This window comes from Bacillus sp. AFS031507 (genome assembly GCF_002584635.1).
Taxonomy (GTDB): Bacteria; Bacillota; Bacilli; order Bacillales; family Cytobacillaceae; genus Neobacillus.
In genome coordinates this window covers 81,678-139,211 of the sequence record NZ_NUOW01000024.1, presented here as the reverse complement: position 1 = coordinate 139,211, position 57,534 = coordinate 81,678, and the positions used below count along the sequence as shown (strand labels likewise).

At 37.8% G+C, this 57,534-nt stretch carries 63 protein-coding genes, 1 pseudogene and 1 riboswitch (1 of these 65 cut by a window edge); of the genes and pseudogenes, 45 read left to right on the top strand and 19 right to left on the bottom strand.

What is annotated here, in order from left to right:
• The 4 genes and pseudogenes from COE25_RS20740 to COE25_RS31235 form a co-directional block, all read left to right on the top strand.
• On the top strand, positions 1 to 195 hold the final stretch of the coding sequence (locus tag COE25_RS20740; RefSeq protein WP_098933956.1) for a GvpL/GvpF family gas vesicle protein. It extends 636 nt beyond the left edge of the window; only the last 195 of its 831 coding nucleotides appear in the window; its start codon lies off the left edge, out of view; its stop codon occupies positions 193 to 195.
• Positions 195 to 434, top strand: a complete 240-nt coding sequence (locus COE25_RS20735) for a gas vesicle protein (protein WP_098933955.1) — start codon at positions 195 to 197, stop codon at positions 432 to 434. Before COE25_RS20740 ends, COE25_RS20735 begins: the two co-directional genes overlap by 1 nt.
• On the top strand, positions 406 to 669 hold the full coding sequence (locus tag COE25_RS20730) for a gas vesicle protein K (protein WP_098933954.1): 264 nt from the start codon (positions 406 to 408) through the stop codon (positions 667 to 669). The genes COE25_RS20735 and COE25_RS20730 overlap by 29 nt, the downstream gene beginning before the upstream one ends.
• Positions 670 to 691: 22 nt before the next feature.
• Positions 692 to 982 (top strand): annotated as a pseudogene (locus COE25_RS31235) (gas vesicle protein); the annotation flags it as partial.
• Positions 983 to 2,723: 1,741 nt separating this feature from the next.
• Here COE25_RS31235 and COE25_RS30930 read toward each other — a convergent pair.
• Both COE25_RS30930 and COE25_RS20715 read right to left on the bottom strand, forming a co-directional pair.
• Positions 2,724 to 2,879, bottom strand: a complete 156-nt coding sequence (locus COE25_RS30930) for a hypothetical protein (RefSeq protein WP_180247560.1) — start codon at positions 2,877 to 2,879, stop codon at positions 2,724 to 2,726.
• A gap of 323 nt (positions 2,880 to 3,202) precedes the next feature.
• Positions 3,203 to 3,970: a spermidine synthase gene (locus COE25_RS20715; protein WP_098933951.1), complete on the bottom strand. Its 768-nt coding sequence runs from the start codon at positions 3,968 to 3,970 to the stop codon at positions 3,203 to 3,205.
• A gap of 526 nt (positions 3,971 to 4,496) precedes the next feature.
• Here COE25_RS20715 and COE25_RS20710 point away from each other — a divergent pair.
• The 3 genes from COE25_RS20710 to COE25_RS20700 are packed head-to-tail and all read left to right on the top strand — an operon-like array spanning position 4,497 to position 5,917.
• Complete coding sequence (locus COE25_RS20710) at positions 4,497 to 5,111, top strand: TatD family hydrolase (protein WP_306572773.1); 615 nt, start codon at positions 4,497 to 4,499, stop codon at positions 5,109 to 5,111.
• A gap of 39 nt (positions 5,112 to 5,150) precedes the next feature.
• Positions 5,151 to 5,681 carry a metallophosphoesterase family protein gene (locus COE25_RS20705; RefSeq protein ID WP_098933950.1) on the top strand — a complete coding sequence of 177 codons (531 nt, stop codon included), beginning with the start codon at positions 5,151 to 5,153 and terminating at the stop codon, positions 5,679 to 5,681.
• On the top strand, positions 5,678 to 5,917 hold the full coding sequence (locus COE25_RS20700; RefSeq protein WP_088086999.1) for a glutaredoxin family protein: 240 nt from the start codon (positions 5,678 to 5,680) through the stop codon (positions 5,915 to 5,917). The genes COE25_RS20705 and COE25_RS20700 overlap by 4 nt, the downstream gene beginning before the upstream one ends.
• A gap of 69 nt (positions 5,918 to 5,986) precedes the next feature.
• On the opposite strand, the gene COE25_RS20695 is transcribed toward COE25_RS20700, so the two are convergent.
• On the bottom strand, positions 5,987 to 7,252 hold the full coding sequence (locus COE25_RS20695; protein WP_098933949.1) for a dicarboxylate/amino acid:cation symporter: 1,266 nt from the start codon (positions 7,250 to 7,252) through the stop codon (positions 5,987 to 5,989).
• Between the two features lie 261 nt (positions 7,253 to 7,513).
• Here COE25_RS20695 and COE25_RS20690 point away from each other — a divergent pair, with 261 nt between their 5' ends.
• From COE25_RS20690 to COE25_RS20630, 13 genes are all read left to right on the top strand, one after another.
• The gene (locus COE25_RS20690) at positions 7,514 to 8,191 is read left to right on the top strand and encodes a response regulator (RefSeq protein WP_088087000.1); all 678 of its coding nucleotides are present in this window, start codon (positions 7,514 to 7,516) and stop codon (positions 8,189 to 8,191) included.
• Positions 8,192 to 8,248: 57 nt separating this feature from the next.
• Positions 8,249 to 9,847 carry a DcuS/MalK family sensor histidine kinase gene (dcuS, locus tag COE25_RS20685; RefSeq protein ID WP_098934046.1) on the top strand — a complete coding sequence of 533 codons (1,599 nt, stop codon included), beginning with the start codon at positions 8,249 to 8,251 and terminating at the stop codon, positions 9,845 to 9,847.
• A 78-nt stretch (positions 9,848 to 9,925) separates the two neighbouring features.
• Positions 9,926 to 10,035: riboswitch (TPP riboswitch) on the top strand.
• An 81-nt stretch (positions 10,036 to 10,116) separates the two neighbouring features.
• On the top strand, positions 10,117 to 10,929 hold the full coding sequence (thiM, locus tag COE25_RS20680; RefSeq protein WP_098933948.1) for a hydroxyethylthiazole kinase: 813 nt from the start codon (positions 10,117 to 10,119) through the stop codon (positions 10,927 to 10,929).
• A gap of 15 nt (positions 10,930 to 10,944) precedes the next feature.
• Positions 10,945 to 11,763 (top strand): bifunctional hydroxymethylpyrimidine kinase/phosphomethylpyrimidine kinase, encoded by an 819-nt coding sequence (thiD, locus tag COE25_RS20675; RefSeq protein ID WP_098933947.1) that lies wholly within the window; start codon positions 10,945 to 10,947, stop codon positions 11,761 to 11,763.
• Positions 11,760 to 12,431 carry a thiamine phosphate synthase gene (thiE, locus tag COE25_RS20670; protein WP_098933946.1) on the top strand — a complete coding sequence of 224 codons (672 nt, stop codon included), beginning with the start codon at positions 11,760 to 11,762 and terminating at the stop codon, positions 12,429 to 12,431. The genes thiD and thiE overlap by 4 nt, the downstream gene beginning before the upstream one ends.
• Entirely contained in the window at positions 12,415 to 12,927 is a 513-nt protein-coding gene (thiW, locus tag COE25_RS20665; protein ID WP_098933945.1) for an energy coupling factor transporter S component ThiW, read from the top strand. The genes thiE and thiW overlap by 17 nt, the downstream gene beginning before the upstream one ends.
• Before the next feature lie 16 nt (positions 12,928 to 12,943).
• Positions 12,944 to 14,269: an acetylornithine deacetylase gene (locus tag COE25_RS20660; RefSeq protein ID WP_098933944.1), complete on the top strand. Its 1,326-nt coding sequence runs from the start codon at positions 12,944 to 12,946 to the stop codon at positions 14,267 to 14,269.
• Entirely contained in the window at positions 14,232 to 14,903 is a 672-nt protein-coding gene (gene tenA / locus COE25_RS20655; protein WP_088090396.1) for a thiaminase II, read from the top strand. The genes COE25_RS20660 and tenA overlap by 38 nt, the downstream gene beginning before the upstream one ends.
• 7 nt (positions 14,904 to 14,910) lie before the next feature.
• Entirely contained in the window at positions 14,911 to 15,654 is a 744-nt protein-coding gene (locus COE25_RS20650) for an ABC transporter ATP-binding protein (RefSeq protein ID WP_088087006.1), read from the top strand.
• Positions 15,644 to 16,414, top strand: a complete 771-nt coding sequence (locus tag COE25_RS20645) for an ABC transporter permease (RefSeq protein ID WP_088087007.1) — start codon at positions 15,644 to 15,646, stop codon at positions 16,412 to 16,414. The genes COE25_RS20650 and COE25_RS20645 overlap by 11 nt, the downstream gene beginning before the upstream one ends.
• A gap of 17 nt (positions 16,415 to 16,431) precedes the next feature.
• Positions 16,432 to 17,436 carry an ABC transporter substrate-binding protein gene (locus COE25_RS20640; protein WP_098933943.1) on the top strand — a complete coding sequence of 335 codons (1,005 nt, stop codon included), beginning with the start codon at positions 16,432 to 16,434 and terminating at the stop codon, positions 17,434 to 17,436.
• A gap of 172 nt (positions 17,437 to 17,608) precedes the next feature.
• Positions 17,609 to 18,031 carry a hypothetical protein gene (locus COE25_RS20635; protein WP_098933942.1) on the top strand — a complete coding sequence of 141 codons (423 nt, stop codon included), beginning with the start codon at positions 17,609 to 17,611 and terminating at the stop codon, positions 18,029 to 18,031.
• 13 nt (positions 18,032 to 18,044) lie between these two features.
• Positions 18,045 to 22,943: a DUF4132 domain-containing protein gene (locus COE25_RS20630; protein WP_098933941.1), complete on the top strand. Its 4,899-nt coding sequence runs from the start codon at positions 18,045 to 18,047 to the stop codon at positions 22,941 to 22,943.
• 56 nt (positions 22,944 to 22,999) lie between these two features.
• Here the strand turns inward: COE25_RS20630 and COE25_RS20625 are convergent, their stop codons facing one another.
• Positions 23,000 to 23,728, bottom strand: a complete 729-nt coding sequence (locus COE25_RS20625) for a protein-glutamine gamma-glutamyltransferase (protein WP_088087010.1) — start codon at positions 23,726 to 23,728, stop codon at positions 23,000 to 23,002.
• A gap of 54 nt (positions 23,729 to 23,782) precedes the next feature.
• A complete protein-coding gene (locus tag COE25_RS20620; protein WP_098933940.1) occupies positions 23,783 to 25,012 on the bottom strand; it encodes an MFS transporter in 1,230 nt (409 codons plus the stop codon).
• A 384-nt stretch (positions 25,013 to 25,396) separates the two neighbouring features.
• Here COE25_RS20620 and COE25_RS20615 point away from each other — a divergent pair, with 384 nt between their 5' ends.
• A complete protein-coding gene (locus tag COE25_RS20615; protein WP_066253749.1) occupies positions 25,397 to 25,597 on the top strand; it encodes a cold-shock protein in 201 nt (66 codons plus the stop codon).
• Between the two features lie 179 nt (positions 25,598 to 25,776).
• Positions 25,777 to 26,607, top strand: coding sequence for a hypothetical protein (locus tag COE25_RS20610; protein ID WP_098933939.1), 831 nt, complete (start codon positions 25,777 to 25,779; stop codon positions 26,605 to 26,607).
• A gap of 196 nt (positions 26,608 to 26,803) precedes the next feature.
• Here COE25_RS20610 and COE25_RS31750 read toward each other — a convergent pair whose 3' ends face one another.
• The gene (locus COE25_RS31750) at positions 26,804 to 26,932 is read right to left on the bottom strand and encodes a hypothetical protein (protein ID WP_257208911.1); all 129 of its coding nucleotides are present in this window, start codon (positions 26,930 to 26,932) and stop codon (positions 26,804 to 26,806) included.
• 143 nt (positions 26,933 to 27,075) lie between these two features.
• Here COE25_RS31750 and COE25_RS20605 point away from each other — a divergent pair, with 143 nt between their 5' ends.
• Both COE25_RS20605 and COE25_RS20600 read left to right on the top strand, forming a co-directional pair.
• Positions 27,076 to 28,170 carry an MBL fold metallo-hydrolase gene (locus tag COE25_RS20605; RefSeq protein WP_098933938.1) on the top strand — a complete coding sequence of 365 codons (1,095 nt, stop codon included), beginning with the start codon at positions 27,076 to 27,078 and terminating at the stop codon, positions 28,168 to 28,170.
• Between the two features lie 357 nt (positions 28,171 to 28,527).
• Positions 28,528 to 30,003 carry a SulP family inorganic anion transporter gene (locus tag COE25_RS20600; RefSeq protein WP_098933937.1) on the top strand — a complete coding sequence of 492 codons (1,476 nt, stop codon included), beginning with the start codon at positions 28,528 to 28,530 and terminating at the stop codon, positions 30,001 to 30,003.
• Positions 30,004 to 30,048: 45 nt separating this feature from the next.
• Here the strand turns inward: COE25_RS20600 and COE25_RS20595 are convergent, their stop codons facing one another.
• Together COE25_RS20595 and COE25_RS20590 are read right to left on the bottom strand one after the other, a co-directional pair.
• A complete protein-coding gene (locus COE25_RS20595; RefSeq protein WP_088087016.1) occupies positions 30,049 to 30,924 on the bottom strand; it encodes a permease in 876 nt (291 codons plus the stop codon).
• A gap of 74 nt (positions 30,925 to 30,998) precedes the next feature.
• Entirely contained in the window at positions 30,999 to 31,322 is a 324-nt protein-coding gene (locus COE25_RS20590; protein ID WP_098933936.1) for an ArsR/SmtB family transcription factor, read from the bottom strand.
• 537 nt (positions 31,323 to 31,859) lie between these two features.
• On the opposite strand from COE25_RS20590, the gene COE25_RS20585 reads away from it, so the two are divergent.
• Positions 31,860 to 33,218 carry an MATE family efflux transporter gene (locus tag COE25_RS20585; protein WP_098933935.1) on the top strand — a complete coding sequence of 453 codons (1,359 nt, stop codon included), beginning with the start codon at positions 31,860 to 31,862 and terminating at the stop codon, positions 33,216 to 33,218.
• Positions 33,219 to 33,527: 309 nt separating this feature from the next.
• Positions 33,528 to 33,896, top strand: a complete 369-nt coding sequence (locus COE25_RS20580; RefSeq protein ID WP_098933934.1) for a hypothetical protein — start codon at positions 33,528 to 33,530, stop codon at positions 33,894 to 33,896.
• 35 nt (positions 33,897 to 33,931) lie between these two features.
• Here COE25_RS20580 and COE25_RS20575 read toward each other — a convergent pair whose 3' ends face one another.
• A complete protein-coding gene (locus tag COE25_RS20575) occupies positions 33,932 to 34,129 on the bottom strand; it encodes a hypothetical protein (RefSeq protein WP_098933933.1) in 198 nt (65 codons plus the stop codon).
• A 135-nt stretch (positions 34,130 to 34,264) separates the two neighbouring features.
• On the bottom strand, positions 34,265 to 34,462 hold the full coding sequence (locus COE25_RS20570) for a hypothetical protein (protein WP_098933932.1): 198 nt from the start codon (positions 34,460 to 34,462) through the stop codon (positions 34,265 to 34,267).
• 197 nt (positions 34,463 to 34,659) lie between these two features.
• On the opposite strand from COE25_RS20570, the gene COE25_RS20565 reads away from it, so the two are divergent.
• The 9 genes from COE25_RS20565 to COE25_RS20525 all read left to right on the top strand — a co-directional run bounded on the left by COE25_RS20565 (position 34,660) and on the right by COE25_RS20525 (position 42,360).
• Positions 34,660 to 35,646, top strand: coding sequence for a LacI family DNA-binding transcriptional regulator (locus tag COE25_RS20565; RefSeq protein ID WP_098933931.1), 987 nt, complete (start codon positions 34,660 to 34,662; stop codon positions 35,644 to 35,646).
• 156 nt (positions 35,647 to 35,802) lie between these two features.
• On the top strand, positions 35,803 to 37,236 hold the full coding sequence (locus tag COE25_RS20560; protein ID WP_098933930.1) for a sucrose-specific PTS transporter subunit IIBC: 1,434 nt from the start codon (positions 35,803 to 35,805) through the stop codon (positions 37,234 to 37,236).
• A 67-nt stretch (positions 37,237 to 37,303) separates the two neighbouring features.
• On the top strand, positions 37,304 to 38,785 hold the full coding sequence (locus tag COE25_RS20555; protein WP_088087023.1) for a glycoside hydrolase family 32 protein: 1,482 nt from the start codon (positions 37,304 to 37,306) through the stop codon (positions 38,783 to 38,785).
• 317 nt (positions 38,786 to 39,102) lie between these two features.
• Complete coding sequence (locus tag COE25_RS20550; protein WP_098933929.1) at positions 39,103 to 39,825, top strand: sigma-70 family RNA polymerase sigma factor; 723 nt, start codon at positions 39,103 to 39,105, stop codon at positions 39,823 to 39,825.
• 27 nt (positions 39,826 to 39,852) lie between these two features.
• Positions 39,853 to 40,434: an ATP-dependent Clp endopeptidase proteolytic subunit ClpP gene (gene clpP / locus COE25_RS20545; RefSeq protein ID WP_088087025.1), complete on the top strand. Its 582-nt coding sequence runs from the start codon at positions 39,853 to 39,855 to the stop codon at positions 40,432 to 40,434.
• A 277-nt stretch (positions 40,435 to 40,711) separates the two neighbouring features.
• A complete protein-coding gene (locus tag COE25_RS20540) occupies positions 40,712 to 41,167 on the top strand; it encodes a GNAT family N-acetyltransferase (protein WP_088087026.1) in 456 nt (151 codons plus the stop codon).
• A 22-nt stretch (positions 41,168 to 41,189) separates the two neighbouring features.
• Positions 41,190 to 41,579, top strand: a complete 390-nt coding sequence (locus tag COE25_RS20535; RefSeq protein WP_088087027.1) for a YybH family protein — start codon at positions 41,190 to 41,192, stop codon at positions 41,577 to 41,579.
• Between the two features lie 118 nt (positions 41,580 to 41,697).
• Entirely contained in the window at positions 41,698 to 42,024 is a 327-nt protein-coding gene (locus COE25_RS20530) for an antibiotic biosynthesis monooxygenase family protein (RefSeq protein WP_088087028.1), read from the top strand.
• Positions 42,025 to 42,144: 120 nt separating this feature from the next.
• Positions 42,145 to 42,360, top strand: a complete 216-nt coding sequence (locus COE25_RS20525) for a hypothetical protein (protein WP_098933928.1) — start codon at positions 42,145 to 42,147, stop codon at positions 42,358 to 42,360.
• Between the two features lie 252 nt (positions 42,361 to 42,612).
• On the opposite strand, the gene COE25_RS20520 is transcribed toward COE25_RS20525, so the two are convergent.
• From COE25_RS20520 to COE25_RS20505, 3 genes are all read right to left on the bottom strand, one after another.
• Positions 42,613 to 42,831, bottom strand: coding sequence for a hypothetical protein (locus COE25_RS20520; RefSeq protein ID WP_098933927.1), 219 nt, complete (start codon positions 42,829 to 42,831; stop codon positions 42,613 to 42,615).
• A 575-nt stretch (positions 42,832 to 43,406) separates the two neighbouring features.
• Positions 43,407 to 43,628 (bottom strand): hypothetical protein, encoded by a 222-nt coding sequence (locus COE25_RS20510; protein WP_088087032.1) that lies wholly within the window; start codon positions 43,626 to 43,628, stop codon positions 43,407 to 43,409.
• A 137-nt stretch (positions 43,629 to 43,765) separates the two neighbouring features.
• Positions 43,766 to 44,083, bottom strand: a complete 318-nt coding sequence (locus tag COE25_RS20505) for a hypothetical protein (RefSeq protein WP_088087033.1) — start codon at positions 44,081 to 44,083, stop codon at positions 43,766 to 43,768.
• 235 nt (positions 44,084 to 44,318) lie between these two features.
• Here COE25_RS20505 and COE25_RS20500 point away from each other — a divergent pair, with 235 nt between their 5' ends.
• Both COE25_RS20500 and COE25_RS20495 read left to right on the top strand, forming a co-directional pair.
• Positions 44,319 to 44,900 (top strand): DeoR family transcriptional regulator, encoded by a 582-nt coding sequence (locus COE25_RS20500; RefSeq protein ID WP_098933926.1) that lies wholly within the window; start codon positions 44,319 to 44,321, stop codon positions 44,898 to 44,900.
• 74 nt (positions 44,901 to 44,974) lie between these two features.
• Positions 44,975 to 45,628, top strand: coding sequence for a YcnI family copper-binding membrane protein (locus COE25_RS20495; protein WP_098933925.1), 654 nt, complete (start codon positions 44,975 to 44,977; stop codon positions 45,626 to 45,628).
• Positions 45,629 to 45,763: 135 nt separating this feature from the next.
• On the opposite strand, the gene COE25_RS20490 is transcribed toward COE25_RS20495, so the two are convergent.
• Together COE25_RS20490 and COE25_RS20485 are read right to left on the bottom strand one after the other, a co-directional pair.
• Positions 45,764 to 46,501, bottom strand: coding sequence for a metallophosphoesterase family protein (locus COE25_RS20490; RefSeq protein WP_098933924.1), 738 nt, complete (start codon positions 46,499 to 46,501; stop codon positions 45,764 to 45,766).
• Positions 46,502 to 46,573: 72 nt separating this feature from the next.
• Positions 46,574 to 47,671, bottom strand: a complete 1,098-nt coding sequence (locus tag COE25_RS20485) for an AbrB family transcriptional regulator (RefSeq protein WP_257208910.1) — start codon at positions 47,669 to 47,671, stop codon at positions 46,574 to 46,576.
• A 213-nt stretch (positions 47,672 to 47,884) separates the two neighbouring features.
• On the opposite strand from COE25_RS20485, the gene COE25_RS20480 reads away from it, so the two are divergent.
• Positions 47,885 to 48,397, top strand: a complete 513-nt coding sequence (locus COE25_RS20480; protein ID WP_098933923.1) for a hypothetical protein — start codon at positions 47,885 to 47,887, stop codon at positions 48,395 to 48,397.
• 61 nt (positions 48,398 to 48,458) lie between these two features.
• On the opposite strand, the gene COE25_RS20475 is transcribed toward COE25_RS20480, so the two are convergent.
• A complete protein-coding gene (locus tag COE25_RS20475; protein ID WP_098933922.1) occupies positions 48,459 to 49,721 on the bottom strand; it encodes an MFS transporter in 1,263 nt (420 codons plus the stop codon).
• Between the two features lie 236 nt (positions 49,722 to 49,957).
• On the opposite strand from COE25_RS20475, the gene COE25_RS20470 reads away from it, so the two are divergent.
• The 4 genes from COE25_RS20470 to COE25_RS20455 all read left to right on the top strand — a co-directional run bounded on the left by COE25_RS20470 (position 49,958) and on the right by COE25_RS20455 (position 52,661).
• Positions 49,958 to 50,764 (top strand): HAD family hydrolase, encoded by an 807-nt coding sequence (locus COE25_RS20470; protein WP_098933921.1) that lies wholly within the window; start codon positions 49,958 to 49,960, stop codon positions 50,762 to 50,764.
• Between the two features lie 143 nt (positions 50,765 to 50,907).
• Entirely contained in the window at positions 50,908 to 51,471 is a 564-nt protein-coding gene (locus COE25_RS20465) for a DUF2062 domain-containing protein (protein ID WP_098933920.1), read from the top strand.
• Between the two features lie 126 nt (positions 51,472 to 51,597).
• Entirely contained in the window at positions 51,598 to 52,416 is an 819-nt protein-coding gene (locus COE25_RS20460) for a histidinol-phosphatase (protein WP_257208916.1), read from the top strand.
• Positions 52,417 to 52,481: 65 nt separating this feature from the next.
• Entirely contained in the window at positions 52,482 to 52,661 is a 180-nt protein-coding gene (locus COE25_RS20455; RefSeq protein ID WP_098933918.1) for a hypothetical protein, read from the top strand.
• A 136-nt stretch (positions 52,662 to 52,797) separates the two neighbouring features.
• On the opposite strand, the gene COE25_RS20450 is transcribed toward COE25_RS20455, so the two are convergent.
• From COE25_RS20450 to COE25_RS20440, 3 genes are all read right to left on the bottom strand, one after another.
• On the bottom strand, positions 52,798 to 53,619 hold the full coding sequence (locus COE25_RS20450) for an SGNH/GDSL hydrolase family protein (RefSeq protein ID WP_098933917.1): 822 nt from the start codon (positions 53,617 to 53,619) through the stop codon (positions 52,798 to 52,800).
• 297 nt (positions 53,620 to 53,916) lie between these two features.
• Positions 53,917 to 54,603, bottom strand: a complete 687-nt coding sequence (locus tag COE25_RS20445) for a YhcN/YlaJ family sporulation lipoprotein (protein WP_098933916.1) — start codon at positions 54,601 to 54,603, stop codon at positions 53,917 to 53,919.
• Positions 54,604 to 54,707: 104 nt separating this feature from the next.
• Positions 54,708 to 55,616 (bottom strand): MBL fold metallo-hydrolase, encoded by a 909-nt coding sequence (locus COE25_RS20440; protein WP_098933915.1) that lies wholly within the window; start codon positions 55,614 to 55,616, stop codon positions 54,708 to 54,710.
• 248 nt (positions 55,617 to 55,864) lie between these two features.
• Here COE25_RS20440 and COE25_RS31745 point away from each other — a divergent pair, with 248 nt between their 5' ends.
• Genes COE25_RS31745 through COE25_RS31735 form a run of 3 tightly spaced genes read left to right on the top strand, consistent with a single transcriptional unit; the run spans position 55,865 to position 57,404 of the window.
• On the top strand, positions 55,865 to 56,698 hold the full coding sequence (locus COE25_RS31745) for an amino acid permease (RefSeq protein ID WP_257208909.1): 834 nt from the start codon (positions 55,865 to 55,867) through the stop codon (positions 56,696 to 56,698).
• 5 nt (positions 56,699 to 56,703) lie between these two features.
• Entirely contained in the window at positions 56,704 to 56,910 is a 207-nt protein-coding gene (locus COE25_RS31740; protein ID WP_257208908.1) for a hypothetical protein, read from the top strand.
• Positions 56,901 to 57,404: a hypothetical protein gene (locus tag COE25_RS31735; RefSeq protein WP_257208907.1), complete on the top strand. Its 504-nt coding sequence runs from the start codon at positions 56,901 to 56,903 to the stop codon at positions 57,402 to 57,404. The genes COE25_RS31740 and COE25_RS31735 overlap by 10 nt, the downstream gene beginning before the upstream one ends.
• Positions 57,405 to 57,534: the final 130 nt, after the last annotated feature.

Genomic DNA, 57,534 nt, shown 5'->3' with positions numbered 1-57,534 from the left:
GGAAGAGAAGTAACCGAACGAAAAGAGGAGATGATTGTCAATTGTGATTTCTTAATTGAACAATCCAAGTCGGAAGAGTTTATGAGTAGAGTAATAGAATTGGAAAAATTATTTGATCCATTGGGTTGTACCTTTCAGGTAACCGGACCTTGGCCTCCTTATCATTTTTCGAAAATGGCAAAGGAGATTTTGTAATGGAAAGGCACCATCTCTTAGAAAATAAAGAAATGACATTATTGGATCTGCTCGATGGAATCATTGATACGGGCGTAGTGGTAACGGGAGAAATATTAATCTCTATTGCCAATATTGATTTAATTGTTGTCGATCTAAAGCTTTTAATTTCATCTATAGAAAGTGCCTTTGGAACCTGCGAGCAGAAAATTGGTGGGGGGTCAATTGTAAATGGAACGATTACCACTGGACTCAAGTAAGGTGGAGCAAGGACTAGCGAAATTAGTGCTAACCATTATAGAACTGCTGCGCCAGCTCATGGAGCGGCAAGCGATGCGGAGAGTTGAAAGCGATTCTCTTACTGATGAACAATTAGAGAAATTAGGCTTAACTTTGATGAGGCTTGAAGAAAAAATGGAAGAATTAAAAATCATTTTTGGTTTAGAAGCGGAAGATCTCAATATAGAATTGGGCCCACTGGGGAAACTTCTTTAAACCGGCTGATAGGAGAGAGATTATGCCCATCCAACACCCATCACAATCATCATCGAATTTGCTTGAAGTATTAGAAAAAATACTTGATAAAGGAGTGGTTATTGCAGGGGATATTAAAATATCGTTAGCAGACGTCGACTTGTTAACCATTAAAATCAGGCTTTTGATCGCCTCTGTCGACAAGGCCAGAGAAATAGGAATGGACTGGTGGGAAAAGGACCCATACTATTCTTCTAAAGGCAGATTAGCTGAAAAAGAGCATGACCTGTTACTCGAAAGAATCAATCACATTGAAAAGCTTGTTGAGACAAAGGCACTCCCTCTAGAAGAAAGAGCATCACTTGAACCAATTAATGAAAATATTTTACACCAGCCGGATGAAATGCCTATGCTGGACGAGGAAATAGAAATTACAAAAGTGGAAAAAACTGATTCAAAAAAAAATGGGAAGAAAAAGGACTCACAAAATAAGAAAAACGACTCACAAAGTAAGAAAAAAGAAAAGAAAAAGTGTCGAAGCAAACAAAAGGAATAAAATTTAAATGTTATTTTATTTTTTAGGAAAGTGGAGTCGACACTTTCTTTTTTATTGTAATTTCCTTGTGTGTGAAGTAATCAATTAAGAAAGTTCGGTAAGTGTATGTGAGTTACCTTAAAACTTTAAAAAGTATTTGACATTGTAAGCTTAATTAAAAAACCCTGATATTCTCAAGGTTCTTATTGTTTAGTAATGGGATAAGCGAAAAAATTTAAATGTATTCAATTATAATATGATTATTTTTTATTGTTTTTCAATATTTTTTTGAGTAATTTATTAAGTTCACTATTTTGTTCTTTCACGTCTTTTAGTTCTTTTTTTAATTCTAAAATATCATTCGTGATATTCNNAGTTTTTGAGACAAAGATGCCAGTTCAGCATTTTCTTGTCTTAATCCTGAAATATCATTTGTGATATTCTCAAGTTTTTGAGACAAAGATGCCAGCTCAGCATTTTCTTGTCTTAATTCAGAAATATTATTCGTGATATTCTCAAGTTTTTGAGACAAAGATGCCAGCTCAGCATTTTCTTGTCTTAATCCTGAAATATCATTCGTGATATTCTCAAGTTTTTGAGACAAGGATGCCAGCTCAGCATTTTCTTGTCTTAATCCTGAAATATCATTAGCGATAGTCTCCATTTTTTCAGATAAAGAAGTCAGCTCTACATTTTCTTGCTTTTCAGAAACCTTAGATACTGGGAGTGTCGCGTTTAGATGTTCTGTAACTGAATTCAATAACGACTCATTTTTCGTAAGAGTTGTTGCCAGTTGCATGATAGAATTCAAATCAAGCGAATCCTTGTCTACATTGTTACCCGTATTTTGTACGCTATTATCATCAGTGACTTTCTCCAGCTTTTCAGTAATTTTTGACTCAGGAAGCGTAGTGTTGTTCTTTTTTTTACTAAGTTGCGTAACGGAATTCATGAGCGAATCGTTTTTTAGAAGAGTCGTTGCCATTTGCATTAATGACCCCAAATCAAGCGAACTTTGATTTTTTTGTAAATTGTTGGCAAGATTCTTGAGAGAGTCCCTGTCTATATTGATACCAGTATTCTTTACACTTTTTTCTTTCATGTTTTCATCCATGATTTAACCACCTTTTTAGTTTTAAATAATAATAAATTCAGAAATTTCCTAATATCCTATGTTATTTAGCAGAAAATGTAGTGTGTTAATATCATCATGGAAAGAAATATACCTTATTAGTTTTTAGAAAAGGCTATTTTCGCATAGATTGTTGTTTTTCATATAAGTTCATCAACCCGTAATACTAGAAGCTTCGTGGCATCTTTTCGTAAGAACATATGCGAAAATTGCCAAGAAACTTAATAAATGACCCTTATTAAGCTTTTAAAGCAAGAAAGTTTACGAAAAGAGCCTTAGAAAAAAAATAAAATAAACAATCATTCGCATAAAAAAAAAACCTAGAAGATTAGTACTTTAATAATCTTCTAGAGTTCGTGACGCACCCGTCAGGGATTTCTTAATTGTTGATCGTCAGTTAGAAAGGGATTAACAATTTTGGGCAGCAGCACAAATTGCATCTGCAAAAGCATCTTTAGTAGCATCAGGCACTTGAAGTAAATTAAGAACAAGTAGGACAACAGCGCCTAAAATAATTGCAATCACTGCTCCTAAGCATGTTAACAAACCCGGTTCCATAGTCATTTATTTTCCCCCCTTTTTGTTACAAAGTCTATAAGAGGCCTCTTACAATTAACATAATATGTAAAAGTAATGGACAAGCATAAACTTATATCTCGAAAATAAAAAAAGGGCTGCCCAACTTTACAAAAGTCGGAATTAGAAAGATTAATTTTAAAAAGAAATTGTCACTTTCACTTTAATTAGTAGGTAAGATTTCCTAATATCTTTGTCATTTGAAACAAAATGTAGTGTTAATATTATTCTGGAAGAAAAACATACCGTTACGAATAGTAAAGACCCTCCTAGGCATAGCTAAGAAGGTCGTTAATACAATGGTATTGAAATTATTTACCCATAATCTGGATAGGGATCGCTTCTTGAGGTGAATAATCTTCCTGTAATCGCCGACTTGCAACAAGAAATAGATTTTGTTTCGTTTTATTCTCAGAATTTGTAGCAAACACTTTTACGTAAGGAAAGATTTCTGAAATCCTCTCGTATAGCGTATGCAAGAATTTATCATTATTTATCTTCCCAAGATAATTTATGATTAGAATCCCTTGGTCGGACAGCTTTTCATTTGTAAGAGTAAAAAACTCTTTTGTTGTTAGGTGAGATGGGATTTCACTGCTGCTGTACGCATCCAAAAAAATGATATCCTGAGATTGTGTCTCTTGATTTTTTAAGAGCGCTTGTCCATCACCGACTAATACGTTCTTTCCCGTATGTCCAAAGTACTTCTTTGATACCTCTACGACTAGCGGATCAATCTCCGCTGTTAACATATGTTTATGGGAATAATAAGAGCTGACGGTTCCAATCCCGTGACCAATAATAAATCCTTTTTTAAAATCAGATGCATAGTGATCTATTAGATCCACTGTGATTCGACTGTATGAAGCGACCAGTGATTGCGGATGCTCCATATTTATTATCCCTTGGATACCATCTAAAGAAAATTGAAGCGCTCGGAATTTTCCTCGTTTTCCTTCATATTGACTCCGCTCTGTAACGTAAATATTTTGATAAGAGCTTGAAGTCTTGTATACTAACGTTGACCCAAAAAGAAAAAAAAGTCCTTCTAAACCATCATTTCTATTTAACGGATTCATATTTACACCTCCATAGCTTGTTTACTACAGAGTATTCATTTGCAATGATATTCGAGTGAATAATCAGCATAGGAATCCAATATTTTATGAGGAAACGAAATGGGGAAATTGGAATATTCCCTGATAGAAAAGAATAAAAAGTCGAAAAAGGGAAATATATATTTCCCTAATTTTGCAATTTTTTAAACCTTTAAAAACTTAATAAATTAGACATTGGTGACCTGTATTTATGGAAATTTTCTTAAATTATTGCTTGGGAAAGCGCATGAACAGACAATTATCGAGTTTTATTGTCGGAAAATTGAAAATTTTATTAAAATAAAGTAGCTTATTAATTAAACTAGTCTAAATGAGGGTAGTGAACGATTTGATAAAAATGATTGATGCCCATATTCATCTCGATCATTATAAGGATGATGAGATTTTTCAGATAATGGAAACTATTCCACAATTAGATTGGCTGATATCCGTTTCTTTTGATTTAGATTCGTGTAAAAGAAACCTTGAGTTAACGAGAAAATATTAAATGGTGAGACCTGCGTTTGGTTACCATCCTGCGCGGTCACTTCCAACAGAAAATCAGTTGAATGAGTTAATGGATTGGATGAATAAACACAGTCACGTTATGGTTGCCATAGGGGAAGTAGGCCTTCCTTATTATTTAAGGAGAAAGCTTAAAGTGTCCAGTAGTCAGTATGAACAATACATAGAATTATTAGAGACCTTCATTCAAAAGACAGTAACATGGGAGAAGCCAATTGTCCTCCATGCCGTTCATGAGGATGCTCCCATTGTTTGTGACCTTTTAGAAAAATACTCCATTAAAAAGGCTCATTTTCATTGGTTTAAAGGAGACAATAAAACAATTAAGAGGATGGAAAAAAATAGGTACTATATATCGGTTACACCTGATGTGGTCTATGAAGAGGAGATACAACAATTAGTTCAAAGATATCCGCTAGAACAAATGATGATTGAAACAGATGGTCCATGGCCATTTGAAGGTCCATTTTGGGGAACTATGACACATCCGAATATGATGCTTGAATCCATTAAGGCAATTTCAAAAATAAAAAAATTGCCAGAAGAAGAAGTGTCGGAAAGATTATGGAAGAACACAAGATTATTTTATCAATTATAAACGCATTATTATGATTTGTACTTAGAATGGAGTATGATTATGAAAATTGTCGTCCTTTCAGACACGCATTTGCCTAAAAGGGCTAAAAGCTTGCCACCTAGATTAATTGAAGAATTAGTCAATGCTGATTTAATCATACATGCCGGTGATTGGCAGACCATTGATGTATACAATGATCTAAAATCCTATGCCAATATTGTGGGTGTATATGGTAATGTAGATGGAGACGAAATCAAGGAATTATTTCCGGAAAACCGAGTTATTGAGGTGTGCGGGTTTAAAATTGGAATAACACATGGTCATGGCACAGGAAAAACAACAGAAAGGAGAGCCATTCAAAAATTTGCGGATGAAAAAGTAGATTGTATTATTTTTGGTCATTCACATATTCCTATTAAAAAATGCGAAAAAGGGATTATGCTTTTCAACCCAGGATCGCCTACCGATAAAAGAAGGCAGGAAAAATATTCATTTGGCCTCATAAATATCGGGGATTCTTTGGAAGCCGAGCATATCTTTTTTACAAAAGATTCTTCTGAAAATAATATAAAAGGGGTAAACAAACAATGAACAAGCAGGTAATCGTCTATACAACAAAAGACTGTATTGAATGTACGATGGTCAAAAAAGTTCTTAATGAGGAAGGAATTGCCTTTGAATCCAGGGACGTGTTGGCAAACCCTGAATATCAGGAGGAAGTGGAGAAATACGGCTTTCTAGGGGTTCCTGTTACTGTGGTTGATAATCGAGCAGTGAAAGGATTTACAAATGAATTAAAGGAACTAATAGAAATAGCAAAAAGTTAAGGTGCAGCTGTCAATTCAGGACAAGAATGGCTTGGAGTAAAATCCCCCAAGCCATTTTTCTGTAATTTTTTATGCACTAATTGATTTATCTGTTTTGGTACTTTGAATTTCAGCGGTAGGGTGGAATTCGTTTTCCATCTTGGAAACAACCACAGTTGCTACACCATTTCCGATTAAGTTCGTAATTGCACGTGCTTCAGACATAAAACGATCGACACCTAGTAACAAGGCAATCCCTTCAACTGGTATTACCGGGAAAGCAGATAGAGTAGCAGCTAGTGTAATAAAACCAGAACCCGTTACACCGGCAGCTCCTTTAGATGTCAACATAAGAATACCTAATAAAGTGATTTGATGCCAAATCGTAATATCGACATTGTAAGCCTGAGCAATAAAGAGCGCAGCCATTGAAAGATAAATAGCAGTACCATCTAAGTTAAAGGAATACCCGGTTGGAACGACAAGACCAACTACTGATTTGGAACAGCCGTATTTTTCAAGTCTTTCCATCATTCTTGGTAAAGCGGATTCAGAGGATGAAGTACCTAACACCAAGAGAATTTCTTCTTTAATATAAGCGATAAATTTTAAAATATTAAATCCATAAAGTTTCGCGATCGAACCTAGGACAAAGACGATGAAAAGAAACATCGTTGCATATACGCTTCCCATCAATTTTCCAAGCGATACTAAAGAACCTAGACCAAAATTACCAATCGTATAGGCCATTGCACCAGATGCTGCAATTGGTGAAAATTTCATTACGATATTAACAATCTTAAAGAATATCTCCGTAAATTGCTCAAACAAGGCAACAACTGGTTTTCCTTTTTGCCCTAAGGAAGCAAGTGCAATTCCAAACAGGACCGCAAAGAATAAAATTGGAAGCAGCTCGCCCTTCGCCATTGCCCCGACAAAATTATCAGGAATAATTCCTAAAATAAATTCGATAAATCCATGGCTTGTTTCTTTAGCCTGCGTGGTAAATTGTGAAATATCTCCGCCTTTTACGGAATCTGTATTAAACCCAGATCCTGGCTTAATGATATTAACTAGGAGTAAACCAATCGCTAAAGCAAATGTCGTTACAATTTCAAAATACAGGAGCGCTTTCCCGCCGATACGCCCAACCTTCTTCAAATCCCCCATGTTACCGATACCAATGACTATTGTAAAAAATACAATTGGAGCAATGACCATTTTAATTAACTTGATAAAGATATCCGCCAAAACCTTTAATTCTGTACCGAATTTCGGAAAAAGAAATCCGATGACAATCCCAAGTAAGATCCCCAATAATACTTGGACGGTCAAATTTTTGAAATTAATTTTCATTTTCTCATACACCCCTTTGTTTAATAAAACTGTTACCGCTTTCAAACCCACCCAAGCACATAATAAATGAAAATTCAGATAATAGTAAGGTTTTGGTCATATTGGTCTTATTGTTCCTTTTGTTATAGAAAATACCTTAATTAACTCTCATAAAAATCGAACAAAAAATGCTATCTATAAATTTACTATTTTAATAAAATAGGCCATGATAATAATATAAAGGGAAATACAGTTTCATTTAATGTAAGGGGGAGCAGGGAGATGTTTCCGTTAAAAGTACTATTGATTGAAGATGATCCGATGGTTCGAGAGGTACACCGCCAATTCATTGATAGGATTGAAGGGTTTTCGATAATTGGAATCGCCTCCAATGGGATGGAAGGGTTAAGATTAGTGAAAGAACTCAGTCCGGATCTGGCGATTATCGATATTTATATGCCTTATATGGGTGGATTGGAAATGCTCAGCGAACTTCGTTCAGAGGCCTATTCTGTGGATGTGATTGCGATAACAGCTGCGAGCGACATCGAAACCATCCACCGTGTTCGACAACAAGGGGCTGTTGATTACATCATAAAACCGTTTACCTTTGATCGAATTAAAAAGTCACTTGATAATTATAAAAACTATCGAGTGAAATTAGGAGAAAAGAAAGCTCTTTTACAGGAGGAGCTCGATCAAATTTTATTTATTGATAGCAAAGAACAAAGTGAAAGAGAGAGTTTACCAAAGGGATTAAATATGAATACGTTAATAAAAATTACTAATTTCATTTCGCAGGAAAAAGAACCTGTTTCTGCGGAAGAAGTAGCGGAAAGCATAGGAATGGCTCGGGTAACGGCTCGAAGATACCTTGATTACTTAGAAAAAGAAGGAAAAGTCAAAATTCATATCCATTACGGCGGCGTCGGAAGACCAATTAACCGTTACGGTGTTTAACGCAAATACCTTGAAAAGATTGCCTGTGAGAAAGGGGGAATCAAGTTGGGGTGGAAAATAAGGTTGTCCAAACCAAAACTTCGTTTACAATCGACGATAACCCTACTGGTTTGTATCGTGGTCGTGATGGCATTGTTAGTAACCGAGATTTTAATCACCAACAGAATTTCACAGGAAACAGAGAAAAGCCAAGCCGAGAAAGCAACAGATATTGCGAGGATTGTTGCAAGGTCTCCGATTGTCATGAATGGGCTTAAAAATAAAACAGCAGAGAAGGATATCCAAACATTTGCGAATGATATTAAACAATCAACGCATGTTGAATTTATCGTCGTAATGGACATGTATGGAAAAAGAAAATCACATCCTAACCGCAACCTATTAGGTTTGCATTTTGTCGGTGGAGATGAAGGACCTGTTTTAAAAGGGAAAGAGCATATTTCCATTGCCAAAGGGACATTGGGATTGTCTTTACGTTCGTTTGTTCCTGTTTATGATCAAGAAAATAATCAAATAGGGGCAGTCGCGGTTGGGATTTCTTTAGAAAAAGTTAATCAGGCGATCGAACAAAGTAGGAAAATTATTTTGATCGGAGTGGGAGTAGGAATTCTAGTTGGGATTCTAGGTGCCCTTTTTCTAGCTAGAAAAATCAAAGCGATTCTTTTTGGACTTGAGCCGAGTGAGATGGCAAAATTGCTTGAGGAACGTAGTGCGATGCTTCAATCCACAAAGGAAGGAATTTTGGCAGTTGACCAGGATGCGTTTACCACTCTCGTAAATAATGAGGGGATCCGACTTCTTCAAAAAGCTGGCATTCATGGGTCCTTTTTAGGAAGAAAAGTGGATGACTACATGCCAAATTCTATGCTATCTTCTGTTCTAGAAACGGGGGAATCTCAATTAGACCAAGAACAAGAAATCAATCATATTACCATTTTAACCAATCGGGTTCCGGTTGTTGTCAAAGGAAAGATTGTCGGTGCGATTGCTACGTTCCGAGAAAAAACCGAAATCAAGCAATTAGCTGAACAATTAACCGGTGTAAAGCTATACGCGGAAGCACTGAGAACCCAGTCACATGAATTCATGAATAAACTGCATGTAATATCAGGTTTAATTCATATGAAAGACTATCAAATGGTCTCGTCATACATTACCAAAATTGTCGATCACCAACAAACTGAGGTAGAATTTGTTATTAGTCGTTTTAAAGATCCTGTTTTAGCAGGTTTTATTGTAGGAAAACTTAGCTTTGCTAGGGAAAATGGCTGTGAATTAATCATTGATGGGGAAGGAAGTCTACCTGAACCACAACAGCAGGAAATAACGCATGAAGTGGTAACGATCCTTGGGAATTTAATAGATAATGCACTAGATGCTGTTTCGGACCGTCCACAAAAAAAAGTTACATTAAGGTTTGACTATTACGATGATGTCCTTGCCTTAGAGGTTCATGATACAGGAAAAGGAATCGATGAGGCTGTAAAAAATCGCTTATTTATAAAAGGGTATTCCACCAAAGGTGAAAATCGAGGAATCGGTTTATCATTGGTGCAGAGAAGCTTGGAAAAATTAAATGGACAGATAGAAATTCATTCCCAAAAAGATAAAGGGACAACATTTATTGTTACTTTCCTTTATAAAGGCAAACAATAATAATGTTATGTTAACTGGTACTTTTTCCTTTACATTCTAGTACTATAGGAATATTATGTAGTTAATTAAATAAAGTATTAGATCTACTAGGGGTGCCCTGTAAACAGGCTGAGAGAAAATGGAGAAATTTTCAACCCTTCGGACCTGATCTGGGTAATACCAGCGTAGGAAAGTAGCCAAGTGAATGTTAATTATTTCTTTGACTAACTAACCAGGTCCATTATTGGATCTGGTTTTTTTATTTTAAAAAAAGAAACGGGGAAATTGAGATGGAAAAAAATAGTTTGTATGAAACGTTGGAAGAAGTTAGAAAGGTTAACCCGCTGGTACATAATATTACCAATGTGGTTGTTACAAATTTTACGGCAAATGGGCTTCTTGCCCTTGGTGCCTCACCGGTCATGGCATATGCAGCCGAGGAAGTAGCAGATATGGCCAAGATTGCAAGTTCATTAGTATTGAACATTGGAACATTAAACCCACAGACAGTAGATTCGATGATCATTGCCGGAAAAGCGGCTAATGAATCCGGTGTTCCCGTCATTTTTGACCCGGTTGGTGCAGGGGCTACCCGCTATCGAACCGAAACCGCGCAAAGAATTATGAACGAGGTAAATGTCTCTGTGATTAGAGGAAACGCAGCCGAAATTGCCAATGTGGTTGGTGAAAAGTGGGAAATTAAGGGCGTCGATGCTGGGGATGCAAAAGGAAATATCATTGAACTAGCTATTACTTCAGCACAAAAATTGAATGGTCTTGTCGTCATCACTGGAAAAGAGGATATTGTTTCGGATGGGAAAACAACCTATGTCGTGTCAAATGGACATCCAATTTTAACGAAGGTGACAGGCACTGGATGTTTATTAACCTCAGTGATTGGAGCGTTTGCAGGAGTGGAGAAGGACCTGCTTCAAGCTTCAGTGGCTGCTTTAACGTATTATGGAATCGCGGCAGAAAAGGCAGCGGCAAAAACAGTTGAAATGGGACCTGGTAGTTTCCAAATCGAATTTTTAAACCAATTAGCTTTAGTTTCTTCCGAAGATATCATTTCACATGCTTCTTTTAAAAAGTTTAATCGATAAATGGAGGTAATTTGAATGAAAAAAGCATTAACAATCGCTGGTTCTGATAGCGGCGGTGGAGCAGGAATTCAAGCGGATTTAAAGACATTTCAGGAATTAGAGGTTTTCGGAATGTCAGCATTGACCGCTGTAACGGCCCAAAATACATTAGGAGTTCATGCTGTCTATCCAATGACAGCTGAGGCAGTCGTAAAACAGATCGAAGCGATCGGCGAGGATATCGGTGCGGATGCGGTGAAAACAGGAATGCTTTTTAATGCTGAAATCATTGAGGCCGTCGCTGCACAGCTCAGGAATTATCAATGGCAAAATATTGTTGTCGATCCAGTCATGATTGCTAAAGGTGGCGCTTCCTTGTTGCAAATGGAAGCCATTTCTGCCATGAAAAAATACTTATTGCCGCTAGCAACGGTAATCACCCCGAATATTCCAGAAGCGGAAGTACTAACGGGCATGTCGATTATGACGGTGGAAGATAAACTGGAGTCTGCTAAAAGACTACATGCGTTAGGCGTAAAAAATGTCGTAATTAAGGGTGGCCATGATGAAAATGAGTCTGAATCCACTGATTTATTATTTGATGGAAAGAAATTTTACTACTTTACCAGCAAGAGAATTCAGACAAAGAACACACATGGAACAGGCTGTACTTTTTCCGCAGTAATTACTGCTGAACTAGCAAAAGGGGAAACTCTTTATGAAGCAGTATGTATAGCAAAGGATTTTATTCAGGCGGCAATTGAGAACCATTTGGAGATCGGGCAAGGATATGGTCCAACTAACCATTGGGCATATCGAAAAAGGAAAAGCGCTAAGGAGCTGGCTGAATTATGAAAAACCTACAAGCGGCTTTAAGTGTTTATTTTATCATGGGCAGTACCAACTGTTTAAAGGATCCAGCCGAAGTATTAAAAGAGGCAATTGCCGGTGGGATTACACTTTTTCAATTTCGTGAAAAGGGTGACGGCGCATTAACTGGAGCTGACAAATATGCACTTGCGAAAGAACTTCAAGCAATTTGCAGAGCACATCATATCCCTTTCATTGTTAATGACGATATCGAGTTGGCTGTGGCAATTGATGCGGACGGTGTACATATCGGACAAGAGGATGAAACGGTATTCACAGTTCGAGAGAAGATTGGCGATAGGAGAATCCTTGGGGTTTCCGTCCATTCAACGGAAGAAGCAATGATTGCAATAAGCGGTGGTGCTGACTATTTTGGCATTGGCCCTGTTTTTCCGACAAAAACAAAGGCGGATGCCAAGCCATCACGGGGAACAATACTGATCGAAAAATTACGAAAAGATGGCATTGATATTCCGATTGTTGGGATCGGCGGGATCACGGTAGAAAACGCTCAATCGGTAGTGGAAGCTGGGGCAAATGGGGTTTCCGTTATTACGGCAATAAGCCATGCAGAATCACCAATCGAAGCAGCCAGAGCGTTAAGAAATAGTGTCGGTATTCATGAGAGGTATTCAAATGAACAAAACACATAAACTGACGTTAACTGCGATGATGATAGCCATTGGTACCATTTCAAGCAACCTGTTCTATATACCGATTGGATTTACAAAGGTCTTCCCGGTTCAGCACTTTTTGAACGTTTTATCAGCCGTTCTTTTAGGACCTTATTATGCTGTAGCTCAGGCCTTTTGCGTTTCCCTGCTAAGAAATCTGATGGGAACTGGTTCGATTTTTGCCTTTCCCGGAAGTATGGTTGGAGCCTTACTGGCCTCGCTATTATTTTGGAAGACTAGGAAGATCTATCTTGCTTTTATCGGTGAAGTAATTGGAACGGGTATCATTGGGGCACTGCTTTCTTACCCAATCGCTACTCTTTTTCTCGGTCAAAAGGCCACATTATTTGGGTTTATTCCATTATTTATATTTAGCTCGTTTGCTGGAGCGCTGATTGGATTTATTATTTTAACCGTATTTTTAAGAAAGAAAGTTTTGATTGTTAGTGAAAATGATACCACTATCAGAAACTAATCATGGGAGTAAACAAATGAAAGAGGATTTGCTTGAAAAAATCTCACAAGAAGTTGAAGCGAGAGAAGCGGAATTAATCGAATTGTTGACCAACCTTATCGCTTTTCCATCCGTTAGTCCTCCTGCACGGAATACAAATGATGTCCAGGAATTTATAAAAGGGTATTTAGAAAACATGGGATTTTCCACAGATAAATGGGATGTCTATCCCGGAGATCCGAATGTGGTTGGCCACTTACCTGGAGAATCTTCTGATCAATATAATAGTTTGATTGTAAATGGTCATGTGGATGTCGCGGAAGTTGGGGATAATACAGAATGGGATTATTCTCCGTTTTCTGCCTATCGCAAAGATTCCTACATATATGGACGTGGTGTGGCCGATATGAAAGGTGGAATTGCAGCATCACTAATCGCAATTAAACTTTTAAAAGATCTGGGTATCCCGCTCAAAGGTGATCTCCAATTTCAATCTGTTATCGGTGAGGAAGTTGGAGAGGCTGGGACGCTGGCGTGCACTGAGAGGGGTTACACCGCTGATTATGCAGTAGTGGTCGATACCAGTGATTTACATATTCAAGGACAAGGCGGCGTCATAACTGGATGGATTACCATTCAAAGCAAAGAAACTTTTCATGATGGAATCCGTAGGAAGATGATTCATGCAGGTGGCGGTGTTAAAGGGGCCAGTGCGATCGAGAAAATGATGAAGATTATTTCGGGACTACAAGACTTAGAACGCCACTGGGCCGTTACGAAAAGTTATCAGGGCTTTCCTCCCGGCACAAATACGATTAATCCTGCCGTTATTGAAGGTGGCAGGCATGCTGCATTTGTGGCTGATCGCTGTGCTCTATGGGTTACCGTTCATTTTTACCCGAATGAAGACTATGAAGAGGTAATTAAAGAAATAGAACAACATATTGGTGCAGTTGCAGCGGCAGATCCGTGGCTTCGCGAGAATCCGCCACAGTTTGTTTGGGGCGGAAAATCTATGATTGTCGATCGTGGTGAAATTTTTCCTTCGTTAGAAATTGATTCTGATCATCCTGGAACGAAGGTTTTAGCTAATTCCTATGAAAAATTGTTAACAGACAAGCCGACGGTGGGCATGTCAACCACCGTTACAGATGCAGGCTGGCTGGGTCGGGCTGGAATTCCAACGGTCATCTTTGGACCTGGTAAATTGGAAGATGCCCATGCAGTCAATGAAAAAGTTGAAATTCGCCAATTATTAGATTTTACAAAAGTATTAGCTGTATTTATCGCGGAATGGTGTAACACGAGGAAGGAAGAGTATGGAAATGAAACTCACCGAAAGACTTTATCAATCAGTAAATGATGTATGGCAGAAAACCCATCAGCATCCATTTGTAGTCGGAATAGGTACAGGGGATCTGCCTGTTGAATCCTTTATCCGCTATATGAAACAGGACTATGTGTTTTTAATTGACTACTCTAAGCTGTTTGCTTTAGGGGCTGTTAAGGCAAAGGATATTGAAACCATGGCCGCATTTGCGAAGCTTTTGCATGAGACATTGCACGGGGAAATGGATCTGCACCGACAGTATGCTGAGAGGTTTGGAATTACCCATCAACAGCTGGAGGAAACAAAACCAACGCCGGTTAACTTAGCTTATACTCGTTATATGCTAAATGTCGCTCAAACAGGTTCGCTCGAGGAATTAATTGCTGCTCTCTTGCCGTGTATGTGGAGTTACTGGGAGATTAGCAAGATGCTAGCAGATACCTATCCAAATGCTAGTGACCACCATCTTTATGGAGAATGGGTGAAAATGTACTCTTCTGATGAATTTGGTTCTTTAACAACTTGGTTGATCGATTTGTTAGATAGATTGACAGAGGGTAAACCGGAGCGGGAATTAGCCAACTTAGAAGAACACTTCCTGACTACATCAAAATTTGAATATATGTTCTGGGATATGGTCTATCAGGGAGGCGAGTGGCCTGTCTAACTCAACCATGTTATCTATAAAAAACTTATCCTACTCTTTTCAAAGTGAAGGAAACTCCAATCCTATTTTCAATCAAATTTCACTAGACGTTAAGCCAGGAGAGTTTGTCTCAGTGATAGGCGCAAGTGGATCTGGAAAGAGCACTCTTTTTAAATTGATTTCTGGTTTACTTGAACCTGATCAAGGAGATATTATGGTCAATGGTCAAAAGACTGGTAAGAGATTAGGGAGTATCGGTTACATGCCGCAAAAGGATCTGCTTTTACCATGGAGAACCGTTTTAGAAAACGTGTTACTACCTTTAGAAGTGACAAAGGAACCAAAGCAAGCGAGAATTCCTGAAATACGAGAGTGGTTATCGCGGTTTGGTTTGGCAGAATATGAAAAAGCTTATCCGAATGAACTTTCGGGAGGAATGAAGCAGCGCGTGGCCTTTTTAAGAACCCTTATGACAGGGAAAGATCTTTTATTATTGGATGAGCCCTTTGGCGCACTCGATTCCCTGACAAAACGGAACATGCATAGCTGGTTATTAGGACTGTGGGGGGAATTACAAAAGACGGTATTGTTTATTACCCATGATCTTGAAGAAGCAGTTTTGTTGAGCGATAGAATCTATTTGCTCCAAGACACCGGAATCAAAGAAATGAAGGTCAACCTGGCGAGACCAAGAAGTTCACAGCTAATCTATCAATCAGAGTTTATTACGATGAGAAAAGAACTGGAGTGGCTGATTCAAAATGAAAGCTAGTTTGAAAAAATGGACGGAACAGTACGGTTTGTTTTTGATCGTGGTGATCCTCCTTCTCAGCATATGGGAATGGGTCGTCAGGCAAGGCATGATTCCTTCTTTTATTTTGCCAGCTCCTTCGGCTATTTGGGGGTCATTACAAGAAAACCGACAGCTTTTATTTGAAGTGCATTTGCCGGCTACTGTAAAGGAAGTTCTGATCGGTTTTGTGCTCTCCGTAATCGGTGGATTATCGCTGGGAGTTGCTATGCACTTTTCTCGTTCCATTGAAAAGGTACTATATCCATTTCTTGTTATCTCACAAACGGTGCCGCTAATTGCAATTTCACCGATTTTTATTATGTGGTTTGGCTATTCGATTTGGAGCAAAATTGCCGTGACCATTTTAACCGCCTTCTTTCCCATCGTCGTAAGTACATATGATGGGTTGAAATCTGGTGGAAGTGAATACCGTGAATTACTGTTAACGATGGGCGCCAATCGCTGGACAATTTTTAAAAAAATCCAGGTTCCAATGGCGTTGCCAGCCATTTTTTCAGGATTGAAGTTGTCAGTTGTTTATTGTGTTGTCGGAGCGACGGTTGGTGAATGGCTGGGGGCAAGTGAAGGTTTAGGGTACTTCAGTCGACGAATGTCTGGTAACTTACAGGCAGACTCCGTGTTTGCGGCAATATTTTTATTATCGCTTTTAGGGATTGTGTTGTTTTTATTGATTGGATTATTGGAAAAACAGCTATTGAAAAATAAGATTCGCAACTAGAAAAGGAGTAAACTCAAATGAAGAAAAGTTTTTTGATCATGGTAAGTCTATTGTTACTACTACTAAGTGCTTGTAGTAAAAGCAATGAAAAGGAATCAGATAAAGCCACGGGGGCTGTCGATAAACTACAAAAAGTTAGCTTAATGCTAGATTGGTATCCAAATGCGGTGCACTCATTTCTTTTTGTCGCTGAAGAAAAGGGCTATTTTAAAGAACAAGGCTTAGATGTTGATATCCAAATGCCAGCAGATACCAATGACCCGCTTAAACTAGTTGCGGCCAACCAAATTGACATGGCACTTAGCTATCAACCACAGGTACTTGTGGCACGCAGTGAGGATATACCTGTTCAATCCATTGGAGCAATTGTCCGTCATCCATTAAATCAATTAATGGTGCCTGCAGATGGTTCGATAAAATCACCCAAAGATTTAGCTGGGAAAACGATTGGCTACCCATCGATTCCATTAGATGAAGCGATCGTTCAAACGATGGTGAAAGCTGACGGAGGAGACGCCGGAAAGATCAAAATGGTCGATGTGGGCTGGGATCTCATTCCTGCGATGGCAACGAAAAAAACTGATGCTTTAATCGGCGGCTATATTAACCATGAGAAGTTATTGTTGGAAAAAGAAGGTCACCCGATGAGAGCATTAAATCCTGCGGACTATGGGGTTCCAGATTATTATGAATTAGTTATGGTCGCTAGCGAAAAGGGATTAAAAGAAAAACCAGAAGTGTATAAAAAGTTTATGGCTGCGATTACGGAAGGCCAAAAATACGTTCAGGAACATCCAGAAGATGGTCTTTCGATTGTAATGAACCATGAAGATAAAACATCACCACTTGAGAAGGATGTCGAAACAAAAAGCCTAGAAATCCTTCTCCCGCTAATGGAAGCAAAAGATAAACCATTCGGCTACCAAGACCCAGAAACATGGAAAACCACAGCCCAATGGCTAAAAGACAAAAAAGTCATAAAAGACACCCTAAAAGCCGAGGATGCATTTATCAACTTTTAACGTAAATTGGTGTCAGTGCCAGTAATTTGGTGTCAGGCACCACAAAAAGACAAAACGATTAAAATGTCCGCCCTGGGTGGACATTTTTTATTGTTCTTTTTATTGGATTGTTGCTGTATACCTCATTGAAGTTTGCTAATATATAGGTAAAATCTATTATTGAGGTAGCTTCATGAAAATCTATGTGACAATGAAAAGTCTGGCTATGAGGAAGGCGTATCTTACCAAAAAGGAGATTCATTTAGAGGGTTTTCCGACGACACTTAGAGTGCTGTTGACAGAATTAGTGTCAATCCAAATCCAGGAGTTCAATGCAACAACCCAAACAGAAACCAACATGGTAAGTTTCCTAACAAACAAGGAAATCGAACAGCAAGTCTATGCCGGTAAAGTTGGGTTTGGGAATAAATATAGTGACCAAAAAGCCAATCTGCAAACGGCAGCCAGGGTGGCTATCCAAGCCTTTGAAGATGGTTTATACCGAGTATTTATTAATGAAAAAGAGTCGATCGATTTAGATGAGCGATTGGGTTTACAAGAGGATGATCAACTTACTTTTATAAAGCTGACGATGTTAGCAGGACGTATGTGGTAATGGGGGGAACGGTATGAGAGCAAAAAATAAGGATCTATATTATGAGAGTTTAGAAGCGAAGGCAAACAAAGAATTTACTGGTGCAGAGCAGAATTTGGCGCTGCTTCTCATAAAATTAATGGACGCGACCTACATCGTACGCGACACAAATCTTCAAGAAATTAGAAATATCCTATTCACACAAAAAAGTCCCCGTGATCCCCTCATTTTCCAACCGCTTGTGGAAATTGTGCACACCTTAATCGGAGCAGAATACGGGGCTCTTTTTCAATATATCATCGACCATAAGTGTGAATATCCATACAGTGAAGGATATTCGCGACGACCGTTTCGGACGAGAAACCTCGAGTATCACTACCATGGAATGATCGAGAGCTTCCTTTATATATTTGACTTGGATTTTGAAGAGTTTTCGATTATTGATTATCTATCCTGCCGTGAGGGTTCGCCGATATACAATCCACTGATCAGTGATGTGATTGCCTATGAAATCGACCAAAAAAATGAGCGGGTAATCCAAGCCTTATCTGAAGTTATTTTCGGAGAAAATAACACAGCACTGCTTACATATGAAATGATCAAGGGCGTTTTTAAAAGCCATAGCCAGGAAGGATATACAATGCTCGGTGATTTGTTACTTGCCGCCAGACTGCAAGAGGGCCTGCGCCAAAGCATTGTCGAAAATATAGATGAGGGTACATTAGAAGCTACTATTTACATGCTTAAAGTCATCCTCGACCACGAACTTATTCGTTACAGTTCCGTCGTGAGGGCACTTGATGTATGGACAGGTTTGGATCTGCAAGCCTCAGACAATAGAGTGACTAAACGATCGATTCAATACGCGGCAGATTCTCTATCCAATCGAGAGCTGCGTGAAGAGGGAGTTAGAAGCGAGAATCTGAATACGCTTTTCATCAGTCTTTGGGCCACAGCTGTGAATGAAGAAGACGATATAAAAGAACCGATCCAATTCCTGATGGAAAACGGCGAAACCTATCAAAAGGTGATGGCCCAATTCTTTTTAACACAAAGCCAAAATGCGAGTATGAGATTTGAGTTAGCGCACCCGTTTTTATTTGAAAAGAATGGAGAGCTGCAATATTATCTTCTCAAAAACTATGTGTATGACTATGATATCCATTGGTCATACGAATCTGAAAAAAGTGAAAACACACTGACCATCAACCAGGTACCATTGTTAGAAAACAAGAAGGAACGATCTCGACAGTTTGAGTTGTTTAAAAACATGTTCTTACAAATGCCCAAAAGAGAGGTTTCAATCGAATCAAAAGCCATCCAAGGACTAACCCTATTTTTCTCAAGGAACGAAATTGCGAGAAAAATGATGTTCTTAACTGCCTACGACTTGGATAAGGATTGGCTAAGACAATTAATTGAATCGAAGGACAAGCTAAGTGCTGAATTAAGAGAAGATCTGCTTTCATTTTTTATCAAGGATGACTCGGATAAAACACAACGCGATTTCCTTTTTGCAAGTCTTGCTGATAAAAGTGTGAACAATCGAGAAATCGCCCTTGCGCATATTAAATCAATGGAGTTGATGCCTGAGGAGATTGAAAAGATTGAAGCGATATTAAAATTAAAAACTGGAGCCCTCCGACAAGGAGCTATTCAGATTTTATTAGGACTCCCGAAGGATCACCTAGAACCCGCGCTTGACCGTTTATTATCAAGTAAAGCAGAGTTGCAACGATTGGGTGCGCTTGAAATCTTATCAGAAATCAACGACCAGGCTGAACGTGAAAGACTAGTTAAAGCGTTTAAAAATACAATCCTCCAAATGAAAGCTGGCTCAAAAGAACAAATATTACTTGATAAATTGTTTCAAACCAAGGAATACAACCTGGATAATGGATTTGGATTATATGACCCGAATCATCGGGTAAACCTTGAACTTGAGCACCCTAAACAAGAGTTAAAAAACCTTTTGCAGCCATCACCTGATTCTAGCAAGCAATTTCTTCAAGGTTTAGCCGCATTGGTTCATGAACATCGTCAGGTGGAATATGAGGTCGAGTGGTACGATGGCTCAAAGGATACACTCCATATTGGCGAGGAATTAAGGTGCACTTACTCTTATCAAGAGGATGAAAAACAGCAAATCGACCAACTTCCATTAGCTGAAGTTTGGAAGGAGTATATTAATACCCATAAGCTAACAGCACCAGAGCTCATTCAGACTGCCTTCTATCTTCACGCTGACAGGATCTTAAGCTATTACAGTAATAGGCTGGATGTTTGGGAGGTTATGGATTATCCACAGGTAGAGGGCTGGAGGAAAACATTTTTAGAAGAAATTTATCCAATCGAAAACATCGAAGAAGTGAATCGCTTTCTAGATGATTTGAATTATCGTTCCCAAGTAGAAACGCTTTTCGATGCTTATTTTACCAGTCAAGATTCAAAAGAGCTTTTCGACAACATCAGTGCTGTTTTAAATTTTCTGGTACATTCGATCCCTGAAGATAAACTCAAAACCGAATATAAGCTGCTTGATTTTCTTATCGATCCATGGCTGGAATGGGCTGAACACTTTGCCGATATTACTAGTGAATCCTTTGATGTGTATTTCAAGCTTCATTATCAGTTATATACGATGGCCAATTTTGAAAGTTTTCTTCCGTCGATGGAAGATTTAGCAAAGGCTTATGCACGTAAAATAATCGATGAACAGGTCATTTTTCAAGAACTTTTGGGTCGAGATGAAACGAGTAGAGATTATGTATCAGAATTAACTAATCCCAAAGATCATTTATTAAAAAATTATCCTGATATGATTCCTATTAAAGATCGGGTGGTTCAAAGAATATTAGAAATTGAACTAAAAAGAGGGGATCTCCCTACAGAGGTAACTACCGTGGCTATGGGAATTGAACGCCATGAAGGCATAGGTTCCTTTGTTCAAATCCTATTAGGCCTTGATAAAGAATCGTTCGTACGCGGCTATATTTATGGTTATGGCAGCGATCTCACTAAAAAAGAAGTGTTCTCCCACTTATTAAAAACAAGTTATCCAAAAGAGGGAGACAGCGACGCACAACTAAAGCATCTTTTAAAGGGAAAGGCATTAGCTGATAAAAGATTATTAGAGGCAGCGATGTATGCCCCGCAATGGCTAGACATTGTTTCAAAGCACTTAAATTGGAATGGTTTGAGGAGTGCCGCCTGGTATTTCCATGCCCATATCAATGAGACATTTTCCGAGGAAAAAGAAACCATTGTTGCGCATTTTTCTCCCATCTCACCACAGGAATTTCAAGATGGTGCTTTTGACATCAGGTGGTTTAAAGAGTCTTACGAACAGTTGGGTGAGGAACGGTTTCAAATTCTCTATCAACGTGCCAAATACATTTCGGCAGGTGCTAATCATCGCAGATCACAGCTGTTTGCGGATGCGGTCTTGGGGAAATTAGCGCTTGAAAATACTAAAAACCTAGTTCAGGAAAAAAGAACAAAGGATCAAGTATTATGTTACAGTTTGATTCCAGTGAAAAATGAACAAGATGTTCTCGAACGGTATATATTCTTACAAAGATTTTTACAGGAAAGTAAGAAGTTTGGGGCCCAGCGCCGGTCCAGTGAATCAAAAACAGTCACGATTGCCCTTGATAACCTCACCAGAAATGCAGGTTATAAGGATGTAACTAGGTTAAAGTGGGCAATGGAATCGAAAAAAATGGAAGAGATTGCACCATTTCTTGAGCCAAAAGTGATGGATGATCTGACTGTACAGCTCGTGATTGATGCCAATGGGCGAGGAGATATCAAAGCAGTAAAAGGGGATAAAGCACTAAAAACTCTCCCAGCCAAGTACAATAAACAGGATTATATTGTTGTCTTAAAAGGGATCAAATCAGATTTAAGAGAGCAATACAAACGAGCAAAGGAAGAGTTGGAACGCTCGATGGAGCTTGGAAATAGTTTTCTTTTAAGTGAAGTTTATACTATGATGAAAAATCCGGTGTTGACGCCACTGATGACATCATTGGTATTAAAAGTGGGGAACTATTTAGGCTTTTTTGAAGACGGTTCTCTATATGGTGTTGGGACGGTTGACAAGTATTCCATTCAGGCCACTGATGAAATTTTCATCGCTCACCCGGTCCATCTCTTTGAGAGTGGGCAATGGAGTGAATTCCAACGGGATTTATTCGCTCGGAAGGTGAAACAGCCTTTCAAGCAAGTGTTTCGAGAACTATATTTACCAAATCAGGATGAACTTGCATTGGGAACGGGAACACGAAGATACGCGGGTCACAAAATCCAGCCGCAAAAAACAGTTGCCATATTAAAAAGTCGCTTGTGGACGACGAGCTATGAAACGGGACTTCAAAAAGTCTACTACAAGGAAAATATTATCGTGCAACTAAATGCTTTAGCCGATTGGTTCTCTCCATCGGATGTTGAGTGTCCAACCTTGGAAACAATCGAATTTTTCGACCGTCTTACCTATCAACCTCTAGAAATTAAAAGTATTCCGAAGGTGATCTTCTCGGAAACGATGCGAGACATTGATTTGGTTGTCAGTATCGCCCATGTGGGCGGGGTGGACCCAGAGGCGAGCCTAACGACGATTGAAATGAGAAAAGTAATAGTGACTGAATCGGTTCGATTAATGAGATTGGAAAATGTAAGGATCGAGGGCAATTTTGCGCTGATTAACGGAAGTATAGGGGATTATAGTGTTCACCTGGGAAGTGCCAATGTGTATAAACAGGCTACAGGTGCCATTTATATCGTTCCCGTCCATTCACAGCAGCGTGGTCGAATCTTCCTGCCATTCATGGACGAGGACCCAAAAACAGCCGAAATTGTTTCAAAAGTCCTTTTGCTCGCAGAAGATAAGAAAATCAAAGATCCGTTTATTTTAGCACAGATAAGAAACTAGCAACATGTGACCAAATGCAAAAGACCGCGGCTTCAATGGCAGCGGTCTTAGCTTTTTTATAAAAAAGATCGATACACGGGTCTTGTGATAAGGTTCATGAGATAAGCAGAGATCCGCGGATTGGGCTTTCTTTTTTTATTTAAGAAAGTAATGATGGTGTCTGCTTTTTTAATGCCTACTCCATGACCGTAGTATTGGTCATCCGCCATAAAAATCACATTCTCAGCACGCCAGTGTGACTCGTTCGGGTTAAAATCAGGATTGTTGAAATGCAAGATGTCACCAGGTATAAAATCATCCCCATATTTTTGCCAAATCTTCAGGTCGTTATCAAATTGCCAATCCATTAAGAGAAGCCGGTTAAAAAGTAGATCAAACCTTGTGCTTCCAATCGAATATAGGGTAGCAAGATATAAGACAATCGCGATTCCTGTTGAACAATCAAAGGCATAAAGGGCTCCATTTTTAATAACATCAAGAATGGCGACGCTGGGCCTTACATTTGGTTTCAAGAGAAAGCCGCCATTACTTAGACGATCCCAATACCTTTTATTGCAAAAGGCATAAGTAAAGGTTGTAAACTGTACCTTACTTTTATTAAGCTCTCGGGCAGCTTGCAGCGTCTTGGTTCGAAACAGCAGCTCAAATTTGAATTGACTTAAAGTTTGATATTGATAAATTTCCGGATATTTCTCCATTTTAGTAACGATGTCTTTCTGTTCTTTCGTTGTAAGGGTATGACTAAGATCATCCACGTGAATCGTTTGCTGATTTATTTTAATCATTTTCCCACCTGCTTCCCTAATCCACTCCTTCTAAAAAAATATGAAACTTTTAAACTAATAGTTCCAATTATCTGCTAGTTTTTTATTTTTCATAAATCTAACGTACATTAAGAAGAAGACGATTGCGCTGATGAATCTTAGGATGGATATGATGTTCATTGATTTTTGTATGCCGGTGACTTCGAGAAGCCAAATGCCGATTTGCGGCGCGATGAAGGCAACAAAGGATAATAGGACATTATAGGTTGTGATGCAATACGTTCTTTTTTGCTTTGGAGATTGCTCCAACAACAGGTTGAACAATAGCAGCATGGTACCTGAAAGAAAGAATCCAGAGGTCATCGAGACAAAGGTTAAATAGATTAGATTAGTGGACAAAACGGTCAAAAACGGTGCAGTTGCCATTCCAGCAGCAACCCAAACGAGCACTAAGGTATTGGATTTTTGTTCCGCCCATCTTTTCCATAATGGGAAGGTAAATATCTGCACTAATTGATTCGCTACTGAAAATATACTAATCCAAAGAATCGTTGCATGAGCATATTTCACATTATAAATATTGAATAATCCCCATGCCATTTGCCATGAGAAATTAAAACATAAGGCAGTGATCAGAAACCATTTGTATCCTTTATCCCTAAAAATTGACCAATCCATAGACGAATTCTTTTGCTCCTGCTCCTTGTTCGACTTCGGTTGTACCGTTTCCTTGTGCCTCATTAAGAAAAATACTTCTAATAATCCAAAAAGAAAGGCCATGAGAAATAAAAGCTGGTAGGCGACCGCATGGTTGGTTTGGTTTTTCATAACGATCCCAATGATCAAAGTTGTGATCATGCCTACAATGGTTAACAGTCGGTTTCTATCACTGAAAAACGCTCCTCTTCGGTCTTCGTTTATCATTCCACTAATAAGCGTTTGCCAGCCGATATTTGATATCGTTCCGGGTACATTCATTAAAGCCACTATGATCAAAAACGCCCATGCTTGATAATCCGAACGAATAAAAAGGACTCCAGCTAAAAAAACAAATAAGATTCTTGCCCATAAAACGGACATGGCAACGGTCTTCTTTTGCTGCTCTAAACGATTCAACATGATAGCAGCTGGAATTGTCATAATCAGTGCAACTAATGGCGGAAGCGAGCTGATCAAGCCGACTTGATAGTTGCTTGCGCCGAGAATGGAAATAGCGAAAATAGGAAAAAAATTACTGGCAAGGTTCACAGCTATGGTAGACACCATCCCATGATAGATACTTACTTTTTCGTTGTATGTGCGCATGTTCATCCACCATCTTCATAAAAATTCTATAGCTATTATACAACAAGAATACTTGATTTTTTCGAAATTATTTTAAAATAACTAACCTATGGATCATGTATGAAAGTGTTTTGTGATAGCCTTAGAAATATTCCGCCTGGATTGTACTGTTTCTGCCTTTTAATGATAAAAAGACAATAGTATTTCTACAATATTTTTACAAAAGAAATAATAAATTCCTAAGATATATTTGCATTATTCGGGACCATCTGTTATAGTTAAGGAGAATTATTTTTGTTAGTCGGTAAGGATGAAAAAAGGGAATACTGCTTTTTGTCTAAAAGATCGAACTGAGCAAGGATAGTAATTTTATGTGTGCAAAGCACACAGCAGGAGGAAACACAAATGGAACAAGGTAAAGTAAAATGGTTTAATGCAGAAAAAGGTTTTGGATTCATCGAGCGCGAAGCTGGAGACGACGTATTCGTACACTTCTCTGCTATCCAAGGCGAAGGTTTCAAATCTTTAGACGAAGGTCAAGCAGTGACTTTTGAAGTTGAACAAGGTCAACGTGGACCACAAGCAACTAACGTTCGTAAAGCATAATCTAAACCACATAAATGTGAATGAAAAGGCTCTCTTGTAGAGCCTTTTTTTAATTTCAAACAATTTATACGCAAATACATAAAAATACCGCAGGGAGAAGAGGAAAAGCTCTTTCCCTTTTTTATTGGCAGAAGTTGAAATATAATGAAATCACATACATAGTGGAAGGAAGTGTTAGGATGATCATCCAGCGTCCTCAATTAGAGCAGTCCGAATTGACGAAGTATATTCCGCCCAAAGGTGAATATGAAACATTCCGTGATATGGACCATTACAAAGAGAAACTCAAGGAATGGGGTTTATCCTCAGCGAGAGAAGCGAAAAAAGAATTCTGGTACAAGGATCGAAACTATCAGCGCCAAGTAACTATTAAAGGGTATGAAACTTACGGGAGAGCATTGGATATTAATACGCTTGTGATTGAATTCCAAGATGGAAATCTCACCTGTATCCATCCAGCCTATTTAAAAGAAATGCAGCAATCGAGCTTTGGAAAAGAAAGCTTGTTAACATTTGATGAAAAAGAAACGGTTGCACCCGATCTTGTGACTGTGGACGAAAGTGAACCAATAATTGCAGAGGCAATCACAGAACCAGCCGAAAAACCTGCAAAAAAAGAAGCAACTAAGCCACCAAAAGCAAAGGAACCGAAACCTAAAAAGGAGAAGGCTCCAAAACTCGAACTTCCAGTGGACAAGGTCCATTTTACTGCCAATGTAAAACAGTTCGCGCTCGTTTACAATCCGTTTAATGAGGAAAATGATGAAGTTGTTGTCTTAGAAAATGTTCAGATTGTCAACGAGGAAAATCCACTAGAAATCGGTCTAGCCTGGTGCAGCCATAGTAAGACACTCAAAAAGTTTGAATTGGCAATACGGGATGCACTTGAATTCGATGGTAAAGTTGCTGCTAAGAAACTTGGAAAAGGAAAAGATATAGACGAAGAATTCTTAGTAGATGTCCCGGTCTTGTATAAAATCAATAACCCATCAAAAATCGTTAAAAAATAGGACACTCTTTTAGAGGTCCTATTTTTGTTATATCCGCCGTGTTGATTTAAGGAAAATAAATCTCCAATCGATCCTCGCCCTTATTTAATATATAGTAGTTTTGAAAATCAATGTTTTTCGTACAGGTGTCATATTTTTTCAATAATATGGTTAGGTAATTCCCATCCCTCTTCATAAATATCAGCTGTTCATTTAATTACTGGATAGAATCAAAGTGGAATCCGTCCCTCTTCCATAAAAAATCCTCATCATTATTGTAGTTAAGAATTACTTGACGATTGTGATAGCATTCAAAATCAGCTACATCCTTCATTTGTATTTCCATATCAAATATCACCAATCCCTTTGCATATATTTTAGAAAATATAAGGTTCGAGGTGGTGATTGGAATCACATCCTGATAGAAAAGTGAAACCATTGATGATACGATGGAGGAATGACAAACATGTAAAAGGAAGAGGTACCTGTATGATCGCACTGATTATTGTTTTAGGATTAATTGGAATCACCTATTTTTTCCTAAGGTATTATCCCCCGTTTGGCAAAAAGGCTTCGAAGGAGAGGCTTAGGAAATATGAGCAATCCGAAAACTTCTCTCATCAAAGGAAATTCGTCAACCGCGTTCCAACAATAATGGAAAATGGCTTTAAAGAAACGGTTTCGATATTAATTGATTTCATCAAAGGTAATCCCAATGGAAGACCTAAAAATGCCATCCGAATGGAAAAATTAAAACTTTCGGATCGACAGGATGTTACACAACCAAAAATCACCTGGTTTGGGCACTCGGCTCTACTTTTAGAATTGGATGAAAAAAGAATACTATTAGATCCGATGTTTGGCTGGGCACCTACACCATTTCCAATCTTCGGCATAAAGCGCTATAGCAAAGGACTCCCATTTATCATTGAAGATCTTCCAACGATTGATATAGTCATCATCAGTCACGACCATTATGATCATTTGGATTATGGATCGATTAGAAAAATAAAGGAAAAGGTCAAACAATTTATTGTCCCGTTAGGTGTGGGGAGCCACTTAGAGAAATGGGGAGTGAGTCCAGAAATCATAATAGAGCTAGATTGGTGGGATGAGCTTCATCATGAAGGACTTAAGATTTCTTCCACACCAGCAAGGCATTTTTCAGGCAGAAGCCTAACAGACCGCGATGCGACCCTTTGGTGTTCATGGGTAATAAAGGGGGAGGATACTAATATCTTTTTTAGTGGGGACAGCGGGTATGGGCCACATTTTAAAGAGATTGGTGCTAAATACGGTCCCTTTGATCTGACACTAATGGAATGCGGTCAATACGACAGGCGTTGGGCGGCAATTCATATGACGCCAGAAGAAACCGTCCAAGCACATCTGGATGTGAAGGGGAAAATAATGATACCAATTCATTGGGGAGCCTTTACACTAGCCTTACATGACTGGACGGATCCAATCGATAGAGTAACGAGCGCGGCCAAAACACAAAATCTTGCTATTTCCACGCCAAGAATTGGTGAAACTGTTTATATTGGTTCGGAAGTTTACCCAAATAAAGTTTGGTGGAAATAGAGTGACATAAGCTAAAGATTGATGTCCGCTATTTAAGTGGAATCAATCTTTTTTTGTTTGATCATTTATTACAGTTTAATTGATAAGAATCCTTTTTATTAAATACATTTTTGCTTCCCATCACTTTTCTCTAATTTTTTGGAGATAAGACGAAATCCAAAGGAAATGGCGCAAAACAAAGCAAATATAGATTGTGTCCGATTACATTGGATTTCACAAATTGTTCACAATCCGTTATACTTTTTTCTGTTAATAACGGAACCGACTTTCATGAGAGTTGAAAGTCAAGTTATAAATCAGAAACGACTTTACAGTAAGAATCTGTACATTTAGTGAAACAAAGGGAGAGATGCAATTTTGGATTTAAATAAAATTAAATATTCATGGTTTGGAAATACAAAGGGCGATATATTAGCAGGTATTGTGGTAGCACTTGCATTAGTTCCAGAGGCTATTTCTTTTTCTATTATTGCCGGTGTTGACCCAATGGTCGGATTGTATGCTTCGTTTTGTATTGCAATGACAATCGCGTTTGTTGGTGGTAGGCCGGGGATGATTTCTGCAGCAACAGGTGCCACTGCATTACTAATGGTGACATTGGTTAAAGACCACGGATTGCAATATTTACTGGCTGCAACGATTCTAACGGGTGTTTTACAAATCATTATGGGAGCTTTAAAGTTGGGGCGATTGATGAAATTTGTTCCCAGGTCCGTAATGACAGGGTTTGTTAACGCACTTGCGCTTCTTATTTTTGCGGCCCAATTACCGCATTTCGTAGGGGAGTCATGGCAAATGTATACCATGGTCGCAGGAGCGCTTGCCATTATTTATATCTTACCTCGTTTTACGAAGGCTGTCCCTTCAGCGTTGGTTGCGATTATTGTAGTAACAACGATTGCTATTTTTACGGGCAGTGATGTTCGGACCGTCGGAGATATGGGAGAATTAACATCCAAATTACCAGTCTTTTTGATTCCGGACATTCCATTCAACTTTGAAACACTTCAGATAATTTTTCCCTATTCATTATCGATCGCGATTGTAGGGTTGGTTGAATCACTTCTTACGGCAACAATTGTCGACGATCTGACAGATACAGAGAGTGACAAGAACAGGGAAGCCGTTGGACAAGGTATTGCGAACATTGTTTCAGCATTCTTTGGCGGAATGGCTGGATGTGCAATGATTGGTCAGTCTGGTATTAATATCAAATCTGGCGGCAGGGGCAGATTATCCACTTTTGTCGCAGGTGCGTTTTTATTAATCTTGATTGTTTCGTTAAGAGGATTCCTCGTGCAAATTCCAATGGCCGCACTTGTGGGTGTGATGATTATGGTTTCGATTGGAACTTTTGATTGGTCTTGCCTAAAGTCATTCAAAAAGGTGCCAATTACCGATACAATTGTGATGATTGTGACCGTTGTTACAGTAATACAGACTCATGACTTGTCTAAAGGGGTTTTAGCGGGAATCATCTTAAGTGCGATATTCTTTGCTTCAAAAATCTCACAAGTGAAAGTATCAAGTTCAGCTAAAGGCTCAAATAAAAAAATATATCATGTTACTGGGCAACTTTTCTTTGCTTCAGTAACTGACTTTGTAAACAGTTTTGATTATAAAGAAAACGTTAGTGAAATTGACCTAGACCTATCCAATGCCCACCTTTGGGATGATTCTGCGATTGGTGCGATTGATAAAGTAGTCATTAAGTACCATCAAAATGGAGTTAAAGTAAACTTAAAAGGATTAAACTCTGAAAGCAATAAACTGATTGAAAAACTTGCTGTTCACAACAAACCGGGTGGACTGGGAAAAGCAGTTGGCCACTAAATATATGAACGCTGGATAAGTAAAATCCAGCGTTCTTTTGCATGTTTACGATGATTCTAATAGGTAAAATACAAATCCGGATATAGTTGACATGGCAAATACAGATAAGACAAAGGTAAAAACCAGCTGTTTTTTAAAGATTGATTTTAATAGGATCACTTCAGGCAAACTAGCACCTGCAGAACTAATGATTATCGCCATGACAGGTCCTAATGCCATTCCTTTAGCAATAAAAATTTGTGAAATCGGGATCATGCTGGAAAGACGGATATATAAAGGGATCCCGATGATGGCGGCAATAGGAATCAGCCACCAATGTTCTTCGCCAAACACACTGGAAATCCATTCTGTTGGAACTAAACCGTGAATGACAGCGCCAATGGCAGCACCCATGATTAAATAAGGATAAACACTTTTCATTAAATCGAGGGTTTCCTTTAACGCCATTTTCACATTAAATTTTTGATTTTGTTCCTGATAACCTGTCATAACGACATTTTTTACAGATTTTTCAAAACCTAACTTTTCAAGTGTAAAACCAATAATGATCGAAAATACGGTAGTCAAAGCGGTGTAAATGGCCGTTACTTTCCAACCTAGGACAACTCCCATAAGGGTCAATATCGTAGGGTCAAGGACAGGGGAAGCAAACAGAAATATCATGACGATCCCAAAAGGCATTTTCTTTTTTAACATATTTACGACAACCGGTATCGTCGAACAGGAACAGAAGGGTGTAATAAATGCAAAGACAATTGCTGTAAAGGCAGCGAACAGTTTATTTTTCCCGGCAAACTTTTTTTCGATTTTCTCATAGGGAATAAAGCCCTGCAGTAGACTAATTATAAATGAAATGACGATAAACAGAACCGTTAACTCAAACGCAATTGATAAAAAACTTTTAAAGATGTCCATCCACATTTTAATTCCCCCTATTAATCAAATAATATTGATATATTAATCAAAAAAAATTGATTTATAACTTAAAAAAATAATCAGCAGGTTGGTTTGAATATGCAACAAAGTTCATGGGACAATAGATGATTTAATTCATCTTGATTCAACTGGTAGTAGCTCCAGGTACCCCTTGTTTCTTTTGAAATGATGTTTGCATCTAACAAGATCTTTAAATGATAGGACAGTTTTGATTGAGTCATATCAACGATTGGTGCGAGGTCACATACACACATTGAGCCATTTTGAGTTAAAATATTCATGATCTGCAGTCTCTTTTTATCTGCAATCGCTTTAAACTTTAACTCGTATTTTTCAAATACTTTCTCCAGGGATATATCCTGTAATTGGATTTCCTGTTCCATTTTTACACCTTCTTTATTAATCAATTTATCTTGATGCATTTATCATATGGTCAATTTTTTCATATGTCAATGTTTTTAATCAAGAAAAATTGATTTAGAAAAAAATTTCAATTGGTCCGTGAAAACAGTAAAATCATTTATAAATTTTTTTTGATAAAGTGGTTGCAAATAGAAAAAATTGTTAATATACTTTAATTATAAATCAAAAAAAGTTGATTTAACTTATAAATCAAAAATAATTGATTTATTAAAATTAACTTCAAAAAGGAGATGGGTAATATGAACTTTTTCAAAAAACTGACTGGTAAACCAACATCCAAATCTTCAAGTTGCTGTAATGTGGAGATCAAAGAGGTAACTGAAACTCAAGCGGGAACTTCTAATACAAACGAATCCTGCTGCACAGATGCAGCAGATGAGAAATCATCTTCCTGCTAAGGCAAACATTTCTAAGGTTCTTAAAATAATTGAGGAATAATAATCCAATATAGAGTATAATGAAGTTTCGGATTTTTATTTCTCAAGGAGAACCTGTATATGAATCAAACCTATACGTTAAAGGAAAAGACAAAGCAAATTTTTATTTTGTTGATTCCTATTTTAATTACACAGCTTGGCATGTTTTCAATGGTGTTTTTTAATACGATTATGTCAGGGAAGTACCATTCCACCGCTTTAGCCGGAGTAGCGATTGGGTCCTCGATTTGGAGTCCGATTTTTACGGGGATCAGCGGAATTCTTCTTGCGGTTTCACCAATTGCCGCTCAACGCTTTGGTGAAAAGAAGAGCAACGAAGTAGCATCAGTGGTGAAACATGGAATATATCTTTCCATTTTAATTGCACTCGTTGTCATCATCCTGGGATTCTTTTTGTTAGACCCGATCCTAGATTTAATGAAACTTGATTCCGGTGTGCAAAAAACTGCCTTTCATTATCTAGTCGGACTCAGCTATGGAATTCTTCCGCTATTTATTTTTAATGTACTTAGATCATTTATTTATGCACTTGGCAAAACAAGGGTTATTATGGTGATCATGCTTTTGTCGTTACCGTTCAATTTCTTTTTGAACTATGTGCTCATTTTTGGAAACTTGGGTTTCCCAGAGCTTGGTGGTGCAGGGGCAGGCTATGCAACATCGATTACGTATTGGGGGATTATGGGGATGACCGTGTTTATCGTTAAAACCCAAGAACCTTTCTCTAGGTACTCCGTTTTCGCTGATTTAAAAGAATTTTCTTGGGATAAATGTAAAGAGATATTAAAGATCGGTGTGCCGATGGGACTCTCTATATTCTTTGAAACTAGTATGTTTGCGGTGGTTACCATCCTACTAAGTAAATTTAATGTCACTACCATTGCTGCCTATCAATCTGCCTTAAATATTGTCTCTTTTCTATACATGATTCCGATTAGTATTTCGACGGCACAAACAGTCCTAGTCGGGTATGAAGTTGGGGCCCGTCGTTATAAAGATGCGAAACAATACAGCTGGTTAGGAGTTTATCTTGCCATCTTGATTGCCGTTGTGACTGGAGTATTAGTAGTGATATTTCGCTATCAAGTTGCCGGTTTATATTCGAATGAAACAGCCGTCATTAATTTAACCGCAAATTTCTTAATCTTTGCGCTATTTTTCCAAATTTGTGATGCCATCCAGGCAACTGCACAAGCTGCCTTAAGAGGATATAAGGACGTCAACCTTGCCTTTATCATGACACTCATAGCCTATTGGCTCATCTGTCTTCCATCAGGATATCTACTCGCACATTATACGAGTTTAGGAGCAAGAGGCTACTGGATCGGACTAACCATCGGCCTGCTCGCAGCCGGAATAGCCCTATCCATCAGACTGATATACATCCAAAAGCGGAAATTCGTCAGTAGATCGGTTTAACGGTCTCATTTATTGGTGTCATTTTTTTGTGTCAGGCACCACGGAAAGACAGTATTTCGATTATGTCCGTATGGAGTGGACACTTTGATATTGTTGGAAACAAAAAGGGTTACGTAGATTAGCTACGTGCCCTTTTTTGTTCATTTTCACATTTTAGGGTCACGTAGAGCACGTCTAAGTGCCTGTTTTTGTTTCTACTAACCAATTAGAGTCACGTAGAAAATTTAATAAATTATTGGCTTACTGAATTTTCCAATGGTAAAATATAGATGATGGTATGTTTCAAATCTGCAGGTGAGGTGACCCTTTATGGGAAGGGAAGTACACTTTAAAGAGGAAGAATTCGTACTGAAGTTAACAGGGCTTTTAAGCATTTTGGCATTAAAGTGGCAGTTGAAAATTCCTTACAAAGCGATTAAAAGTGTTTATATTGATGATTTTGATCCTCCAATGTGGATGCTTCGCATGCCTGGAACCGCCATTGCACCACTCAACATTTACGAAGGAAGCTTTAAGTTTGGTAATGAATGGTACTTCCTTTCATGTGAACATAGGGTACCACTTGTACATTTAGAATTAGAAGATTTTGGAAAATATAAATATGTCATTTTTGAAATTGAAAACCCAAGATCGGTATTGATTGAATTAAGAAAGAAATTAAGAGAGTTGGAAGAGTAATTAGTTCACGGAAAAAGTGAAAAAATGTAATGGTGTCAAGGCCATTGCATTTTTTTCCTTTTTGATTTACGTTTTTTAACTATACTTCTAACAATATAAATGCTGCCAATTAGAGCAAATAAATTTAATGGATCCCCAAGGTTAATATTCAAAGTGAAATTATTAGTTACCCTGACATCATTTTTATTGTTATTCGAACCTGGTTGATTATTAATTTCCTTCAATTCCTTCACAAAAAATCACCCCTCTAGTAAATATAGTATAATTATATTCACAAAAAATTCCAACTTTAAAAAGCTAGGCGTGAGTACACTAGTAATCTACAAAAATAATGACGCCATTCTATTAAGAATGGCGTCTAAAAAAGATTAATATAATTTTTTTAAGTTAAATAGTTTAGAGAATAAAGTTTGATTTTTATCAGTTACCTTTAATTCTTCCATGATTAATTTTTCTTGATTGATTGTGATCCAATTCTGTAATTCTTGTTTATCTTTACAAAGCGTATAATATGTTTCCCCACCTTTACCAAGTGCGTTGACAACATATCTACAAGTGTTCGCCATAATGTCCACCTTTAAAAATAAATTATTGTTTTCTATATGGATTATATCAGGCTTGAAAAAATAGTCCATCATTATTTTTCATCAAAAATCAGCAAATAAGGCCGTTTACATCGAATGTTTTATCTAATTTCGATTATTGAGTGGAAATTGTGTATAATACATTCATAATAGTGATTGGTTTAAATGGAGTTGAAGATATGATTACAATAGCGGATATAGCAAAACTGTCGGGTGTTGCAAAGAGTACGGTTTCTCGTTACTTAAACGGGGGATCTGTGGGTGAAAAAACCAGTAAAAAAATTGAAAGTGTCATTAAAGAAACGGGATATACACCTAATAAATTTGCCCAAAGCCTAAAAGCTAAGAAGACAAATATTATTGGCACGATTGTCCCAAGATTAGATTCATTCGCCACATCACAGACACTGATTGGGATGGATGACCAGCTAAGGGAACAAGGCTATCAATTAGTAATATCCAACTCAAGTCAGGATCTCGATCGAGAAATTGAAAACATATATAGTTTGGCCAAACAAAAGGTAGCTGGAATAATTCTTCTTGCAACCGAAATCACCGAAAGACATATTGAAGCCTTTGATAATATTCAAGTACCCACCATATTAGTGGGGCAGGAGCATACTAATTTTCACAGCGTTATCCACGATGATTATCAAGCCGCATACGAGTTAGGCCAATATATTCTGGAAAAAGGACATAGAAGAATTGCCTACTTAGGTGTTTCAGAAAGGGATATAGCAGTAGGTGTCAAACGAAAAGCTGGGTTCATGAAGGCAGTTTCAGAACAACCTGGGTGTGAAGTTCATTATTTTGAAACAAGCTTTAAAATTGAAGATGCAATCAAAAATGTCCCCAATATTATTAAAAGCTTCCATCCTACTATTATTGCTTGTGCAACTGATAATATCGCTTTAGGTGCTTTAAAAGCAGCAAATATGGAGGGGCTAACGGTGCCTGACCAGCTTTCTATTACTGGATTTGGCGGCTATGATGTCACGAAAATCACATTTCCAGGCATCACAACAGCTAAGTTTTTCTATAAAGAGGCAGGACATGTAGCCGCCATGAATATAGTTAAATTAGTTAATGAGGAACAAATAGAAAAAACAACACTTTCAAAATTTAAAATAATGGAGCAAGAAAGCGTTGACAAGGTAAACTATTAATCTTATAATCTAGATGAAACCGGTTCCACTTTAATACATCTAATTTTGGAACCGGTTCCTATTAAAACCACTTGGAACTCGTTCCTTTAATTGATTTTTTTTGAATAATTTCGGAACCGGTTCCGCAAAATAACTGATAGGATAGGGTGATTGTTGATGAATTACAAAAAGATTGCTGAAGAGATACTTGATGCAATTGGTGGTAAGGAAAATGTATCGGCGGCAGCACACTGTGCAACAAGATTAAGAATGGTTTTAAACGAAGATGAAAACATTGATAAAGCTAAATTAGAAGAAATGGATGTAGTTAAAGGTACTTTTTCAACGGGTGGTCAATTCCAAATTATCTTGGGGTCAGGAACAGTAAATGAAGTATACAAGGAACTCGCTAAACTAACAGGATTATCTGAAATGTCTACTAAGGAAGTTTCCAAAGCAGGATCAAAGAAGTTAAATCCTATTCAACAATTTGTCAAAATGCTATCGGATATCTTTGTTCCGATTATTCCAGCCATCGTTGCCGGCAGTTTATTAATGGGAATCAATAATCTCTTAACTGCTAAGGATTTCTTTATTGCAGGAAAGTCATTAATCGAAGCTTATCCAAATATCGCCGATTTGGCTGGACTTATAAACACGTTTGCTAATGCAGCCTTTGTATTTTTGCCTATTTTAATTGGCTTCTCCGCAACACAGCGGTTTGGTGGTAACCCATATCTTGGAGCCGCACTTGGAATGCTCATGGTCCATCCTGACTTATTAAATGGTTACGGGTATGCTGATGCGGTAGCTAAAGGCGAAGTTCCAATTTGGAAGATTTTTAACTTTGAAATCGAAAAGGTAGGTTATCAGGGCTCTGTGCTTCCTGTCCTAGTTTCATCATTTGTTTTAGCAAAAATTGAAACATTTTTACGAAGAAGAGTCCCTTCTTTCCTTGATAACTTAGTTACACCATTATTATCTATTTTTATCACAGGAATTCTTACGTTCACATTAATCGGACCGATCACTCGTGGAGCGGGTAATCTCTTGACAGACGGTTTAGTTTGGTTATATGACACAACTGGATTTATCGGCGGGATATTATTTGGTCTTGTTTATGCTCCAATTGTTATCACTGGAATGCACCATAGCTTCATCGCCATTGAAACGCAGCTCTTGGCTGATATTGCAAAAACTGGCGGTTCATTCATTTTTCCAATCGCAGCCATGTCCAATGTGGGTCAAGGGGCGGCAACGCTGGCAGTCCTTGCACTGACTAAGGATGCGAAAGTAAAAGGAGTAGCTTCTGCTGCAGGTATTTCAGCACTTCTTGGTATTACCGAACCAGCCATGTTCGGGGTTAACCTTAAGTTAAAATATCCGTTTATTGGTGCAATCGTTGGCTCTGCCGTAGGTTCCGGCTTTGTTACTTTGTTTAAAGTGAAAGCTATTGCTATGGGGGCTGCTGGTTTACCTGGAATCATTTCTATTAAACCAGGAACAATTACTTTCTATATTATCGGCATGGCGATTTCTTTTGCTGCGGCTTTCCTAGTTACTATTATTCTCGGGAAACGCGATGCGAAAAAGCAAGTATCAGCCAAATAGATATTTATAAAATCGGAAAGGGAATCATTAATGATTCTCTTCCATTTATTTAAGGAGTAGAAACATTATGGAGTGGACTAAAGAGAAAAGATACCGCCGAATTGAAGATGAAAGCCCTGAAGCAATGCAGGAATTAATGAAAAAGGTAAATGCTTGCCCTTGGAGGCAATCGTTTCATATACAACCTAATACAGGTTTACTAAATGATCCAAATGGCTTTGCTTTTTATAATGGTTACTATCATTTATTTTATCAATGGTTTCCATTAGGACCTGTCCATGGGTTGAAATATTGGTACCATGTGAAATCAAAGGATCTAGTGCATTGGGAAGACGAAGGAATAGGCATTGCACCGGGGGATTTTTTCGATAGCCATGGAGCATATTCAGGCAGTGCAATTGAACAGGATGGAAATTTATTTTTGCTGTATACAGGGAATACACGCGATGTAAATTGGCAAAGGCATCCATATCAATGTTTGGCTGTTATGAATGAACAAGGAGATATTGAAAAAGAGAACCTGCCAGTAATCTCAACTGTACCAAGTGGTTATACAGACCATTTTCGTGATCCAAAGGTGTGGAAGTCTGAGGATGGCCAATATTATACAGTTATTGGTGCACAACGTGATAATTTAACCGGTACTGCTGTCCTTTATCGTTCGTCCAATTTAAAACAATGGAACTTTGAAGGAGAATTAGCAACGGAGCTAGAGAATTTTGGTTATATGTGGGAATGCCCGGATTATTTTGAACTCGCCCATCAAGGCATTTTTGTATTTTCTCCTCAAGGGCTCGAACCCCATGGCGATGATTTCCACAACATTTATCAATCAGGGTATATTCTGGGAAAGAAGCTAGACCTGCCGAATAGAAATTTCGGCCACGGTGATTTTCGTGAGCTTGACCGCGGCTTTGATTTTTATGCCCCGCAAACGACACTTGGACCGGATGGGAGAAGAATTCTCATTGGCTGGATGGGATTACCGGAAATAGAATATCCAACGGATCCTAACGGCTGGGCTCATTGTTTAACAATTCCTCGCGAACTAAAGGTGAAAAATGATAAATTAATCCAACAGCCAATAGAAGAAATGAAACTGCTTCGAAAAGTTGAACAAAAAATTACGGACTTTATTGAGAATGATGTGAAAAGCTTCCCAGGTATGAATGGTACAACCTTTGAATTGTATTGTGAAATGTCTGATATTTTTGCAGAAGAATGTGGAATCGAGTTTCGGGCGAATGATACGAAAAAAACCGTAATTAAATATCATCTTGCCGAACAAAAGGTGATTTTGGATCGCAGTTATTCTGGTGAGGAGGTTGGGATTTCTTACGGGACAAAAAGAGCATGTCACCTTAATAGCAATAAGATTTCGATTCATATGTTCGTAGATACCTCTTCTGTTGAGATATTTATTAATGATGGGGAAGAAGTCTTTACAGCACGGATTTTCCCAGAGTCAGATTGTGACCAAATTAGGTTCTTTGCTTCAAAAGGCAGTGTTATGTTCAATATAAAGAAATGGGATTTAAAGAAGAAGTAGGTGTGAATTATTTCTTACATTGTTTATAGAAATAAACTAAAGCTGTTGAGTTAATCCACAGCTTTTTGTTAACTATTTAATTACATTATAATCATGTATAGAAGCTCCAATTATATTTGAAAACCTCGAACTATAAATCAGGCCTAATTATAAAAGGAGCGTTTTCTAAAGTTTTTCTTTTGATTTCTAAAATGGTCAAGTTTATATTAAATAGCAACAACATAAAGTAACTCTAACAAAAGAAAATTTATTTCCCCCGTATCTTTTCATCCCTCTCGAAACGTTTAAAGTGTAGAGAGTGCAAAAGGAGTGAAAACATGTCACACAAACTTAGAGAAGCTAACTTAGCAAGGTCACAGAACGAAGATAGGTTCGAAAATGACTTTTGGATCGAAAATTATCCAAAACTTCTGCGATATTGTCACTTTCTTGCCCACAATCGATGGGATGGAGACGAAATCGCACAGGAAACCTTTATTAAGGCCTTAAAATATGGCAATCACTCGCAAAAGCTTACCACTGCATTGCTAAATAAGATTGCCTATAATCATTGGATTGATATGCTTCGAAAAAGAAAAAATGAAACGGTTGAGGCAGATTCCGATTTTTCCACTCATTCTTTAACAAATCAACTTGATAACACAAGGGAATCGGTTGATATACTCCTAAAGAATTTCACCCCAAACCAAGCTATTATCTTTTTGTTAAAAGAGGGGTTTCAATATCAGCTGAAGGAAATCGCCTCGATGTTAGATTCTACAGAAATGTCTGTGAAGTCCAATCTTCATCGTGCGAAAAAGCGACTCGAAAAAGCAAACGAAGAGAAGCAAGTTCAGTCAGTTGACTTGTTTTGGGAAGAAGAAGAAAGGGAGCAGCTATCGGAGCTATTTTATGAAGCATTAAAAAATCAAGATCCAACCATCCTTATTCAAGCACTTCCTTTACGAACAAGTATTAATAAAGTTCCTAAGATCATGACAGGTAAATTACATTCCAAACCAAATTTCACTCCTTCAAGCACTCTCTGTATGGCTGCATAGCCAAATTGCTATTAAGGAGGGGTCGGAATGAGTACCATTCCATATGTAATTGAACAATCTAATCGTGGAGAACGTTCTTATGATATCTATTCACGACTGTTAAAGGATCGAATTATTATCATTGGTGATGAAATTAATGAACACACGGCCAATAGTGTTGTTGCCCAATTATTATTTTTAGCAGCAGACGCACCAGATAAAGAAATTTCGCTCTATATCAACAGCCCAGGAGGTTTGACTACAGCGGGTTTTGCCATTTTTGACACGATGCAATACATTAAGCCGGACGTCAGGACGATCTGCACTGGGATGGCTGCATCATTTGGGGCGATGTTACTGCTTGCTGGAAAAAAGGGAAAACGGTACGCACTTCCAAATAGTGAAATTATGATTCATCAGCCGTTAGGTGGAGCCAAAGGGCAGGCAACGGAAATCGAGATTTCTGCACGAAGAATCTTAAAGCTAAGAGAGCATATCAATAAAATTATTTCAGAACGGACCGGCCAACCGCTTGAAAAGGTAGCAAAGGATACGGACCGAGATTACTTCATGAGTGCCGAGGAAGCAAAAGAGTATGGGATTATCGACGAGATTCTCTACCCAAAATGAGTTTTTATGAAAGAGGGATAGTGTATTAAAAAATGCGACCGATAGAAGCTGAACTAGTCTACACTTATTCTAGGGGTGCGCATTTGACATTTTAGAGAATCAAATTAGCAGGTTACTTGTGTCAGGTCAAGTTCAAAATCAAGTTGGGTACAATCGTTGAAGAAAGCTGCCATTGGCAGCTTTTTTGATTGGATATGGAAATATTAAAAAATATACTAGAACTATTCCTACTAATAGTTTAATATATTTTCCAATATAGAAACTAGGGGGATTTTCTATGGATATAAAAATAGATAATTTAACGGGAGCAGAAGTGGCTGAATTGGTGGGGGAGCATCTTCATGGTATGAGACTGAATTCCCCCCCAGAAAGTATCCATGCATTAAATCTTGATCAATTACGAAAACCAGAGATTACTTTCTGGAGTGCATGGGAAGGAAGTGAACTACTTGGATGCGGGGCTTTGAAAGAACTTGATGATCAACATGGAGAGATCAAATCCATGCGAACATCTTCCTCACATTTAAGAAAAGGTGTTGCCAAACAACTTCTTAACCACATAATCGGAGAAGCCAAACAGCGTGGCTATCACAGGTTGAGCTTGGAAACAGGATCAATGGATGCTTTTGAACCAGCAAGAAGACTATATGCAAGTTTCGGGTTCCAGTTTTGTATGCCTTTTGCGGATTACATGGACGACCCAAATAGTGTATTTATGACAATGGATTTATAATTATGTTTGGGAGGGATAGATGATGGAACACGAATTAAAAGAGGTCATCAAAAAGTGTGATATGGCAATTAAACAGGAAGATTTTGATACGCTGATGAATTACTATACCGATGATGCCATTCTTGTTGTAAAGCCTGGAATGATTGCACGCGGAAAAGAGGAAATCAAAAAAGCATTTATTGCGATTGCAAATTATTTCAATAATAGTGTTGTACCAACACAGGGTGAAATGATTATACTAGAAGCTGGAGACACGGCATTAGTCATTTCACAGACACTACTCGCTGCTGATAAAAAGGATTCGGAATATTCTATGGATAGAAAAGCGACCTATGTATTTAAGAAAAATTCACAAGGGGATTGGCTTTGTGCCATCGATAACTCTTATGGGACAGAATTAATCAATAATTAACTAGACGAAGGAATAAAAGGAGTTGGTTACCTACCATATGTAGATAATCAGCTCCTTTTTTCATAAGTGAAAATGTATTAAAATTATGATAGGATTAAACTTTTTGGGGGAATGAAATATGAGTAGAATTGCACAAACGCCTGAACCACCCTACTACGCAGTGATTTTTGCTTCACAGAGAACTAAAGGTGACAGTGGTTATGGAAAAATGGCAGATAAAATGGTAGAGTTAGCTTCTCAGCAAAAAGGATTCTTAGGTGTGGAAAGTGCAAGGGATGAAGAGTTAGGAATTACAGTTTCATATTGGGATTCATTAGAATCTATAAAAAACTGGAAGGAAAATTCTGCTCATAGAATAGCACAGGATAAAGGGAAAAAAGAATGGTACAAGAATTTTTCTCTCAGAGTATGCCGTGTAGAGAGACATAACTTTTTTGAAATGTGACTTTAATTGTCTGCTGATTTTTGTATTAATTACCTTGATATAATGGTGCTTTTAAGTGTAAAAAAATGAGGTGAATAATTCACCTCGACAATAATTCTGTATATTATTACTTTTCTCTATGTGGATACATTTGATGCCATTGCTGCCAGGTACCATGAGGATGATGGTGATGCCATTGCTGCCAAGGTACCCAAGGATGTTGTTGTTGCCACTGATGATGAGTGCCATGAGGATAGTGATGATGCCACTGCTGCCAAGGCATATAAGGGTGTTGTTGGTGCCATTGTTGCCAACTACCGTGTGGATTTTGCTGATGCCACTGTTCCCAAGGCATAAATGAGGATTGTGATTGACCATGACCATGAGTCATTAAAATTCACCTTCTTTGCAAAAAATTAATTCTTTATAGCTTATGCATTGTATATTTTGAAGGACATATTTCCACTAAATTTAGGCTAAATTACCAATAATTCACACTGTCAGAGGATAAAAAATCAACTGTGAATATATTTCAAGGTTGTGAAAACAAAAATAAAAAGAACGCACATATTAGAGATGAAAATCTAACATGTACGTTCTTATTCTTGTTTACCGCTTTTTCTTTTTTGAATTATCTACAACAAGTTTATTTTTATTAACGACCTCTATAGTAACCTGAACATGAATATTGAGATCATCAATATTCTTAACACTTTCAACTTTTGCCTTTCGACCTTTAATTTTTAACTCATCACCTTCGGTTGGAACACGATTAAGCAGCTGAGTTAATAAAACGTTATTTTTTTCAATAAAATGAACAGCAAACATTTTGGTCTCACCTATTTCTTATGGTATGTGATACATAAAAAATGCTCATATAAAATATATGAGTTAAATTTAGACCAAATTACTAATACAAAAAAAAATTGAAAAATGCTGTTTACCTCAATTTTAGCTGGGGGTAATAATCGTAACTTTTCAAAAGAAAAAAACTGTGTAGAATAAATATTGAGTATGTTTGATGGAAAATGAAAGATACATAATTCGTTCGGGGGCGATTACTCAAATTAGAGGAGTGGAATCCAAACAAAGGAAACCTAAGAAATGACCAGGTTTCAATAGTAAAAGTGGGAGCTGAAGAATCATATGAATGGGCACGAACCGTTGCCCTTGGTTTTTCGAGCGACCAGAACACAACGGAGGATTCAATCGAATCCGTAAGAGGTTTTTTAAATTTATCTCATTCAGCTGCTTTTTTACGACAAAACCGAATAACACATCCGCCAGGAATATGGAAAGAAACGGTTTTAAATTAGCTTATAACAAGGTAATTATGAAGAGTTCACTATTTAAGTAATCTTGTATAGAGAGGCAAAAGATAACTTCCAAAGCTTACAGCTAGTTTATTTGACTAATATCCTTTCATTGATTATTCGTACAAAACGAACTAAATAGGAATTTATAATATAATTCCCTTGATCATTTTTCACGATAAAGTATTTGTTACGCTCCATCATTTCAACTACTTCTTGTTCAACATCTTCTTTATTAACATCTAATTCTTTTATCATTTTTTCGGTTATTATCTCATGATCAAACGTATAGCAAACTGTAAATTCCTTCAATCTAATTTTCCTTTCTGTAATTAATTGTAGTTAATGAATAGAAAATTCCTTTTTTTTTCAAAAGTACTTCTGTAAAAAAGAAATCTACCCCTCGAATGAAGTGGGCAGAAGCCACACAAGGGGGTATCTTGTAATAGCTATTTCTTCTCCACTTTGACTAAACCTTTACCTAAATTATTCTTATCAAAATAGCATATGACCACATCATGAACGCGTATCTTATCACCTGAAAGGATGTTCTTTGAAGAAAAGATGATATCTGTTCCGTCATCACTTTTTCCGTAGTATTGCTTCCCTTTAATTTTACTAATCTTGTATTCTACCGTGGTGTACTCAGAGGAACCATTGTTTTTAGTTATAGTATTGTTAACAGGAGCAGAAGTATGATCTTTTACTAATACTAATGCTATTAAAATTGATGAGAGCACCAAAAGGATGATCACTCTTTTAATCATTGTACTCTACCTCCTTCTATGTATTTTAAGAGAAATGTTAGGAATGTAAATCCTTCTATTTTCCTTAGTCTTTATACCTATTTCTTGATTCAACCAATTTTAGTTTTGTGAGAAAATGTGATTTTGTTGATAAAATTTCACAAGTTATTCACATTCATACCTTGTTAATATCTTAAAGGTATTCTAATCTTATTATATAAAAGTAATTTCTACAAATCTTGGAGGAGGTGCACAATTGTTACCTATTGAACGTCGACAGCAACTATTAACTTGGTTAAATAATGAAGGAACCCTATCGATTACAGAAATTAGCAATCGTTTACAAGTTTCTGAAATGACCGTTTATCGAGATATAAAGCCATTAATAGAGGACAAAAAAGTCATTAAAACTTCAGGTGGAATCTGCTTAACACAAGAAACTACCATTTCTTCAAGCGCATGTAAATATTGCTTGAAAGAATCAAATAATCGCCACCCAGTTCAAATTATAACCCACGAGTTAAGGGTAGAGCACCTTTGCTGTCCTCATTGTGGCTTACTACGATATAAGGACATAGAAAAAGATGTTTCTCAAATCATTTGTCGCGATTTCCTTCAGGATACGACCATTAGTGCAAAAATGGCGTATTTCTTACTTGACGCAGATTTTAATTTGAATTGCTGCCAGCCACAAGTATTAGCTTTTGATTCATTAAAACATGCCGATCAATTTCAAAAAGGCTTTGGTGGCATAGTTCTTCGATTCGAAGAAGCCATCATAGAAATACAAAAAAGAATGAATGGTCAAAGTGGATGTGGCTGTAATAAAAGAGAATGATTTTTAGAATGAAAGTAAGTAGGTAGATTTTACTATTGTTTGCAGTAAAAAATAAAAATTGAGGAGCAAAAAGGATGAAACGTACATTGAAAAAGATTTCTAAAGTGTTTTTACCAACAGTATTAGGTTTATTATTATTCTCAAGTGTGGCAAGTGCCCATGTGACAGTAGTACCGAAAACGTCGACAACAGGTGCATGGGAAACATATACAGTTAAAGTTCCCGTTGAAAAGGATATAGCCACGACAAAATTCACGTTAAAAGCACCAGCTGGAGTTGAAATTAAGTCTTATCAGCCAGTCCCTGGATGGAAATATTCCGATGAAAAAGATGCGAAAGGTATAGTAAAATCATTTACTTTCGAAGCAACAGGTGACGGAATTTTACCAGGTCAATTCCAGCAATTTACGTTTGTTGGAAAAAACCCTGAAACGGCAACTAAAGCAGCTTGGGATGCTTTTCAATATTATAAAGATGGCAGCATAGTAGAATGGACAGGGGACGAAGGAGCAGATAGCCCTCATTCCATTACTGACATTGTTGCAGGCGCATCAACGGATGACCACAACGACAATGCTAAAATGGAAGAAACGAAAAAAGAAGAAACAAAAACAGTTGAAGCTAAAAAAACAGACTCTGATAACACTAATTCACTTCCGACCATCTTATCGGTTGTTGCAGCCTTGTTATCATTAGTGGCTCTCGTATTTGCCATTCGTAAAAAGTAATACTTATTAAAAAAATGACGATAAGCTTGGAATGATCCAAGCTCATCGTCATTTTTTATGGAAATAATAATCGAGGGCTATTATTTTACGAATAAAAAAGTCTGCGCGGGGTTACCTTAGTTGCGGTAAACAGAATTACATAAATTTCAAATGTTGATCGCCATAAAATATCTTTAAAATATAATCCGCATCAGGTACATTCAATCTGTTAAAACCGATCAGAAATTCTTTATTGTCATACGGCACTTCTTTAAAAGCAACAGAAATATCTCCATGTTCACCAATCGTCACAACAGCGTAGGTGGCCAACGGCTTATAATTACAGCCCAAAGAGCTTGGGTTGAGATAGAGTCGCTCCATGGATTTAAAGTGATGGATCACGTGATGATGGCCAAAACAAACAATATCCGCATTAGATGTCTGGTAAAAGGCGTCAAGTTTCTCCTCGGTTGGCTTTTTATCCACGGAGATAAATTTATTTAGTTCACTCAAATGGTAGTGAACAAAAAACAATCTTTTACCATTGTAAATCGATTCTAACGTGACAGGAATCTCGGTTAAAAACGGAATAAACTTATGGTCTAGATGGGCTGCAATCCATTGATGATGTACCTTTTCACTACCCCTGCTATAAGGCTCTCTACCTGCAATAATATCCAAAATAGCTTCATCGTGGTTTCCCATTACAAACGAAATATCAGCACGTGAACTTAGGAGCTCAAGAACCTCATTCGTTTCATACCCAATCCCGATCAAATCTCCCAAACAATAGATATGCTCAGTCTTTTCGTCCTTGTCAATCTCATTCAAAACTGCCCTTAATGCCGAATAATTACCATGAATATCCGTTATGATTGCTATTTTCTTCTCCATTTTCTAATCTCCGTTTTTCCCATAGTTTACACATCTGCAAGTAATAAAATACAAATATTTGGAACATGGGACCTAAGGGGTCTTTGCTGTTTTTCTCATCCCGACTTTAAAAATCCATCTTAGAAGCGGTGGAACGGCAAAGTAAATAAAAAAGAGTCGAAAAAGTTGATAGCCGGTCACCATCGATAAATCGGCATGGACCTCATGAGCGAGAATTCCCATTTGATCCATTCCTCCAGGAGCTAAAGCTAAAAAACTGGTTGAATGGTTGATAGGGTAGTAAGCAACAAGTAATAAACTTAGCCCGCTGGAGACCAAAATCATTACCATTCCACTAAGGAACGCAAGTGTAATAATTTTTGTTTTGTGCTCCAGTTTTTCAGGCTTTAATAGCAAACCAATGTACCCGCCAATCATAAATTGAGATACATCAAGAATCGAAGCTGGTAACGCCGGACCATGCAAGCCAGATAAATGGATGACCGCTGTTCCTAAAATTGGACCTAACAAATAGGGAGTAGGAAATTTGAATTTCCGAGCTAGAAATGCACAAACCACACAAATAACAACAAACCAAATGATGGTTGGAAAAAGTGGGATAGGGGAGACTGTACCACTATTAAACAAGTCCGAAGTTGTGTTTGTCGTATTTTTAAAAAGCGGACCTAATATAAGAAAAGGAACAAAGAAAATAATCATTATTAATCTAGCTACCTGAAGAAAGGTCACCGTAGTAATGTTAATTCCTTTCAATTCTTCGGCGAAAATAATCATTTGTGATAGCCCGCCCGGAATACTTCCAATCAACACGGTTGGATAATCTACACCAGTTAACTTAGAAACAACAAAAGCAATTCCAGCACAAAAACAAACAAGTAATACTGTCATCAGCAACATGGAAGGCAGTTTGGCCATTATTTCCAAAAGTGCCTCTTTTGTGAACGAGAGGCCAACCGAATATCCGACAATCACTAAACCTATGTCGCGAATGGAACTAGGCCAGTAAAATTGAACTTTTCTAAACCTTGAGCCAATTAAAACAGCTGCCATCGGTCCTAGCAGCCATGGAATAGGTGTATGTAGAGCAACGAACGTAATTCCTCCTATTAAAGCGATTAACAATGAGACACAAAATCGAAACCTTTTGTCGTCATTTGCAAATTTGATCAAACAGAACCCTTCTATCTCTATAAATTAGTTGAATAATAACAACCTTGAAGCAAGGAAACACGATATTTATGTAATTCCGCGCTTAAACTATTTTATCATGGTGTGGAAATTTAATCTAAACTGGTGCATTTGAGTGAAGTAATTTTGGGAAAAATTACACATAATAATCGGGAAAGTTTACATGGAAAATATAGCTGAAAAGGAGAGTAATATATGAAAGCACCATTTATTTTAGGACTGGGTATTACCTTCTTCTTATTAGTCCCACTTGGCATGTATACAAATATCTTCCCATTCTGTGCGATTGGCTTAACTGGTGCAGGTTTATCATTCATATTAATTAGTTTAAAAGTAAAAAATGTCTGGAAGGGATTCACCAGGGTACAAGAATTACCTTATATAGGTTCATCGGTCATGTGGATCTATCGCTTCGGGATTCTGGGACTTGGAGCTCTAGCCTTGTTCAGCGCTTCTGCGTATTGGGCAGATTCACCGGCTTACATAAAAAAGAATTACACAATATTAGAAGGGATTCCTTCAAAAATTGTTTATGAGAAACCTTCCAAGGGTGAAATCCAAGGAACTATTACTGTTATAATCCATAATAAACGCTTAAATATATCTCCAAATCCACAATATCCAATCGGAAAAAATGTGGAAGGACGCCGTTTCCTGATTAACTACCTGCCAAACACCGAGTGGGTCATGGATTACAAAATCGAATAATAACAGAAAAAAACTAGGAAGCTCCTTATGAGTTCCCTAGTTTTTTGTTTAATTAAGAAAATTAATTTACCTGACTTTGCAAAACTTCTTGTCGCTTCTCCACGATAATCAATCCACCCACTAACCCTAGAGAGGCAAATATGACAGGAATAATAAAACCATATTGGTATCCAACACTACTTGCAGATGCGTGGAAATGGTCTAACACTTTCCCAAAAATACTTGGCAAAAGAACAGCACTTAAAAAACCGCCCATATTAGCAAAGCCAGAAACAACCCCGACTTCTTTGATATCGAAGGATTTTCTAACAATCGCAAAGGTTAATGCACTCGCTCCATTTCCGTATCCAATAAGAAAGAAAATAATCGTAAGCATTAAGACTGGCGGCTTTCCATTCATGAAAAGGAATGACGCCCAGCATAAAAACACAATGCAGTGAACAATAACATACGGACGTTTAATCGAGTCTAAGCGGCTGGAAATCCAGCTAGTTAATGGAGCACCAATAATTGCCCCGAAAAGACCTACCATAATCAGTTGACTCGCATCTGAACGAGACAATCCATATACATTCATCCCATAGGGGACAGCCCACGAACCAATAAATCCTACATACGTTCCAACAGTACCAAAGTGACAGAAGAACGTGGCCCATGCTTGGCGGGTGGTAAAAATACGACGTAACAAAATCAGCGTTTTTTCACGCGGCTTTTTCTGTTTTTTAGGTATGGTATCGTTCCATTCAAAAGTCTTTGGTTTTTTTACTAGGACATAGTAGAGAAGTACTCCACAGAGAACTACCATAATTCCCGATGTAAAAAATGGGGGGCGCCAGCCTGATCGTGTAATCCATGCAGAAAAGGGGACGGTCGCTAGTAAAAAGCCAAAACTCCCTGCCATTCCAGCTATGCCCAGTAATCCAACAAACTCCCTCACTTTAAACCATTGACTTAGGATCAACACTAAATTAACCCAAATAGCTGAATCACCGGTTCCTACCAATAATCTAGCAAAAAGAAGCACTAGTTCATTCGTGGCTAGACTATAAATTAATGTACCTATTCCAGTAAGAAGCGCCCCAATCACTAGAAAAAAGTTGGGGCCAAATCGATCAGACAAGATCCCAATAGGAATTTGCAGACCAGCATAGGCAAAAAATTGAATACTTGTCAGTAATCCAATCGTAGAGGCTGTAATGTTGAAATCCTTCATCAATTGATCGGAAATTAAACCTGGAGCTGTTCGTTGACTAACAATTAATAAATACGTTAATAAAATTGATACAAAAACGACCCATCTATACTTGCTATTTTGTTTTTCCAATGTTCTCTTCTCCTGTTTGCTATAATTTCCTTATTATACTATATAAATCTTAATTAGGGTCTATCGAGACACTGGCTTTTGTCAGTGTCACTATTATATTGAAAAGTTTATTTCCGCTTTTACATTGTCCGCTAATACTTATGCACTAACTTTTGATGGGAAAGGCTCATTTTATCATGAAAATGATTTTACCCCATATACTTAAGTTACACCACTATTTAAGGGGGGATTGGTTCATGAATCAACAAACCTTAATATTGGATTTAGATGACACCTTGATTCACTGTAATAAATACTTTGTAGAATCTAGAAACAGATTTGCAAATGTGATGAAGAAATGGTTTAAATCCGTACCAAAGCAGGAAATTCTCCAAAAACAATCTGAAATTGATATAAAATCTGTTGAAAATAATGGCTTGCATTCTTCCTTATATACGCAATCCCTAGTGACAACCTATCGGTATTTTTGCGAAAAAACGGGGAGAAAAATGAAAGCGTCTGAACTAAATCAAGTAGAAAAAATTGGTCAAAGTGTTTTTCAAAGAAAGGTGAAACCTTTTCCTTATATGTATGAAATCTTGGATACCTTACAAGCAGAGCGGCATCAACTATATTTATTTACTGGAGGAGATGAAGAGAATCAAAATAGAAAAATTTCCCAATTGCGCTTATCGGATTACTTTGAAGAAAGAATCTTTATCTTTGAACATAAAACTACAGAAGCATTGCAACAGGTTTTAAACAATATAAACGCAGACAAAAAGAAGACTTGGCTGATCGGAAATTCACTCAAAACAGACATCAAGCCGGCGATTGAGCTTGGTCTAAATGCCATTCATATCCCAGCGGAAATAGAATGGAGCTATAATATTGTGGATATTGAAATTGAACCAAATGGTACCTATGCCGAATTAAAATCACTTGTTCAATTGCCAGAGTATATAAGAGAACAGGCATATTCTCGTGGAAAAACAAGAAGGGATTCTGTCAAAGAAATCCTGTCTCAAGAATGGGTTCATTTAAATAATGAGGTTAAAGCCTAAGCAGTGAAATCCCATATAATGCAGAGCTGGTTCCAAGATGGAATCAGCTCTATTTTTATTCAATTAGTTGATTTCTTAGAATAGTAGTTAGGGCTCATATAGAGTATAATAAACTTATCTAATGTAGTAAGGAGATACCCATCATGAGCATAAAACCAAAAAAGTATAATTTTTTGCAGCGATTTGGACGTGCTTTTAAGTTTAATATTACTAAACTTCTACGGTCTCCTGGTGGAGCTAGAAAAGTATCCTTAGGATTTGCGCTGGGCCTTGGTTTGGAAATGTTGGTTCTTTCAACAGGTTCGCTTATTTATATATTATTTGTACCGATCGTCCGTTTAGCGAAAGGTTCATTACCTGCATCCATTATTGGTAATGTCATCGGTAAACTAACCCTTCTTCCAGTTCTTCTGTTACCTTTTGCAAAAAAAATTGGGAAATTGATTTTTCCGATGAAAGTAAATATAGGTCACAAGTCATCATTTTCTTTTCAAAAGTTAATCCATGGTGATCTTCATAGTCTAATAAGTATCCTTCATGGAGGCTTCCATACTTTAATAGGTATGACCATTTTTGGGATGATCCTAAGCTTCAGTTCTTACTTTATTGTTTATCATTTTTATGAAAAAGAAAAAACGAAAAGGCTTAAAAGAAGACGCAATAAACGAGATACACCTCTCAATTCAATCAAGCAGAATTATGTTTAATTGTTTCGAATAAGAAAACGCCTCCACTTAACATGAACTAGTGGAAGGTGTTTTCTTTTTTTTACTTTGATTAATCTTTTCTGATATATGTACATATTAATAGGTGAGGTGATTAAAGTGGACAAGTTGAATTCAAATCCCAAATTTGATTTACATACGCATCATGATCGTTGCGGCCATGCACGTGCTAAGATTCGTGATTATATTGATGCAGCGATTGAACGAGGGCTAAGTGTAATCGGGATTGCCGATCATTCCCCTTACTTTAGTAGTGACGAAGACCAGCTCCGTCCCCATATCGCGATGGCAAAAAGTATGTTTCCCGAATACGTCAACGAAGTACTGCAGCTGAAACAAGCTTATAGCGATAAAATCGAGGTTCTTCTTGGAGTGGAATCTGATTTCTTCCCTGAGTCAGTGAAGATTTATCAATCCTGTTTTGAGCCGTACCCATTTGATTACATCATTGGTTCGGTTCACCATGTGGACGGGGTGAGTATTTTTAATAAAAAGCGCTGGAATGGGCTTACAGAACAAGAAAAAATCAGAACGAAAGAAAATTACTATTCGCTTATTGAGCAATCGGCTCGAAGTGGGATGTTTCAAATCCTCGGCCATATTGATGCCATGAAAGGATTCTATCCTGCCTTTTCATCCATCCAGACAGCTGCAGTTGAAAATACCATAAAGGTGATAGGAGAAAATGATATCGCGATTGAAATCAACACATCCGGAAAAACAAAAGACGTTGGCGGCTGGTATCCGTCTGATGATATTTTAGAGCTGGCACTTCACTATGGTGTGAAGGTAACGTTTGGATCGGATGCCCATGATCCACATCGAGTAGGGGACGAGTTTGATCAAGTGCAACGGCGCCTTAAGGAAATCGGCTTCAAGGAATGGGTTTATTTTAAAAATAAAGAGAGAGTCACAGTTAGGATTTAGGAAATCCATGCTTTGTATATTTATTCTTGAATTACAAACACTACAAGTAAAAAGGCGGTGTAATCATGGATAAAGAGAAAAAGAATGTACCTCAAGAGTTTCAAAATAATGTAAATGATCATAAAAATAGCAAAATAAATCTTACAGCTAACTTAGAGGATAATGATATTCAGCCAGACAGCGCTATTATCACTGGTGGCGGAGATCCCAATCTTTCACCTGATGCGGGAAGACCTCTAATATAGTGTTAAGCAATTTTATTTTTAATCAAAAAAAAAACACCTTCTCACATTCATTTTCCTAAAAATGAAACGAGGAAGGTGTATTTTTGAGTTTGTTTTTAAGCTGTTAAAGAGTTCTTTTACCGATCTTCCTTCGGTTCTATACAGCAATTTTTCTGAATTGGTGTTTAAATTGATAAATCATTTGCTCCGAAATGGCGGTATAACCAGCCAGATTTGGATGAACACCATCAGGGGAAAGATTTTGCAGGTGGTCCCCGTTAATGACCTTTGTTGTTTCAATGACAATCGACCCTGGGACTTTATGAGCGACCTCATATATATTAACATTCCATTTTGGCAGCATTTTATCTGCCAGAGGGTACAATTGGTCATCTGGTGATAATGGATTATATAATTCTAAGAATACAATTGTGACCTTTGGATTTAGCTTGGTAATTCTCGATGTAATCTCAGACAAATTTTTCGAGAAGGTGGTTTGCAATTGGTCATAGCTTTGAATGACGGTACGAAAATTTTGCCCGTTTGCCATTCGAAGAATATCATTGCCGCCCACATTAATCGTGACAATGTCGGATTGCTTGATCGATTCATCAAATCGACCCTCTTGAACCAAGTCATTTAATTCACTACTGGTGATCCCATTGATCCCTTGATTTTGAAATTCAATTTGTTTTGCGGTTTGTTCTGCCAATTTGCTAGAAAATAGACTGACAAAATTTTCATTCTTTCCTGCACCGACTCCACGTATAATAGAATCACCAATCGCCAAATGGTGAATCTGAGAAGTTTTAGCATTTCGATAATAATTGAGATAAGAGACTTGGTCAGAACTCTTATTAACCACCGCAACCGCGTGTTTTTTCATTTGGTGGATTTGGTACTGGGGATAATAAAACCACGCAGAAATACCAAGGCCAATGAGCAATACAAAAACTATTAGATATTTTACTATTTTCATACCAACCACTCCTTGAATATTCTATTATATCAAGAATAACAAGTGAAAATAAGTAGGAGTTGATTTCCAGTTAAAATAAGGTAAATAGAGATACAACTGAAAAATTGGTATGAACCTAGTGGTTTAATTAATGGAGTATTGAAATTATTTCTTTGGGTTTCAAGGAGGACACGTCTATGTACTTCCTTCTAATAGGAAGCAAACCAACTAACATGAAATTTATCGTGAGCGGTGACTGGAGTGAACAATTCTAAAGAAAAAAAAGCTGCCGAAAATTATCCGACAGCTGATTTGCTCTTATCTAAACATCCTGTTAACAGAATTCGTAAAATCGTTCCACAGGCCATTTCTGTTTGTTCCAGTACGAATATCATTTGAATAGTTTGTCATTTGGCCGAAAGTATCGGTATCGTAAGAAATATAAACGTTGTCAATATTTCGATCAGCTGCACGGACCTGATCGATGATTTTCTGATCAAGTTTGGTGGTAGTCACACGGGTTCCAGTTATTGTAGTTCCTCGATTATTTCTTGTTCCATTGGTAACCGTGTTGTCAAGATTGCCGGTAGTAGCATTCATATTTGTAGAGCCATTGGTACCTGTTGTACCGGAGTTATAGCCATTCCCATAAGTAGCATTCATATTTGGCCCCGTCCCAGTTGTGCCTTTATTGGCGCGGGTGCCATTTTGAAGATTATTATTTAATTGAACGGCCACATATGCATCATTATTTCGGATGATTACATGGGCTTGGTCAACTTCTTTCAGGGTTTCTACATTACTAATGGCACGACCTGAAACACGTAAATTTTGGTTCGAAACATTCCTTACGTTAACACCATTAATGGCATTGTTTCTAACATTGTTTACTCCCATATTGCCTGCATTATTGTCATTCAATGCATTGTTTTTATTATTTGCGCAACCAGTTAATCCTAATAAGGTAGTTGCTAAAACAAAAGTTACCCAACTTTTTTTCACCACAGAAGTCACTCCCCTTAAAAATGGTCTTACAAATATATAATGACCAATTAAAGTCGAACTATGCGAGTCAAAGAGCAGGTAAATTTTAAATTAGAAGACCCTAACTAAAATACCGTTTCCCCAAGTAGAAGAACCGTTAACTGTTCCTTGCGCAGCTGCTGCTTCTCCCACGCACGGTTTAAACGTTCCAAGGCTTCTGGCCCCGTGTCGTCAGCTAACCGATAAGTGCCATAATGCATCGGGACGAAGTTTTTTGCCTTTAATTCAATGAATGCTTTCACACTGTCTTCTGGTGATATATGGGCTGGCGCCATGAACCATTCTGGCTCAAAGGCACCAATCGGCATAAACACCGTATCAATGGTAAATCGTTCGGCTATTTGTTTAAAACCACTAAAATAGCCGGTATCGCCAACAAAATAAAGTGTTTCTTCTCGGGTTTGAAAAATCCAGCCCCCCCAATGAGATGTATTAATGTCCTTCAGCGACCTTCTTGTCCAATGCTGAGCGGGGACGAAATGAATAGTTACTCCCTCATGGTCGGTGCTTTCCCACCAATTCATTTCAATTACCTTCTGATAGCCTTTTTTGTTAAAAAGTGACTTCATACCCACTGGAACAAAGAATTGGGGATTCCCATTTAATTTTTTTAGTGTGGGGAAGTCCAAATGATCGTAATGGCCGTGAGAAATTACAACCACATCAATCTCTGGCAGATCTGTTAACGAGAGGCCCGGCTCCGTTAATCTTTTTTCTAGTCCCATCCGCTTGGCCCAAACAGGGTCAGTTAGAATATTCATCCCATTCATTTGAATCAAAAAGGTGGAATGTCCAATCCAAGTATAAGAAGTCTGGCTTCTGTTTTCATTTAATTCTCTTACTTTTTTAGAAGGACACTGTTCAATATTAACCGATAAATCCTTCACTTTCTTCCTTCGTTCACTCTGCCATTTCCGCATGTCCTTAAACGATTTGTAGCTCTTCACATTATCCAAATTAGTATATACCTTCATCAATATTCACCAACTTTCTTTTGAACTTTTTTATAACCAAATCATTGATATTTAAGTAAAGGATACCATGTATCAAAGCTTTTTTTTAACAATCATGATCAATTTAGAAAATTTGTCTTTCGTATATGGCAAACTGGGAGACCATGCAAGTCCGGCGTTTTTCCCTGTCAGAATCTTTTTGTAAAGCTGAGTAAATAATAACCGTAAACCTCAGTTTATAAAATAAATGGTAGGGGAGAAAAAGATTAATGGAGAAGAACCGCAAAGGACTGTCCGCATGGCAGCTCACCATGATGGCCTTAGGAAGTGTAATTGGCGGGTCCTTTTTTCTAGGTTCATCGGCCGCCATTCATGCAGCAGGGCCCTCAATTTTATTTTTAGCAGGTGGATTGGTATATTTAATTCTATACGCCTTGTCAGCGATGACTGTAGCTAATCCTACAACAGGTTCCTTTAGTAATTTTGCATCACGAGAACTTGGAGAGGGGACTGGGTTCGTTGTTGGATGGCTGTATTGGACAGGAACCGTTTTATCCATGTCTAGCGAAGCGACAGCTATATCCATCCTAATTAGGAAATGGGTTCCCAATGTATCAATAGGTTTGCTAGGAAGTGCAATTATCATCGGTGTTACGCTGCTGAACCTTTTAGGGGCTGATAAGATTGGTAAGCTCGCAAGTGGTCTTTCTGGGGTAAAAATATTTGCGATTATTTTTTTCATCCTTACGGCATTAGTACTAATTTTCGGAGTACTTCCAGGGTCCCCGCCTGTTGGTGCTGGAGATTTGAGGACAGAGCCAATCATGCCAGGAGGAATAAAGGGGATTGCCGGAAGCATGCTCCTCGTGATTTTTGCCTATGCAGGTTTTGAAATCATTGGATTAGCCGCGACGGAAGCAGAGAATCCGCGAGATACGATTCCAAAAGCGATTCGTTATACGGTGTTTTCATTGGTTGGATTGTATATTCTCTATGCTGCGGTCCTACTGCCACTCATCCCAACAGCATCATTAAATGAAAGCGTGAGTCCGATGGTGGCCCGCTTGAGAGATGGGGAATCGGTTGGGCTGGGCGGGCCATAAATATAGTGTTAATTTCGGCCATTCTTTCTGCCATGCTGTCATGCATATTTGGTCTAGGGCGAATGATCAGGTCACTAAGAGATGAAGGGCATGCGCCGAAATGGCTTCAGGATGATCAGCACGTACCTTATCGAGGGATTTTATTTTCTGGATTTGCGATGCTTGTAGGATTAGGTTTTGGGCTCTTGTTTCCGAAGTTTACTTGGTTTTAATTACCACGGGCGGCTTCGCTTTAATATTTACCTATGTTGTCATAATGGCCAGTCCTATCCGCTTTCGCAAAAGGAAAGGCTGTCCCCCAGAAGGAATTTGTCAAATGCGCGGTTATCCGTACATTTCTTGGATTGTGTTAATAAGCATGATCATAGTCCTTATGTGTATGCCGTTTATTCCAGGGCAGGGAGTTGGTTTGGTAGCAGGGATCGTAATGGTTGTCTTATATTCATTGATTTATTATGTGATTAGATTTAGCACTAGGTTCAAAGTACAAAATACGACAAGAAAAGGAAAACCTATTATGAAAAATCAACCAAGTTTTTTGACTGAATTTTCTGAGGAACTGAACGGAAATACCAATGAACAAGAAATTCTCTCGCAAAAAAACGATTCTCACAAATCACAGGATTTGCTCAAGAGCAACCCAATCAAGGATAATGACGAAATGTTTGAGGAAGAAGAGAGAGAAAGAGAACACTACGATGGATGATAGCTATCATAAGGTGCGATGCTTCTATTTAAGAAGGATTGCTTTTTCTTTTTTTTAGGTGTGTGAGTAAATGAGCATCGGCAGTAAATGAAAGAGGGTTACAGTGACCAAGTAAGGAAAAAATGAATAG

Bases quoted from the DNA above. Each gene is read 5' to 3' on its own strand.
- COE25_RS20540 (WP_088087026.1), top strand. From the start codon at position 40,712: ATGGATATAAAAATAGATAATTTAACGGGAGCAGAAGTGGCTGAATTG.
- COE25_RS20605 (WP_098933938.1), top strand. From the start codon at position 27,076: ATGATCGCACTGATTATTGTTTTAGGATTAATTGGAATCACCTATTTT.
- COE25_RS20505 (WP_088087033.1), bottom strand. From the start codon at position 44,083: ATGATTAAAAGAGTGATCATCCTTTTGGTGCTCTCATCAATTTTAATA.
- COE25_RS20730 (WP_098933954.1), top strand. From the start codon at position 406: ATGGAACGATTACCACTGGACTCAAGTAAGGTGGAGCAAGGACTAGCG.
- COE25_RS20640 (WP_098933943.1), top strand. From the start codon at position 16,432: ATGAAGAAAAGTTTTTTGATCATGGTAAGTCTATTGTTACTACTACTA.
- COE25_RS20595 (WP_088087016.1), bottom strand. From the start codon at position 30,924: ATGTGGATGGACATCTTTAAAAGTTTTTTATCAATTGCGTTTGAGTTA.
- COE25_RS20630 (WP_098933941.1), top strand. From the start codon at position 18,045: ATGAGAGCAAAAAATAAGGATCTATATTATGAGAGTTTAGAAGCGAAG.
- thiD (WP_098933947.1), top strand. From the start codon at position 10,945: ATGAAAAAAGCATTAACAATCGCTGGTTCTGATAGCGGCGGTGGAGCA.
- COE25_RS20735 (WP_098933955.1), top strand. From the start codon at position 195: ATGGAAAGGCACCATCTCTTAGAAAATAAAGAAATGACATTATTGGAT.
- COE25_RS20615 (WP_066253749.1), top strand. From the start codon at position 25,397: ATGGAACAAGGTAAAGTAAAATGGTTTAATGCAGAAAAAGGTTTTGGA.
- COE25_RS20660 (WP_098933944.1), top strand. From the start codon at position 12,944: ATGAAAGAGGATTTGCTTGAAAAAATCTCACAAGAAGTTGAAGCGAGA.
- COE25_RS20620 (WP_098933940.1), bottom strand. From the start codon at position 25,012: ATGCGCACATACAACGAAAAAGTAAGTATCTATCATGGGATGGTGTCT.
- COE25_RS20715 (WP_098933951.1), bottom strand. From the start codon at position 3,970: ATGAATCCGTTAAATAGAAATGATGGTTTAGAAGGACTTTTTTTTCTT.
- COE25_RS20580 (WP_098933934.1), top strand. From the start codon at position 33,528: ATGGGAAGGGAAGTACACTTTAAAGAGGAAGAATTCGTACTGAAGTTA.
- COE25_RS20550 (WP_098933929.1), top strand. From the start codon at position 39,103: ATGTCACACAAACTTAGAGAAGCTAACTTAGCAAGGTCACAGAACGAA.
- COE25_RS20695 (WP_098933949.1), bottom strand. From the start codon at position 7,252: ATGAAAATTAATTTCAAAAATTTGACCGTCCAAGTATTATTGGGGATC.
- COE25_RS20590 (WP_098933936.1), bottom strand. From the start codon at position 31,322: ATGGAACAGGAAATCCAATTACAGGATATATCCCTGGAGAAAGTATTT.
- COE25_RS20470 (WP_098933921.1), top strand. From the start codon at position 49,958: ATGAATCAACAAACCTTAATATTGGATTTAGATGACACCTTGATTCAC.
- COE25_RS20440 (WP_098933915.1), bottom strand. From the start codon at position 55,616: ATGAAGGTATATACTAATTTGGATAATGTGAAGAGCTACAAATCGTTT.
- COE25_RS20560 (WP_098933930.1), top strand. From the start codon at position 35,803: ATGAATTACAAAAAGATTGCTGAAGAGATACTTGATGCAATTGGTGGT.
- COE25_RS20520 (WP_098933927.1), bottom strand. From the start codon at position 42,831: ATGTTTGCTGTTCATTTTATTGAAAAAAATAACGTTTTATTAACTCAG.
- COE25_RS20555 (WP_088087023.1), top strand. From the start codon at position 37,304: ATGGAGTGGACTAAAGAGAAAAGATACCGCCGAATTGAAGATGAAAGC.
- COE25_RS20570 (WP_098933932.1), bottom strand. From the start codon at position 34,462: ATGGCGAACACTTGTAGATATGTTGTCAACGCACTTGGTAAAGGTGGG.
- COE25_RS20565 (WP_098933931.1), top strand. From the start codon at position 34,660: ATGATTACAATAGCGGATATAGCAAAACTGTCGGGTGTTGCAAAGAGT.
- COE25_RS20535 (WP_088087027.1), top strand. From the start codon at position 41,190: ATGGAACACGAATTAAAAGAGGTCATCAAAAAGTGTGATATGGCAATT.
- COE25_RS20450 (WP_098933917.1), bottom strand. From the start codon at position 53,619: ATGAAAATAGTAAAATATCTAATAGTTTTTGTATTGCTCATTGGCCTT.
- COE25_RS20635 (WP_098933942.1), top strand. From the start codon at position 17,609: ATGAAAATCTATGTGACAATGAAAAGTCTGGCTATGAGGAAGGCGTAT.
- tenA (WP_088090396.1), top strand. From the start codon at position 14,232: ATGAAACTCACCGAAAGACTTTATCAATCAGTAAATGATGTATGGCAG.
- COE25_RS20645 (WP_088087007.1), top strand. From the start codon at position 15,644: ATGAAAGCTAGTTTGAAAAAATGGACGGAACAGTACGGTTTGTTTTTG.
- COE25_RS20610 (WP_098933939.1), top strand. From the start codon at position 25,777: ATGATCATCCAGCGTCCTCAATTAGAGCAGTCCGAATTGACGAAGTAT.
- thiM (WP_098933948.1), top strand. From the start codon at position 10,117: ATGGAAAAAAATAGTTTGTATGAAACGTTGGAAGAAGTTAGAAAGGTT.
- COE25_RS30930 (WP_180247560.1), bottom strand. From the start codon at position 2,879: ATGACTATGGAACCGGGTTTGTTAACATGCTTAGGAGCAGTGATTGCA.
- COE25_RS20480 (WP_098933923.1), top strand. From the start codon at position 47,885: ATGAAAGCACCATTTATTTTAGGACTGGGTATTACCTTCTTCTTATTA.
- clpP (WP_088087025.1), top strand. From the start codon at position 39,853: ATGAGTACCATTCCATATGTAATTGAACAATCTAATCGTGGAGAACGT.
- COE25_RS20700 (WP_088086999.1), top strand. From the start codon at position 5,678: ATGAACAAGCAGGTAATCGTCTATACAACAAAAGACTGTATTGAATGT.
- COE25_RS20495 (WP_098933925.1), top strand. From the start codon at position 44,975: ATGAAACGTACATTGAAAAAGATTTCTAAAGTGTTTTTACCAACAGTA.
- COE25_RS20530 (WP_088087028.1), top strand. From the start codon at position 41,698: ATGAGTAGAATTGCACAAACGCCTGAACCACCCTACTACGCAGTGATT.
- COE25_RS20625 (WP_088087010.1), bottom strand. From the start codon at position 23,728: ATGATTAAAATAAATCAGCAAACGATTCACGTGGATGATCTTAGTCAT.
- COE25_RS20705 (WP_098933950.1), top strand. From the start codon at position 5,151: ATGAAAATTGTCGTCCTTTCAGACACGCATTTGCCTAAAAGGGCTAAA.
- COE25_RS20710 (WP_306572773.1), top strand. From the start codon at position 4,497: ATGGTGAGACCTGCGTTTGGTTACCATCCTGCGCGGTCACTTCCAACA.
- COE25_RS31745 (WP_257208909.1), top strand. From the start codon at position 55,865: ATGGAGAAGAACCGCAAAGGACTGTCCGCATGGCAGCTCACCATGATG.
- COE25_RS20585 (WP_098933935.1), top strand. From the start codon at position 31,860: ATGAATCAAACCTATACGTTAAAGGAAAAGACAAAGCAAATTTTTATT.
- thiE (WP_098933946.1), top strand. From the start codon at position 11,760: ATGAAAAACCTACAAGCGGCTTTAAGTGTTTATTTTATCATGGGCAGT.
- COE25_RS20455 (WP_098933918.1), top strand. From the start codon at position 52,482: ATGGATAAAGAGAAAAAGAATGTACCTCAAGAGTTTCAAAATAATGTA.
- COE25_RS31750 (WP_257208911.1), bottom strand. From the start codon at position 26,932: ATGGAAATACAAATGAAGGATGTAGCTGATTTTGAATGCTATCACAAT.
- thiW (WP_098933945.1), top strand. From the start codon at position 12,415: ATGAACAAAACACATAAACTGACGTTAACTGCGATGATGATAGCCATT.
- COE25_RS20690 (WP_088087000.1), top strand. From the start codon at position 7,514: ATGTTTCCGTTAAAAGTACTATTGATTGAAGATGATCCGATGGTTCGA.
- COE25_RS20650 (WP_088087006.1), top strand. From the start codon at position 14,911: ATGTTATCTATAAAAAACTTATCCTACTCTTTTCAAAGTGAAGGAAAC.
- COE25_RS20465 (WP_098933920.1), top strand. From the start codon at position 50,908: ATGAGCATAAAACCAAAAAAGTATAATTTTTTGCAGCGATTTGGACGT.
- COE25_RS20490 (WP_098933924.1), bottom strand. From the start codon at position 46,501: ATGGAGAAGAAAATAGCAATCATAACGGATATTCATGGTAATTATTCG.